The organism is Flavobacterium sp. ACN6, assembly GCF_002304005.1.
GTDB lineage: Bacteria > Bacteroidota > Bacteroidia > Flavobacteriales > Flavobacteriaceae > Flavobacterium.
In genome coordinates, this window is the sequence record NZ_MRCQ01000002.1 from 1 (window position 1) to 57671 (window position 57671).

At 34.6% G+C, this 57671-nt stretch carries 46 protein-coding genes, 3 tRNA genes, 1 rRNA gene and 1 pseudogene; 22 read left to right on the forward strand and 29 right to left on the reverse strand.

Features of this window, described 5'->3' with window-relative positions:
• The 5 genes from BSF42_RS02965 to BSF42_RS02985 form a co-directional block, all read right to left on the reverse strand.
• Positions 1–120, reverse strand: a 16S ribosomal RNA gene (locus tag BSF42_RS02965); the annotation flags it as partial.
• 1246 nt (positions 121–1366) lie between these two features.
• Positions 1367–3817, reverse strand: a complete 2451-nt coding sequence (locus BSF42_RS02970) for a glycoside hydrolase family 3 C-terminal domain-containing protein (RefSeq protein WP_095951648.1) — start codon at positions 3815–3817, stop codon at positions 1367–1369.
• 27 nt (positions 3818–3844) lie between these two features.
• On the reverse strand, positions 3845–4732 hold the full coding sequence (locus tag BSF42_RS02975) for an alpha/beta hydrolase (RefSeq protein ID WP_253250969.1): 888 nt from the start codon (positions 4730–4732) through the stop codon (positions 3845–3847).
• 166 nt (positions 4733–4898) lie between these two features.
• Positions 4899–7211, reverse strand: coding sequence for a glycoside hydrolase family 3 N-terminal domain-containing protein (locus BSF42_RS02980; RefSeq protein WP_095951649.1), 2313 nt, complete (start codon positions 7209–7211; stop codon positions 4899–4901).
• A gap of 12 nt (positions 7212–7223) precedes the next feature.
• Entirely contained in the window at positions 7224–9482 is a 2259-nt protein-coding gene (locus tag BSF42_RS02985) for a TonB-dependent receptor (protein WP_095951650.1), read from the reverse strand.
• Between the two features lie 392 nt (positions 9483–9874).
• On the opposite strand from BSF42_RS02985, the gene BSF42_RS02990 reads away from it, so the two are divergent.
• Entirely contained in the window at positions 9875–10621 is a 747-nt protein-coding gene (locus BSF42_RS02990; protein WP_095951651.1) for an NUDIX domain-containing protein, read from the forward strand.
• A 385-nt stretch (positions 10622–11006) separates the two neighbouring features.
• On the opposite strand, the gene BSF42_RS02995 is transcribed toward BSF42_RS02990, so the two are convergent.
• The 3 genes from BSF42_RS02995 to BSF42_RS03005 all read right to left on the reverse strand — a co-directional run bounded on the left by BSF42_RS02995 (position 11007) and on the right by BSF42_RS03005 (position 11287).
• Positions 11007–11080 (reverse strand) — tRNA-Arg (locus BSF42_RS02995).
• Positions 11081–11112: 32 nt separating this feature from the next.
• Positions 11113–11187: transfer RNA gene (locus BSF42_RS03000), tRNA-Pro, on the reverse strand.
• Positions 11188–11203: 16 nt separating this feature from the next.
• A tRNA-Ser gene (locus BSF42_RS03005) sits at positions 11204–11287 on the reverse strand.
• 239 nt (positions 11288–11526) lie between these two features.
• Between BSF42_RS03005 and BSF42_RS03010 the strand changes: the two genes are divergently transcribed.
• Positions 11527–12705, forward strand: coding sequence for an acetyl-CoA C-acyltransferase (locus BSF42_RS03010; RefSeq protein WP_095951652.1), 1179 nt, complete (start codon positions 11527–11529; stop codon positions 12703–12705).
• 70 nt (positions 12706–12775) lie between these two features.
• Entirely contained in the window at positions 12776–13537 is a 762-nt protein-coding gene (locus tag BSF42_RS03015; protein ID WP_095951653.1) for a C40 family peptidase, read from the forward strand.
• 215 nt (positions 13538–13752) lie between these two features.
• Here the strand turns inward: BSF42_RS03015 and BSF42_RS03020 are convergent, their stop codons facing one another.
• Entirely contained in the window at positions 13753–14598 is an 846-nt protein-coding gene (locus BSF42_RS03020) for an AraC family transcriptional regulator (protein ID WP_095951654.1), read from the reverse strand.
• Positions 14599–14715: 117 nt separating this feature from the next.
• On the opposite strand from BSF42_RS03020, the gene BSF42_RS03025 reads away from it, so the two are divergent.
• The 3 genes from BSF42_RS03025 to BSF42_RS03035 all read left to right on the forward strand — a co-directional run bounded on the left by BSF42_RS03025 (position 14716) and on the right by BSF42_RS03035 (position 16912).
• Positions 14716–15702, forward strand: coding sequence for an aldo/keto reductase (locus tag BSF42_RS03025; RefSeq protein WP_095951655.1), 987 nt, complete (start codon positions 14716–14718; stop codon positions 15700–15702).
• Positions 15703–16025: 323 nt separating this feature from the next.
• Positions 16026–16631, forward strand: coding sequence for an NAD(P)H-dependent oxidoreductase (locus BSF42_RS03030; protein WP_095951656.1), 606 nt, complete (start codon positions 16026–16028; stop codon positions 16629–16631).
• Between the two features lie 2 nt (positions 16632–16633).
• Positions 16634–16912 carry a putative quinol monooxygenase gene (locus BSF42_RS03035; protein ID WP_095951657.1) on the forward strand — a complete coding sequence of 93 codons (279 nt, stop codon included), beginning with the start codon at positions 16634–16636 and terminating at the stop codon, positions 16910–16912.
• 86 nt (positions 16913–16998) lie between these two features.
• Here the strand turns inward: BSF42_RS03035 and BSF42_RS03040 are convergent, their stop codons facing one another.
• Positions 16999–17706 carry a class I SAM-dependent methyltransferase gene (locus tag BSF42_RS03040; protein ID WP_095951658.1) on the reverse strand — a complete coding sequence of 236 codons (708 nt, stop codon included), beginning with the start codon at positions 17704–17706 and terminating at the stop codon, positions 16999–17001.
• 218 nt (positions 17707–17924) lie between these two features.
• Between BSF42_RS03040 and BSF42_RS03045 the strand changes: the two genes are divergently transcribed.
• Complete coding sequence (locus tag BSF42_RS03045; protein WP_095951659.1) at positions 17925–18806, forward strand: LysR family transcriptional regulator; 882 nt, start codon at positions 17925–17927, stop codon at positions 18804–18806.
• A gap of 325 nt (positions 18807–19131) precedes the next feature.
• On the forward strand, positions 19132–20415 hold the full coding sequence (locus BSF42_RS03050; RefSeq protein ID WP_095951660.1) for a DUF2130 domain-containing protein: 1284 nt from the start codon (positions 19132–19134) through the stop codon (positions 20413–20415).
• A gap of 98 nt (positions 20416–20513) precedes the next feature.
• Here BSF42_RS03050 and BSF42_RS03055 read toward each other — a convergent pair whose 3' ends face one another.
• Positions 20514–20951: an META domain-containing protein gene (locus BSF42_RS03055; protein ID WP_095951661.1), complete on the reverse strand. Its 438-nt coding sequence runs from the start codon at positions 20949–20951 to the stop codon at positions 20514–20516.
• A 111-nt stretch (positions 20952–21062) separates the two neighbouring features.
• A complete protein-coding gene (locus BSF42_RS03060; protein WP_095951662.1) occupies positions 21063–21839 on the reverse strand; it encodes an META domain-containing protein in 777 nt (258 codons plus the stop codon).
• A gap of 271 nt (positions 21840–22110) precedes the next feature.
• On the opposite strand from BSF42_RS03060, the gene nirB reads away from it, so the two are divergent.
• The 11 genes from nirB to BSF42_RS03115 all read left to right on the forward strand — a co-directional run bounded on the left by nirB (position 22111) and on the right by BSF42_RS03115 (position 34507).
• On the forward strand, positions 22111–24624 hold the full coding sequence (gene nirB, locus BSF42_RS03065) for a nitrite reductase large subunit NirB (RefSeq protein WP_095951663.1): 2514 nt from the start codon (positions 22111–22113) through the stop codon (positions 24622–24624).
• A 277-nt stretch (positions 24625–24901) separates the two neighbouring features.
• A complete protein-coding gene (gene nirD / locus BSF42_RS03070; RefSeq protein WP_095951664.1) occupies positions 24902–25279 on the forward strand; it encodes a nitrite reductase small subunit NirD in 378 nt (125 codons plus the stop codon).
• Positions 25280–25423: 144 nt separating this feature from the next.
• The gene (locus BSF42_RS03075; protein ID WP_095952052.1) at positions 25424–26008 is read left to right on the forward strand and encodes a DUF4202 domain-containing protein; all 585 of its coding nucleotides are present in this window, start codon (positions 25424–25426) and stop codon (positions 26006–26008) included.
• A gap of 5 nt (positions 26009–26013) precedes the next feature.
• Positions 26014–27825, forward strand: a complete 1812-nt coding sequence (locus BSF42_RS03080; protein ID WP_095951665.1) for an ATP-binding protein — start codon at positions 26014–26016, stop codon at positions 27823–27825.
• Between the two features lie 1099 nt (positions 27826–28924).
• Entirely contained in the window at positions 28925–29584 is a 660-nt protein-coding gene (locus tag BSF42_RS03085) for a response regulator transcription factor (protein ID WP_095951666.1), read from the forward strand.
• A 96-nt stretch (positions 29585–29680) separates the two neighbouring features.
• Entirely contained in the window at positions 29681–31165 is a 1485-nt protein-coding gene (locus tag BSF42_RS03090) for a nitrate/nitrite transporter (RefSeq protein ID WP_095951667.1), read from the forward strand.
• A gap of 94 nt (positions 31166–31259) precedes the next feature.
• Complete coding sequence (locus tag BSF42_RS03095; RefSeq protein ID WP_095951668.1) at positions 31260–32516, forward strand: alginate export family protein; 1257 nt, start codon at positions 31260–31262, stop codon at positions 32514–32516.
• Positions 32517–32653: 137 nt separating this feature from the next.
• Positions 32654–33019 (forward strand): hypothetical protein, encoded by a 366-nt coding sequence (locus tag BSF42_RS03100; RefSeq protein ID WP_095951669.1) that lies wholly within the window; start codon positions 32654–32656, stop codon positions 33017–33019.
• A gap of 197 nt (positions 33020–33216) precedes the next feature.
• Positions 33217–33837, forward strand: coding sequence for a bifunctional 2-polyprenyl-6-hydroxyphenol methylase/3-demethylubiquinol 3-O-methyltransferase UbiG (locus BSF42_RS03105; protein WP_095951670.1), 621 nt, complete (start codon positions 33217–33219; stop codon positions 33835–33837).
• 119 nt (positions 33838–33956) lie between these two features.
• Positions 33957–34190 (forward strand): hypothetical protein, encoded by a 234-nt coding sequence (locus tag BSF42_RS03110; protein WP_095951671.1) that lies wholly within the window; start codon positions 33957–33959, stop codon positions 34188–34190.
• A complete protein-coding gene (locus BSF42_RS03115) occupies positions 34190–34507 on the forward strand; it encodes a type II toxin-antitoxin system RelE/ParE family toxin (protein ID WP_095951672.1) in 318 nt (105 codons plus the stop codon). The genes BSF42_RS03110 and BSF42_RS03115 overlap by 1 nt, the downstream gene beginning before the upstream one ends.
• A 29-nt stretch (positions 34508–34536) precedes the next feature.
• On the opposite strand, the gene BSF42_RS03120 is transcribed toward BSF42_RS03115, so the two are convergent.
• Positions 34537–35241: a Crp/Fnr family transcriptional regulator gene (locus BSF42_RS03120; protein ID WP_095951673.1), complete on the reverse strand. Its 705-nt coding sequence runs from the start codon at positions 35239–35241 to the stop codon at positions 34537–34539.
• Between the two features lie 170 nt (positions 35242–35411).
• On the opposite strand from BSF42_RS03120, the gene BSF42_RS03125 reads away from it, so the two are divergent.
• The 3 genes from BSF42_RS03125 (at position 35412) to BSF42_RS03135 (ending at position 41198) form a co-directional block, all read left to right on the forward strand.
• A complete protein-coding gene (locus BSF42_RS03125; protein ID WP_095951674.1) occupies positions 35412–38927 on the forward strand; it encodes a nitrate reductase in 3516 nt (1171 codons plus the stop codon).
• A gap of 94 nt (positions 38928–39021) precedes the next feature.
• Entirely contained in the window at positions 39022–40452 is a 1431-nt protein-coding gene (locus BSF42_RS03130; protein ID WP_095952053.1) for a rubredoxin, read from the forward strand.
• Positions 40453–40595: 143 nt separating this feature from the next.
• On the forward strand, positions 40596–41198 hold the full coding sequence (locus tag BSF42_RS03135) for a hypothetical protein (RefSeq protein ID WP_095951675.1): 603 nt from the start codon (positions 40596–40598) through the stop codon (positions 41196–41198).
• Positions 41199–41557: 359 nt separating this feature from the next.
• Here the strand turns inward: BSF42_RS03135 and moaA are convergent, their stop codons facing one another.
• The 16 genes and pseudogenes from moaA to BSF42_RS03215 all read right to left on the reverse strand — a co-directional run bounded on the left by moaA (position 41558) and on the right by BSF42_RS03215 (position 56996).
• Complete coding sequence (gene moaA / locus BSF42_RS03140) at positions 41558–42565, reverse strand: GTP 3',8-cyclase MoaA (RefSeq protein WP_095951676.1); 1008 nt, start codon at positions 42563–42565, stop codon at positions 41558–41560.
• A complete protein-coding gene (gene moaCB, locus BSF42_RS03145) occupies positions 42552–43466 on the reverse strand; it encodes a bifunctional molybdenum cofactor biosynthesis protein MoaC/MoaB (RefSeq protein WP_095951677.1) in 915 nt (304 codons plus the stop codon). The genes moaA and moaCB overlap by 14 nt, the downstream gene beginning before the upstream one ends.
• 9 nt (positions 43467–43475) lie before the next feature.
• Positions 43476–43907 (reverse strand): molybdenum cofactor biosynthesis protein MoaE, encoded by a 432-nt coding sequence (locus tag BSF42_RS03150; RefSeq protein ID WP_095951678.1) that lies wholly within the window; start codon positions 43905–43907, stop codon positions 43476–43478.
• 140 nt (positions 43908–44047) lie between these two features.
• On the reverse strand, positions 44048–45124 hold the full coding sequence (gene moeB, locus BSF42_RS03155) for a HesA/MoeB/ThiF family protein (protein WP_095951679.1): 1077 nt from the start codon (positions 45122–45124) through the stop codon (positions 44048–44050).
• A 10-nt stretch (positions 45125–45134) separates the two neighbouring features.
• Positions 45135–45371, reverse strand: coding sequence for a MoaD/ThiS family protein (locus BSF42_RS03160; RefSeq protein ID WP_095951680.1), 237 nt, complete (start codon positions 45369–45371; stop codon positions 45135–45137).
• Positions 45372–45373: 2 nt separating this feature from the next.
• A complete protein-coding gene (cobA, locus tag BSF42_RS03165) occupies positions 45374–46162 on the reverse strand; it encodes a uroporphyrinogen-III C-methyltransferase (protein WP_095952054.1) in 789 nt (262 codons plus the stop codon).
• A gap of 6 nt (positions 46163–46168) precedes the next feature.
• The gene (locus tag BSF42_RS03170) at positions 46169–46741 is read right to left on the reverse strand and encodes a molybdenum cofactor guanylyltransferase (RefSeq protein ID WP_095951681.1); all 573 of its coding nucleotides are present in this window, start codon (positions 46739–46741) and stop codon (positions 46169–46171) included.
• A gap of 191 nt (positions 46742–46932) precedes the next feature.
• Positions 46933–47679 (reverse strand): sulfite exporter TauE/SafE family protein, encoded by a 747-nt coding sequence (locus BSF42_RS03175; protein WP_095951682.1) that lies wholly within the window; start codon positions 47677–47679, stop codon positions 46933–46935.
• A gap of 130 nt (positions 47680–47809) precedes the next feature.
• The gene (glp, locus tag BSF42_RS03180) at positions 47810–48982 is read right to left on the reverse strand and encodes a gephyrin-like molybdotransferase Glp (protein ID WP_095951683.1); all 1173 of its coding nucleotides are present in this window, start codon (positions 48980–48982) and stop codon (positions 47810–47812) included.
• Positions 48983–49149: 167 nt separating this feature from the next.
• Positions 49150–49398: a DUF6755 family protein gene (locus BSF42_RS03185; RefSeq protein WP_095951684.1), complete on the reverse strand. Its 249-nt coding sequence runs from the start codon at positions 49396–49398 to the stop codon at positions 49150–49152.
• A gap of 15 nt (positions 49399–49413) precedes the next feature.
• Complete coding sequence (locus BSF42_RS03190) at positions 49414–49935, reverse strand: Rieske (2Fe-2S) protein (RefSeq protein WP_095951685.1); 522 nt, start codon at positions 49933–49935, stop codon at positions 49414–49416.
• A 9-nt stretch (positions 49936–49944) separates the two neighbouring features.
• Positions 49945–50514 (reverse strand): 4Fe-4S dicluster domain-containing protein, encoded by a 570-nt coding sequence (locus BSF42_RS03195; protein WP_095951686.1) that lies wholly within the window; start codon positions 50512–50514, stop codon positions 49945–49947.
• Positions 50515–50533: 19 nt separating this feature from the next.
• Positions 50534–52750 carry a molybdopterin oxidoreductase family protein gene (locus BSF42_RS03200; RefSeq protein WP_095951687.1) on the reverse strand — a complete coding sequence of 739 codons (2217 nt, stop codon included), beginning with the start codon at positions 52748–52750 and terminating at the stop codon, positions 50534–50536.
• A gap of 80 nt (positions 52751–52830) precedes the next feature.
• Positions 52831–53880, reverse strand: coding sequence for an MFS transporter (locus BSF42_RS03205; RefSeq protein ID WP_095951688.1), 1050 nt, complete (start codon positions 53878–53880; stop codon positions 52831–52833).
• Between the two features lie 27 nt (positions 53881–53907).
• A complete protein-coding gene (locus BSF42_RS03210) occupies positions 53908–55500 on the reverse strand; it encodes a magnesium transporter MgtE N-terminal domain-containing protein (protein WP_095951689.1) in 1593 nt (530 codons plus the stop codon).
• A 21-nt stretch (positions 55501–55521) separates the two neighbouring features.
• A pseudogene (locus BSF42_RS03215) lies at positions 55522–56996 on the reverse strand (nitrate/nitrite transporter).
• Between the last annotated feature and the right edge of the window lie 675 nt (positions 56997–57671).

The window sequence follows — 57671 nt, forward strand, 5'->3', positions numbered from 1 at the left end:
TGCATACGCGTTACGCACCCGTGCGCCGGTCTCTATCTCCGAAGAAATATACCCCTCGACTTGCATGTGTTAAGCCTGCCGCTAGCGTTCATCCTGAGCCAGGATCAAACTCTTCATCGTATATTGTATGCCTTAAATAAATCAAGACTAATTATTATGCGATGTTTTCTCTATCGGTTCTTATCGAATCTCTCGATTCTATTACTCTTATTCTTTTGTCTCATCCTGCGACGAGACGGCTGTCAATTCAATATGTCTACGAACGTGTTCTTCTTTTTAATTTCGCTTGTGTTGCAAAGCGGGTGCAAAAGTAGAAAACTTATTTCAAACCGGCAAATGTTTTTTGAAGTTTTTTTTTAGAAAATTTCTTTTCCTTTTTTCCTTCTAAACCTTACCAATCTTTCAATGAACTTTCCCTGTTTGCGGGGTGCAAATGTAACATCCGTTTTCAAATCTCACAAGCTTTTTTGAATCTTTTTTTGAAAAAACTTTTCAGTTTAAAATTCAATGCCTGTCAGTGTTTCAGTGAACGTTGTCGTTGTTGCGGGTGCAAAAGTACCACCTTTATTTACATTTACAAGCCTTTTTTTTATATTTTTTCCATGTTTTAAACGCTTTTTTCTTAACACTCTGATAACTGCTTATTTACAAAACTAATTTTTTCATTATGCTGTAAGTTTTTTCTTCATTAGAGTGCCATTCTTATATTTTTAATACTTTTTGCAATCCATATTTTGTCAATTTTATATTCCTGACGGTACTTTTTTGCTATTTATCTCCTCTTTTATCCCTTTCCTTCTTTTGAAAACTACTGCCCTAGCCCCGAATTAAAAATAAATTCCAATTTTTTAAAACCCAAATTCCAATTTTCTTGGATTGTAGGATATTGGACGCGGGCTTCGACTTCGCTCAGCCTGACAATCGGTATTTGAATTCTAAAAACTTCCTTTGTCATTAAATAGGCTTCGACTTCGCTCAGCCTGACAAATGGTATTTGAATTCTAAAACTTCCTTTGTCATTAAATTGGCTTCGACTTCGTTCAGCCTGACATCACTGTAATTATGATTTGGTTTTGATTGACAAATCAGATTTTTAATAACACCTGCGTTACGCATAAGACGCACTGCTGTGCGTCTCTACAGAAAATTGGATTTTAATTAATTTTATACATATATATAGGTATATAAAAAAGCAAACCCGACAGGTTTCAAAACCTGTCGGGTTGTGTGAATAAAATCTACTCCTATATATAGTATCTCTATGGTTTTTATTAAAGCGAATGTATACTATATATAATAGGTCTTGAAGAATAAAAAAAACCGCCTCAGGGTTGAGACAGTTTTACCAACAAATAACTAACTAAAACTAAGGTTTAAGTTCAGTAAACTTTGAGTCTAATTCAAAAGCTTTCTTTACTTTTTCTACAGTAATTTCTTTTTCCACAGAAAATGATGCTGTTTGTTTAATATTTAAAGAAGATGCTCCTAAAAGTACTTTGTATTCTCCCGCTTCAGCAATCCATGCGCTTTTATTTTCTAAGAAGGAAGCCAAATCTTTTGGAGATAAAGTCAAAGTCAATGTTTGGCTTTCACCTGGTTTTAATTCTTTCGTTTTTCCAAAAGCTTTTAATTCTTCTTTAGGTTTATCAATTGATTTTGATGGAGCAGAAAGATAAAGTTGTACTACTTCTTTTCCAGATACTTTACCTGTATTTTTTACTGTAACAGAAACTGTCAATTTATCTTTGAAAGATGGAGAACTTAATTTTATACCAGAATAATCAAACGTTGTGTATGAAGTTCCAAATCCGAATTCGTAAGATGGTTTAATGTTGAAAGTATTGAAATAACGGTATCCAACATACACCCCTTCTTCATAAGTAACTTCTTTCGGATTATCTACAGGAAATCCAGGGAAGTTTTTTGCCGAAGGTGTATCAGAATATTTAGCAGGGAAAGTCATCGTCAGTTTTCCAGATGGATTTATTTTTCCTGAAACCACATCGGCAACAGAATGTCCGCCTTCCTGACCTGGCTGCCACGCTAATAAAATAGCGTCTACTTTATCTTTCCAAGAAGCTGTTTCAATTACACCGCCAATATTTAAAATAACTACAACTTTTTTTCCTTTGGCATGAAAAGCTTTTGAAATCTTATCCAGCATTTGAATTTCTTCATCGGCCATATTGAAATCGTTATTCACAACTCTGTCTCCGCCTTCTCCTGAGTTTCTTCCCAAAGTCACAAAGGCAATTTCTGAACTTGCTGCTTTCTTAGCGATAAAAGCATCATCCATTTTAAGTTCTGGAAGTCTTTCTGGCAAGGCTAAAATTCCTCTGGCCTTTCTATTTTCAATTTCAGCTGCTACTTCTTTTTCTGCATGCGGTTTGTATAAGTCAACCAATTCTTTGTCTAATTTGTAACCTGCTGCGGTCAATCCTTCTAAAAGAGAAACGGTGTGTTTATTGTTTACGCTTCCACTTCCTGTTCCGCCTGTAATCCAAGCGTAAGACGTAACTCCAAATACCGAAACCTCTTTTTGTTTGTTTGCAAAAGGCAATGCATTGTTTGTGTTTTTAAGCAAAACCATCCCCTCTGCAGCCGCATTTCTTGTTACAGCAGCATTTTTAGTCAAATTTGGTTTGTCGCTGTATTTGTATTTTGCGAAGGTTGGCGTACGGAAAATATATTCTAAAATTCTTTTCGCATTTGTATTGGCAACTTCCTGAGATAATTTTCCTGAATTTAAAGCTTCTAATAATGCTTTTTTCTGAACTGGAATTCCCGGCATCAATAAATCGTTTCCAGCTATCATTTGCTGCACTACATCAGAGTTTGAACCTTTTGAAATCGATTCAAAACCTGGAAAACCACCAAACCAATCGGTCATTACAATTCCTTTAAAACCCCATTCGTCTCTCAAAACCTGAGTTAAAAGATCTTTTCGGTCAGAAGTATACGTTCCGTTTAATTTGTTGTAGGATGACATTACTGTCCAAGGCTGTGATTCTTTAACTGTGATTTCAAAACCTTTTAAATACAATTCTCTAATCGCTCTTTCAGAAACGTGGGCATTAATTGTTAAACGGTTACTTTCTTCATTATTTACAGCAAAATGTTTAATTGAAGTTCCAACTCCCTGCGACTGAATTCCGTTAACTATTGCCGCAGCGGTTTTTCCAGAAATCAATGGATCTTCTGAATAATATTCGAAGTTTCTTCCGTTCAAAGGATTTCTGTGGATGTTTAAAGCTGGTGCTAATAAAACATCTACGCCATATTCTTTTACTTCATTCCCCATTGCTTTTCCCACTTCTTCCAAAAGTGCTTTATTCCAGGTTGAAGCTAAAGCAGTCCCAACAGGAAATGCTGTTGCATAATACGTTTTGCTATCATTGTCTCTTGTTGGCTGAATTCTTAAACCTGCAGGACCATCGGCTACAACCGTTGCAGGAATTCCGAATCTTTCAAAAGCTGCAGTTCCACCCGCTGCTCCAGGAACTAAACCTTGTTTAGAATCTCCAACTGGGCCTGTTAAAACTTCGATTCCTGGCATTCCGGTTCCAATCAATAATTCTACTTTTTCTGCATTGGTCATTTCTTTGATGATCGCATCAATTCTTTCATTAACTGAAAGACGACTGTCTTCCCAAGGATCTAATTTTCCGTTTCTGTTAAAATCCTTAAAAGTAAATCCTTTAATAGTAACAAGCGGTGGATTTGTTTCATCATTTGGAACAGAATTCCAAGACAAATTTGAAAGTACCAACGCGGTTAAAAGCGTTAGTTTTCCTGTTTTTATAATTTTATGTTTCATATGTAGATAATTTAAATTGTCAGTTTATTAATTTAGAAATCCTTGTAATGTCAGCCATTCTTCAAATCGTGTTTCCCAAGAATCAACTGGCAGATTTTGTTTTCCTGTGCCAAAGCCGTGACCTCCTTTTGAGTACATATGTAATTCAACACTTTGTCCAGCCTCAAGCCATTTGTTATACATTTGAATACTTCTTGGAGCCAGTTTTAATTGATCGTCACTGGCTGCGCAAACAAACATTGGAATCTTTTTTTCTGGAACAGCAACACTCAAAAGTTCTGGTCTTGGGCCTCCGTAAATATTGGCTACAAAATCAGGAAGCTGCTCTTTTTTATTGTCTAAAACTGTTTCCATTGCTACTGTACTTCCTGCAGAAAATCCAATTATGCCGACTTTTTTAACATCGATTCCGTATTTTGAAGCATTGTTTCTAACATAATTTAAAGCCGTTTTTCCATCATGTGCAGCAAGTTGGATAGTCGCCAAAGAGTTTTTTTCAAAAACAGCTCGGTCTTTTAATTTGTCCATCATTTCTCTAGCGGGATCATTGGTTTCGGTTTTGTTCAAACGGTATTTTAAAACAAAAGCCGTGATTCCTTTTTTGCTCAAAATTTCGGCTAATTCTTTTCCTTCTCTATTTATGGATAAACTTTGAAATCCTCCGCCTGGAGCGATTACAATTGCTGTTCCTGTATTTTTAACTCCTTTTGGAACCTGATAAACTAATAAAGATGGATCTGTCACATTGTAAACAACCTCTGTTTTAAAAAGATCAGAATACATTTGGGCTTCTGTCTGTGTCCAGTTTTCAGATCCCGGTGCTTTTCCAGCGTAAAGTTTTATTGTTTCTTGCGCCTTTGCTGTTGTGCCTAAAAGCAGGCAGAAAGCAAATAGCATTGTAATTTTGTTTTTCATGTTGTTTGTGGTATTTGTTTTTTGTTTTTTTGTCATCCTGAGGAACGAAGGATCACACTAGGAACTCCGCATAGTAATTCGCCAATCTTTGTCGAGCTATTTGTGTGATCCTTCGTTCCTCAGGATGACAACATTACGTTGTATCGGTTTAAAATCATGTAAAAAATTACTGCTTCTTATAAACCTCAGTTCTGGCGTCTTTAATAACACCTTTCCAATTTAATCCGTAAGCGAAATCATAAACATTACCTTCGCTGTCTTTGTGGGAAATCATATCATAAGGAACGTCTTCGAATTGTTTTTCGACCGTTTCCATATTTGCAGGCATTTGCACGGGAAGCAATCCTGAAGGTTCTGTTTTACCTGAAATAATATCTAAAACAGCCTGAGATGAAACTCCGAAATTCAATACAATTCCGTCAACTTGGTTTTCGAATTCATTAAAAATCATTGGCTTTGAAGCGGTAACCGAAACAATAACAGGTTTTCCGTTCATCATATCTTTGGTGTCGAGAATAGTTCTCAAATCCATCGTATTGGCAACGGTAACGGTTTTATTTTTGTACGTTCTGTCTTTAATTGTCGGATCAATAACCTGATCTCCAGCCGCGATACTTTTTTCTCTGGCTTCTGTTGCTGTATATGTTCCGTATTGAAGTGAAATCGGCACATAACCGTTGCTTCCGTTTTGTCTGTCTTTTAAATCATAACCACCTTCTAAACTTTGTGGACTTGTTACAAAAACAATAGCAAAATCAGCTTTTGACGGATCTTCAGTTACGTTATAATATTTTTTAACCAATTCTAAATTTACTGGATATTCTAGTTTTGGCTGACTCGCAACGCCCCACCAATCTTTGGTTGAAGCTGTATAAATCTTCGGAATAAAAACTGTTTTCTTTTCTTTTAATGGTAAAACCGAAGCTTTGTTTTTTAGCAATACAACCGATTTTAACTGCGCCTCATATCCTGCTTTCATAAACTCAGGATTTCCAACAACCGCTATAGTTTCGTCAACATTCAAATATGGATTTTCAAAAAGGCCAACTCTAAAAATGTTCTTCAATAAACGAACAGCAGATCTTTCAAAACGCGCTCTCATAAACGGTTCACCAAATTCTTTGACTCCCATTTCATAAGCTGCCAAAACTGGCTTTTTATCATTGTTTCCTCCAAACTGGTCCACTCCTGCAATAATGGCTTTGTAATGTCTTTCATTAATCGAAAGATTTTCGACTCCCCAAGGTTTTCCGGCAAAAAGATTTGGAGTTTTTCCTTCATCACCAGTCACTAACCAATCTGTACAAACTACTCCATCATAACCGTATTTATCTCTTAATAAATCTGTAATGATATATTTACTGTAACCGTTAGCTACGTTTTCATTGTATTTTTTATCCTGATCAAAAGTGATGGTATAATATGGCATAACAGCCGAAGCTTTACTTGTTTTTCCTTTCAACTTGAAAGCACCATTAATAAACGGATCAATATGCTGCTGTAAATTATTTCCAGGATAAACGGCAAATTTTCCATACGCCCAGTGTCCGTCACGTCCGCCTTCTTCAGCACCGCCACTCGGCCAGTGTTTTACCATAGCATTTACACTTTTGTAACCCCAGCCGTCTTTTATTTCGTCTTTTCCGTATGAAGTTTGAAAACCATCGATATAAGCTCTTCCCATATCTCTGGTTAAGGCTGGGCTTTCGCCGAAGGTCATCGAAATTCTGTACCATCTTGGCTCAGAACCTAAATCAATTTGCGGTGATAACGCTGTTGCAATTCCTAGTGCGCGATATTCTTTGGCTGCGATTTGACCAAACTGTTCTACAATTTTTGGATCAAAAGTAGAGGCCATTCCTAAACCGTCAGGCCACATTGAGATTGTTCCTCCTGCTCCAGCGTTAAACTCAGACGTTACATTTGCGGTATGACGCGGATCTGTACTGGTATTACTTGGAATTCCTAATCCAATTCCTTCTACAAAAGCCTGCATTTGGTTGTTCCATAAAGCAGCTGTTTCTGGACTTTGAACACTTGTAATTAATACATGACGCAGATTATCCTCTTTTAAAAATGCTTTTTGCTGATCTGTTAAATCATAAGCTTTTGCATTACTTTCTGGAAATGTTTTTCCGTTATAAGTTCCAGCATTATATCCAGCAAATCCAGCAGGTAATGCCTGATGGCGACTATATAGCATTAATCCGGCAATTTGTTCAACAGACATTTTTGAAGCTAAATCTTTGGCTCTTTCATCTGCCGAAAGGCGCCAGTCTTCATATTTATCAAGCTTTCCGTTTTTGTTTAAATCTTTAAATTTCTTTCCGCTTTCGGTTAAGATTTTGATGCCAGATTCGGGAGAATATCCCAAATCTGCACCTTTATTATTTTTAACAATCGTAAATTTTTCCTCTTGCGCATTGGCTGTAACACTTATTAAAAAAGCGAAACTGGCTGTTATGATTATTTTTTTCATGCCAAATAAAATTTAGAATCTGAAATTAAGAGAAGCTTCTAAAGTAAATGGACGGATGTAAGATCCAACCAAAAGCTGATCGTAATAAGCCGAAGCATCTGTAATTAACTCAGCGCCGTTGATTGTTCCTTTTGCTCCTGTTTGATTTAAGAAGTTTACTGCTGTTAAACCAATATCAAAATGGTTATTGATTTTATAATTTACACCTCCAAAAGTTTCCCATCTTGGTGCAAAAAACAAAGCATTAGTCTGATTCGCATATTGTTTACTGAAATAGCGGAAACTAGCCCAAAGTTTGAAATCTTTATAAGTATAACTTGGATCGATTTCCATCAATACTTTAGAAATTTCCAAAACGTTTTTATCGTTATAAGAATAGCTGTTTCCAAAGGCATTGAAATCGTAATTCTTGTAAACTGGGTCTTGAAAAGTAATTAAATAATGAAGATTAAATCCTTTGAATGGTGAAGTTACGATGTCTGTTGTCCAGCCCAAAGTCTGAATATCGTAGAAAACCGTCGCTACTTCTGATTGACTTGCATCTGCTGGATTTACTAAATTCAATCTCGCTTGGTAATTATTTCTTGTCAAGTAAGTTGCCTGAGAAACGACACTAAATTTTTCGTGATTGAAATACAATCCAAAAGCGGCTAAAGGACTTTTTGTTTTAGCCATATTTGGTGCAACAGCACCAGAATAACTTTCTAACTGTCCATTTTTTTCTGTATAAGTAAAATCGGCAAGGATTCCTGCTTTCTTTGTTACTTTATAAACCGCATTAATAGAACCTCCTAAATGAAACCAGTTGTTATCAAAATACGTTTTCTGACTTGGATCAAATACTAAATCTGGTGTTCTTGCTGTCAAATAATAGTCTCCTTTTAATTTATGGTATCTTAAATTAACACCATAAGCCAAACTCAAACGATCGTTAACTGTCCAGTTATCAGAAAAATATCCTGATAATTTATTTTCGAAACCGTTGTGGTATTCACCGCCGACATTGTAATTATAAAATCCGTCAGCATCTGTGTTTGAAGTACCGCCTGGAGTATTACGAACCAATTTATCAGGATTCGCACTTACTGTTTGGTTAAAGAATGATCTGCTTGAAGTAAAATCATCAACTTGATAATAGTATTCCAACAATCCAAATCTCCATTTGTGTTTTTCAATATTTTTGGTAATTTCAAATCTAGACAAAGCTGTTTTTGTAGGCGTACCGTCTGTGTATAAACCCAACATTGAGTTTACGTTCCCCACATAAGCATTGCCGTTTGATTTGTATGTGAAATTATCTGCTGCATCTGCCTGAAAAATACCAAGCGGTATTGCAATCAGCTGCGAAGCTTCGGCATAACGAAAACGAGTTGAGAATGTAAATTTCCAATCATTAGCCAAATCATAATTTCCTAAAATATCGAAAGTATGTGAAGTTGACGCCGCATCACTTCCGCCCATATCGGCAAATTTAGTTTCGCCACTTAGAATATCTTTAAATTTCATGATTCCGTCATTCACGATATACGAATCACGTCCGATTTTAAAGTCATTATATTCTTCTACTTTTCCGCCTTCTTTATATCTAAAAACGGCATAATTAGTTAAAGAAGCTGAGTTCGCATATTTGTACAAAAAGCTGATTTGTCCTTTTCCGTTATTAAATTTCTTGGTTAGGCCTGCTCTGTAGATTTGTGTTCTGTCCGAGTATTTAGCGAATTTCAAATCAAATGAATTCGGGTCAAAATTGGCATAAGCGCCCATTGTATAAGACCAGCCTTTTGCCAGAGGTCCAGAAACATTTAAGTCGCCTTTCATCCATCCAAAACTTGAACCTGAAAAATTACCTACAACTTCTAATTTATCTGTTCCAAGTTTAGTATAAGAGTTCACGGCAAAACCTAAATCTCCGGTTGTAATTGCAGCTTCTCCCATTTTCAATAGTCCAGTGCGGCCTAAGCTTGTGCTTTGTCTCCAAGTACGATTAGGGAGTTCAGGCCAGAAATAATATACTACGGGTAAATCGTTTTCCTGAATTGTTATTCCTCCAACTGATGAAGGTAAACCAATATTTACATCACGCGGGCCAGTATTGTTGGCTGCGTTTAGCATTACATTTCTATTTTTTTCTTCTTTGGTATCCGTCTCGACGATTTTGGTTAAAGTTTTTGTCGAATCTATAGGTTTCGGCTGTTTTTTATTGTCTTGAGAAAAGGCGTTTATTGCTGGCAAAACAGACATACAAAGTGCTGCCATTAGCATTTTTTTCATAAGTGGTAAGCTAGTTTAGTTTGTGAAATTTTTCATTGCTTCATAATGAAGCAATATTAATTACAATTTCTCAAATCAGCAAATTAATGATGTTATAATTTTCATTATCGCATTAAAACCTACCAATAAATTCCATAAAAACAACAAACAAACAGATATCTATGAATTGTCAAATAGACACTTAAAACAAACTACCTCGTTTGCGTAAAGCGCTGAATTCATTGAAAAAAAAGACAGAATAAAAAAATGAGGGAAAGGTGAATTTAAATGAAAAATAAAAAAATATCACCTTGAACGATTTTTTTGTGACGCTTTATAAATTGTCAGAAAAAATTGAATCAATTTGACTTATAACTATTAAAAGGTTTAAATTTGAAGCTAATTACACCCTTATGGAATTTAAAAAGTTTCTCGAAAATGAGTCAAAAGAGGCTTGGAAAAAATATATTCCGACACTTTCTATTGATAGTGTTGTCTTTAGTTTTCATCAAAACTCTCTTCATGTTTTGCTTTTAAAGATGAAAGACATGGAATCTTGGGGGCTTCCTGGCGGTTATGTAAAAAAAACAGAAAATGTAGATGAAGCAGCAGTTCGTATCTTAAAAGACAGGACTGGAACTGAAAATATTTACCTGCACCAATTTCATACTTTTGGAGATCGTAATAGGTCTGAAGATGCATTTTCTGAGTATGATGACGATATTTGGTATAAGCAGCGTTTTATATCGATAGGTTATTATGCATTGGCAGAACATTCTCATGTAAAACTACTAATTGATGAATTTTCCAGCACTGTAGAATGGCATCCAATAGAAACGCTACCTGATTTTATGATGGATCACAGACTTATTTTTGACAAAGCATTACTAACACTTCGTGAACAATTGAACAATCATCCTATTGGTTATAATCTGCTTCCTGAGAAATTTACAATGCCGGAACTTCAAAAATTATATGAAGGTATTTTAGGTAAAAAACTAAATCGAGGTAATTTTTATAGAAAAATCCTGCGTTATGATATCCTGACAAAATTAGATGAATCAAGAAAAGGCGGCGCGCACAAAGCACCTGATTTGTATAGTTTTGATTTGGAGAAATATAATAGTGCTCTAAAAGAAGGATTACAAGGAAATTGGTAATCGAATAAATGTATGTGTTTTATAAAGAGTAGATTGTATAATCATTTTTTAAGGCATAAAAATCTATTTATTGTTTGACTTTTTAGTTTCTAAAAGTTTAGGTCTTTCCGCAGCATTAGATAATTACCGCGGAGAACGCAAAGATTTTTTTAATATTTAAGTTTAGCAAAATCAAAAAGTTCGTAAAACTTTGTGGACTTAAATTGTGTAAACAATTTAAATCATAATTAACTCTGCGAAAAAATTTTGTGTTCTCCGTGGTAAAAAAATAGTTAATACTATACTATTTAATGTTTCTCCAAAGCATTTAGAGTTTGATGCCTTTTACCATCAAAAAGCAACAGAATACAAAACAAAAAAGCCACTCAAATTGAGTGGCTTGTTGTGATCCCAGAAGGATTCGAACCTTCGACCTACGCATTAGAAGTGCGTTGCTCTATCCAGCTGAGCTATGGAACCATTTGTTTTAAAACTTTATGGTAAAGTTTCTGTCGGGGTGGCAGGATTCGAACCTGCGGCCTCCTGCTCCCAAAGCAGGCGCGATAACCGGGCTACGCTACACCCCGAAGGCAAATTATTAAGCGGAGAGACAGGGACTCGAACCCTGGCGACGGTTACCCGTCGACAGATTAGCAATCTGCTCCATTACCGCTCTGGCACCTCTCCAAGCTCAAGAAACGTGTTCTGTTTTGCGGTGGCAAAGGTAACACAACATTCCATTTCTCACAACTATTTTTGTACTTTTTTTTAAGTTTTTTTAATCTTTTTTTTAAAACACTTCACAATCAAACATATAGAATTAACAAAAATTTCACCTAGAATTTAAAATCACCCTATTCTGTACAAAATTTGAATATATTCAAATAAAGAGTAAATTTGCTTTATTAACTAATATTACACAGAAAATGAACAAAAGAGTTGTTATCGTTTCTGCCGTTAGAACACCTATCGGAAGTTTCATGGGAGGGTTATCTACCGTACCCGCACCAAAATTAGGTGCTGCCGCTATAAAAGGCGCACTTCAAAAAATTAACCTAGACCCAAAATTAGTTGATGAAGTTTTTATGGGTAACGTAATTCAGGCAGGAGTTGGACAAGCTCCAGCACGTCAAGCAGCACTTTTTGCCGGCTTGTCTGAAGAAGTTGCTGCTACAACTGTAAATAAAGTATGTGCTTCTGGAATGAAAGCGGTTATGTTCGCTGCGCAGGCTATCGCTTGCGGAGATGCTGAAGTAGTAGTTGCCGGCGGAATGGAAAGCATGAGTTTAATTCCACACTATGTACAAATGCGTGCAGGAAATAAATTTGGCCCGGCTACGATGCTTGACGGAATGCAGAAAGATGGCTTGACAGATGCTTACGATAACAACGCAATGGGAGTTTGCGCGGATTTATGTGCAACCGAATACAACATCAGCCGTGAAGAACAAGATAATTTTGCTATTCAATCTTACGAGAGAAGTGCAAAAGCTTGGGACACTGGAAAATTTGATAATGAAATAGTTCCTGTCGAAGTACCACAAAGACGCGGTGAACCAATTATATTTTCTAAAGATGAAGAATATACTAATGTAAAATTAGACAAGATTCCATCTTTAAGCGCTGTTTTCACAAAAGACGGAACTGTAACTGCTGCAAATGCTTCAACTATTAATGACGGAGCTGCTGCATTGGTTTTAATGTCTGAAGAAAAAGCAACTGCATTAGGTTTAAAACCTCTGGCTTACATTAAAGGATATGCAGATGCCGCACAAGAACCAAAATGGTTTACAACAAGTCCTGCAAAAGCATTACCAAAAGCATTAGACAAAGCAGGAATTTCAATTTCAGATGTTGATTACTTCGAATTTAATGAAGCATTCTCTGTCGTAGGTTTAGCCAATGCTAAAATCTTGAATTTAGATAACGATAAAGTAAACGTAAACGGAGGCGCTGTTTCTTTAGGACATCCACTAGGTTGTTCGGGAGCGCGTATTATTGTAACTTTACTAAATGTTTTAGAACAAAACAATGCTAAAACTGGTGCTGCTGCAATTTGCAATGGCGGCGGCGGCGCATCTGCAATTGTTATCGAAAGAGCTTAAATAATAATATCTAAAATTAGGAGTTATCAGAAACTATAACTCCTAATTTTCAACTTATAAATTTCCTTAAATGTTTGGAATTTGCAATTTAGCTATAGTACCCGTTCGATCTGAACCAAGTGACAGAAGTGAAATCGTTACACAACTTTTGTTTGGCGAACATATCGAAATTTTAGAACGCCAAAATCAATGGGCTAAAATAAGAATTCAGTTTGATGACTACGAAGGCTGGGTCGATTCTAAACAATATCAGGTAATTTCTGAGGCAAATTTCAATCAATTAAGCAAAGAATCAATCATCTTAAATGCTGATTTAATTGATTATATCACCGCTCCTGATAATTTACTGCTTCCAATTCCACTAGGCGCATCATTATCTTTTTTAAACAATAGCGAAATCAATACTGCTAATTTTGATTTTGAAGGAACGAAAACAAGTGGCATCAAACCTAAAAGTGCACTTATAAATACTGCTTTTATGTATTTGAACGCTCCCTATTTATGGGGCGGAAAAACACCTTTCGGAATCGATTGTTCTGGTTTTACACAAATGGTTTACAAACTAAACGGCTACAAAATTCATCGTGACGCATCACAACAGGCGCTTGAAGGCGATCCTTTAAGTTTTATTGAAGAAAGCGAAGCAGGAGATTTAGCTTTTTTTGATAATGATGAAGGAAACATTACTCATGTCGGCATTATAATGGATAATAACTACATTATTCACGCCAGCGGAAAAGTTCGTATTGATCGTTTAGACCACTCAGGAATTTACAATCCTGAATTAAACAAACACACACACAAACTTCGTGTGATCAAAAAAATAATCTAACTAAAGACTTTTTATTTTATTATCGAAAATAGAATTAAAGTACGCGGATAAAACAGATTCGCTTTGCGAAACGCGGATTTACACAGATTTTTTTGCTCTCGCAGATTTTACAGATTTCTTAAAAAAACCTATTTTAAATCTGCGTAAAAAAACCTTTTTATCCTCTCCTTCTGTGGCAAAAAAATTCGTATAATTCGTGAAATTCGTGGCAAAAACTAAGCACTCAATCTAATCGTCTTTCTAAACTCAGACGGACTATACCCCTTTTGCTTTTTGAAAAACTTATTAAAATGGCTTTCATCTGTAAAACCAAATTCATAAGCAATTTCATTAATACGTTTATCACTAAACTGCAGGCGGTGTTCAATCAGTTTTGTTTTATAATTACCGATATATTGCTGCATTGTTTCGCTCGCATGCTTCTTAAAATAACGTCCTAAATACGTATTCGAAATTCCGAAATAGTCGCTGATCGACTCAGCTTTAATCTTTTCAGGATAATAAATATTGTTTTGAATGTATTGCAGAATATCCATTGCTTTTGCTTCTGCGCCAATATTCACTTGCTCAGGAAGATATTTAGCAATATTTCTAGCCACGATAATAATCAGCGTGTTAACCAATTGCTGAATCAATTCCTGATTGTAAACATCTTTATCTTGGTGTTCACGGCAAATTGCTTCAATCATCACTTTTACCAGACATTTGTCCGCATCATTTTTAAGAATACATCCTGGCTGGTGATTTGCATTTTGAAGAATATATTCCAAACGCTGAATATTTTCGTTTTGCAGACTTGAATTCTTCAAATAAATATCATTAAATCTTAAAAAGAAAAACTTCGTTTCAGTTTCAATTGTAAAATTATGACAATCCTCAGGCGTCAATAAAAACATATGTCCGGCATCATACTCGAAAATATTTTTATTAATACACTGTCTGCCTGTTCCTTTCAAAATATAAACAAGCTCAAAAAAATTATGGCGATCTCCCACATCCGGATATTCATCTAAAGTCTCAAAAGAAACCGTAAAAGGCTCGTATAAGTTTTCTTTTTTCATAATTCAATTTATTTTGAAGTTGCAAATATACCTAAAAAAGACAAATATATACCAAATACAAGTCGTAAAAACAGTATAATTTTGCCTAATCAAATTTTAATACAAAAAATCATAATCATGGAATATAGAAAATTAGGCAGTTCAGAACTAGAATTATCAACTATCACTTACGGTGCATTTGCCATTGGCGGAACTATGTGGGGCGGAAACGAAAAGAAAGATTCAATCGATTCGATTCACGCTTCTATCGATCATGGCGTTACCACAATTGATACGGCTCCTTTTTACGGATTCGGATTAAGCGAAGAAATGATAGGTGAAGCAATTAAAAGTCATGATCGTTCTAAAGTTCAATTACTTACCAAATTTGGTTTGGTTTGGGACGGAAGTAATCAAGGAAAAGGTGATTTCTTTTTTGATGCTGATGATAACGGGAAAAAAGTTCCAGTTTATAAATATTCATCCAAAGAAAATGTAATCAAAGAAATTGAAGAAAGTCTAAAACGCCTTCAAACCGATTATATTGATTTACTGCAAATTCACTGGCCAGATTCAACAACGCCAATTTCAGAAACAATGGAAGCGGTTGAAACCTTAATTCAACAAGGAAAAATAAGAGCTTTTGGAGTAAGTAATTACAGTATTCCACAAATTCAGGAAGCACAAAAAACAGTTCAAATCGTTTCCAATCAGGTAGCTTACAGCATGCTGAACCGTAAAATTGAAACCGATTTAATTCCATTTACAGTTGCAGAAAACATCGGAATCATTGCTTACAGTCCGATGGAAAGAGGTTTATTAACTGGAAAATATTTTACCGACAGCAAATTAAAAGAAAACGATCACAGAAATGGTTATTTCGGTCAATTCGATCTTCAAAAAGTAAAAACTTTGGTAGAAGAATTAAGTTCTTTAGCAAACGCAAAACACATTTCGATTTCGCAGTTAGTTTTACGCTGGACAACTTTACAAAAAGGAATTTCTATAGTTTTAGCCGGAGCTAGAAATGCAGAACAAGCCATTTCGAATGCAAAAACAATGGATTTCGATTTATCAATTTCAGAATTGGAATTTATTAATCAGGCAATTTCGAAATTAAAATAATATTTAACATATAGAAACATAGTTTTCACTTGGTCTAAAAGGTGTTTCACTTGTATTAACAAACATAGTCAACTTAGTTTGTCATTTTGACAACTATATGTGAGAAACTAGTTTCTTTCAATTACCTTTTTTTTAGAAAAGAAAAACCTATGTTTCTCTGCGTTTAAAAAACAATCTCAAAAATTAAATAATTAGAATTTGGGCGTGCCCCTCTGGGTCGGGCTATTCGTTTCAATCTTTTATGCCCCGAAGCCTCGGGACATAAAAGGATTTCCACTGCTATCCCTCACGCATCCATTTTCAAAAGAAACAACAATTTTAAAATGAAAAAGATATTTATAATTAACGGCGGACAAAAATTCGCTCATTCAGGTGGAAAATTCAATCAAACCGTTCAGGATTGGACAGTTGAATTTCTTTCTAAAAACAATAATTACGAAATAAAAACAACGCATGTCGAAAATGAAATCGATCTTCAGGAAGAAGTAGAAAAGTTTGTTTGGGCAGATTTAATTATCTACCACACACCTGTTTGGTGGTTTCAAATTCCGAATCTTTTCAAAAAATATATCGATGATGTTTTTACTCAGGGACACAATAACGGAATCTACAAAAGTGATGGAAGGAGCCGTGTAAATCCAGACATCAATTACGGAACGGGCGGACTTTTACACGGGCGTAAATATATGCTGACTACGAGTTGGAATGCTCCAAAAACAGCTTTTACACTTCCTGGCGAATTCTTCGATGAAACTTCTGTTGACGACGGTGCAATGTTTGGTTTTCATAAAATGAACAAATTTACAGGAATGGAACGCATAAACGGATTCCATTTTCATGACGTTGAAAAAGGTGCGACACCAGAAAATATTATTATCTTTAAAGAAGATTACACGAAACATTTGGAAGAAACTTTTAAAAACTTATAATTATGATTTCGATTACCGCAATTTTAAAAAGTAAACCAGAGAACTTGATTGAAGTTCAAAATATGCTGACTCACTTAGTAACCGAAACTAGAAAAGAAGCAGCCTGTATTCGTTACGATTTACATACTTCAGATACTGTTTTTATTCTTTGGGAAGAATGGAAAGATCAAGTTGGTTTGGATTTACATAATACTCAATCGTATTTAGTAGATTTCATTTCTAAAGCCGAGAGCTTGGTTGCAAGCCCAATTCTGGTTTATAAAACCGCACAGATTTTATAATCTTTCGCCACGAATTTCACGAATTTGCACCAATTAATTTCAAGCTAATAAAATTTGCAAATTCGTGAAATTAGTGACCTAAAAAATTATTTAATTCCTCCAAAAGCGCCAAAGCACATATTTTTATGTAAGATTTCAACGCTTTTAAAACCTACTTTTTTCATCAAATCCAATTGATAATTCATTGATCTTGGCGTGTCTTCTTTTTCAATATAATCGAATACTTTCTGACGATATGCTGTCCCTCCTATTCCTTCCAAATAGTCACCATATATCTGCCAGGTAAATTCATTTAGCAATTCTGTATCCTGCGTAATCAAATCTGAAATCATTAAACATCCTCCGGGTTTCAATAATTTAAACAATTTAGAAAAAGTCGTTTCCCAATCCTGATCATCGCGTAAATGATGCAAAACCGCGCCAGCCAAAATAATATCAAAACTATTTTCTTCTAAACCAACTTCCCGAATATCACCTTGTTTAATCTCAACTTTTCCGTCTGTTACTGCAGAAACTCTTTCAAAAGCTTTGTCCAGCATTGGCAAACTCAAATCGACCAAAGTGCAATTTAAATTTGGTAGTTTAGACAACATCTTCAAAGTATAATTTCCGGCGCCGCAACCAATATCTAAAACATTTTGAGCATTCGGAACAATTCTCTTAGAAGCCTCTGTAATTAATTCCAAAGAAATTGTTGCGTCGATTGTGGCCACTTGCCCCGTTTCTAAATTCGAAAATCGTTCGACATCATTGTCAAAACGTTCTTTAATTTCTGCAATAGTTGATTTTTTCATAGCTTTTTTTGTTTTTATCTCCCACAGATTTAGCAGGCTTAGAGGATCTTTTTGCTATTATTGATCTGGATATTGTGATTAAGAATGATTTATATTAATTATTAATCTGCCCTATCTGCCTAATCTGCGAGAGAATTGTTTTTCTTTTTCAAAACTACATCTTTCATAAATACTTTAAAAATACTATTTTTATCAATTAATAATACTTTAAAAGTATCATGGAATTTCGTCACTTAAAATATTTTTTGGCTGTCGCCGAAGAACTCAACTTTACCAAGGCATCAGAAAAACTCTTTATTTCACAGCCTCCGTTAAGTAGACAAATTGCCGAATTAGAAGAAGAACTTCAGGCAAAGCTTTTTATCAGAAACAATAAAAAAGTAGAATTGACCGAAGCCGGAAAATATTTTGAAAAAGAAGTAAAAGCGCTTTTTCAGCATTTGGAGCGTATTTCGGTGAAAACAAAAAAGATTGCTGAGAATGTTTCTGGCGAATTCCGAATTGCATACATCAGTTCGATTTATTCGTCTGTTATTTCAGAATTGATCAAACATCTTAAAGAGCAATTTCCGTATGTAAATTTCAAGCTTTTTGAAGTTTCTACAACCAAACAAATCGATGCTTTGGAACAAGGAAAAATAGAATTGGGAATTATTCGCTCGCCAATAAAATCTCCCAAAATAAAATCGCAATTGTGGTTTAAGGACGGGTTTTCAGTAGTTTATAATAAAAGTGTAATGCAAATTAATTCTGAGAAAGAAATTCCAAATCTAAAAGATGAAACCTTTGTATTTTTCAACAAAGATTATGCGCCTCATTATCATGAAGTTTTGCTTCAACTTTGTGCTTTTTATGGCTTTACGCCGAAGATTATCCATGAAGCCAACAATATCAATTCTATTGTACAATTGGTAAAAAACGGATTAGGAATTTCGATTGTTCCATCAAATATTGCAAGAAACAATCACGATCCAGAAATAGCTTTTATCGAATTGAAAAAGGTCAATTTATTTACAGATGTTTCGTTGATTACTTCAAAAGAAGATGATTCTGAAATTACTAAAGCTGCTGTAGATTTTCTTCTGAATTTTAAAAAATAATTTCGCATTTGATTTGTCATCCTTGAGGGACGAAGGATCACATGAGAAGCTCGACAAAGATTGGCGCTATACGTTACGGAATCGAGTGTGATCCTTCCTTCGTCAGGATGACATAAAATGAGAAAAAATCATTTTTAAAATATGGAAATCCGTAAATACCAACAATAAAAAGCTTTTAAATTGCAGCAAATAAAACAATTCGTAAAAATTAGTGTAATTCGCTGCTAACAAAAAATCGTTACAATTTATCACAACCAAATTCCTTAAAAACACCGAACTTTTAAATACCTTAGCAAATTATAATTCTCGTTAAAAATCAATAAAAATGGCGGAGCAATCTTCAATTCAGTGCCCAAATTGCGGAACAACAATCGATGTAAATGATATCTTAAAACATCAGTTAGAAGATAGTATTCGTAAAGAATTTCAACAAAAAGCCAATGCTCAAGCAAGAGAATTGGAACTTAAAAACGAGCAATTCGAAAAAGCCAAAACCGAATTTGAAGCCAAGAAAAAACAGGAAAACGAGCTTTTTGCTGAACGTTTAGAGCGCGAAAAAAAGACTGCAGAAAAAGAAATTACCGAAAAAGTAAAAACAAAACTCGACGAAGAAAATAAAGACCGCATGCTTTTGATGGAAAAAGAGCTTTCTGAAAAATCAGAAAAACTTCGCGAATTAAATAAAATGACAGGTGAAATTGCCAAACTTCAGCGAGAAAAACTGGAAATGAAAGAAGCAATTGAAGCCGAAGCACAAAAACAATTAAATGCAACTTTGGTTTTAGAACGTGATAAAATCCGCAAACAGGAAGAAGAAAAAAACGAATTAAAAATCAAAGAATACCAAAAGCAATCTGACGATCAAAAAAAGCTGATTGAAGAAATGAAACGCAAGCAGGAACAAGGTTCTATGCAACTGCAAGGCGAAGTAATGGAATTGGCGATTGAAGAATGGCTGGCAAACAATTTCCCGCTTGACAGTATTGATGAAGTAAAAAAAGGTGCCAATGGTGCCGATTGTCTTCAGATCGTAAATACGCGCGAACTGCAAAATTGCGGTTCCATTTATTACGAAAGTAAAAGAACAAAAGCTTTCCAGCCATCGTGGATTGAAAAATTTAAAAATGATATTAGAACCAAAAGAGCCAATATTGGTGTTTTGGTTACCGAAGTGATGCCTTCTGGAATGGAAAGAATGGGCATGCGTGACGGAATATGGATTTGTACGTATGAAGAATTTAAAGGTCTTAGTGCTGTATTGCGCCAATCTTTAATTCAGGTTAGTCAGGCGGTTCAGGCGCAGGAAAACAAAGGCGATAAAATGTCGATGTTATATGATTTCCTAACAAGCAATGAATTCCGTTTGCAGATTGAAGGTATTGTAGAAGGATTTACACAAATGCAAAATGATCTGGATTCTGAAAAAAGAGCCATGCAGCGAATCTGGAAACAGAGAGAAAAACAAATCGAAAAGGTAGTTCATAATACTTTAGGAATGTACGGTTCGATTCGCGGAATAGCAGGAAATGCAGTGCAGACCGTGAGAGCTTTAGAATTGGATTTTATTGAAGAAGACGAAAGTGAAGATCCTAAAGAATTGTTGGAATAACTATTTAAAACTCCAATTCTTTAAATTCCAAATACCAGTTGTGTTAATCACAAAATTAAAAAAAAAGGCTTCGAATTAATCGAAGCCTTTTGTGTGAATTAACCTTTTTTAAAAGACATTGTCAATCCAAACTGATTAGAAAGATAAAGCTTATTATTCTCAATAGAATAACCAGAAGTCGTTCTTAATAATTGTAGAAATTCAGCTTCCTTTTTTGAATCACACTTTTTAGTTTCTGAAGTAAGATTTAAAAACTGAATTTGTCCTGCACCTTTCGAAAGTAAATTTCCTTTAATAGCATTACATCCTGTTGAACCCGAAAATGCTGACGAGGTCATGTCGATTTTTGGAAATTTAGAAAAATCTTTTTCAGTAAGTACTTTTCCGTTTAAATTTTCTAGAATCCAGGTTTGCTGTAATTTCTTTTCGATTGATTTTTCAACTGCAGCAGTTCCAGTTTCCGTGCTTGCCTCTTTTGTAGATTTACAGCTGTATGCTAATGATACTGCTATAAACAACATTAAAATTCTTTTCATGTAAAATAAATTATATAAGTTTTATTTTACAAAAATATTTAGTCTTTAAACCAATATTAGGTACTAAAAGTTATTTTTAGACTACTATAAGACATTTTAAAAATTCAAAATTTAGTCCACTTTTTTAAAGACAACAAGTTTGGCTGATGGATTTGATAACGTCAGTCTATTATTTTCAATAGAATAAGTAGTGGTGTTTTGAAGCGCTTTTGTAAATTCTGATTCCTTGTTACCTGAAGGACAAGCCATAAGAGTAGAAACCACTTTGGTAAATCGCAATATATCTTTTTCATAATAAATTTGTCCGTTAATAGGATTACAGCCTCCATAACCCGAAAATCTATTTTCAGACGAATTAATTTCTATTCGCGGAAATTCCTTTTGAAAATCGGTCGCAAAGACTTTATAACCGTTCAATTCTTCTAAAACCCATATATCATGAAGTCGGTAGTCTGTGATGTATTTGCCGCAGCCGCTTAATTTTTGAAACTCTAATTCTGAATTATTTTTAATTTCGACCTTTACGCTGTAAGGCGAAATAGCTCCAGACATTGAATCTTGGCAGTCTAACTGCTGAATAGTAATTGTTGCAGAAGCTGATTCATTACTTACTTTATACATCTTCACATTCGCATCCATAGCTTTACTTGCATCAACTGCAGGAAAAGTGATACTTTCTTTACCCGTTATTAGTGAAGTAAAAACAATTTGTTCATTCCCTATTTTAATTCCCCAAAAAGGCTCATTACCCGTTGCTTTAAAATAAAAATTCAAATCGTCTTGTGAAGTTCCAGAAGCAGAAGAGCTAGAAGTAGATTCTTTATTTCCAGCAGATTTACAACTTATTAACAAAAGAGATAATAACAATATGGAGAGTATTTTTTTCATAGTATTTCTATTTTAGTAATCCGAACCTTAATCAAAACATATATAAAATTCTTATGAATTTACGACAATTTTTTGAAATCCTTATTTAGAATCTTTTCAAATTTAGAAAATTTTAAATTTCTAAAATTATCGCAAAACCCGCGTTACGTATAAGATTACGACAAAATACTTAGTATTTCTAAATATAAAATTCTAATAAAGATCAAATTTTTACGTATTTTAATAAGTATAAATACTTATATTTGCGTAGTAATACTTAATTAAAGAAATCATGATTAGAGTAATAGTAGTTGGAAACGGCATGGTTGGTTATAAATTTTGCGAAAAATTCATTGCAAAATCAGGACAGGAAAAGTATCAGATTACTGTTTTTGGTGAAGAACCAAGAAGAGCTTACGATCGCGTTCATTTGAGTGAATACTTTGGAGGAAAAACATCAGACGATTTATCATTATCAACAAGTGAATGGTATGCTGAAAACAACATTATTCTCAATACATCAGAATTAATTACAGATATTAATCGCCAAGAAAAAACAATACATACGCATTTAGAAAAAACACATACGTACGATTACTTAGTTTTAGCAACAGGTTCTTCTGCGTTTGTACCACCAATTGACGGAGTCGAAAAAGAAGGTGTTTTTGTATACAGAACCATCGAAGATCTGGATGCAATTATGGATTACGCTAAAAAAATAAAAATAAAAGGTGCAACTGAAGCTGCAGTTCTGGGAGGCGGGCTTTTAGGTCTTGAAGCAGCAAAAGCCGTTAGAGATTTAGGTTTGAATCCGCATGTAGTAGAATTTGCGCCGCGTTTGATGCCGAGACAATTGGATCAGGGCGCAAGTGATATGCTGCAATCTAAAATTGAAGAATTAAATATAGGCATTCATCTTAATAAAGCTACTCAATATATTGACGGAAAGGAAAGTATAACGGGAATGATGTTTGCAAACGACGAATTGTTAAAGGTAGACATGTTGGTTATATCTGCCGGAATTAAACCACGCGATGAACTGGCTCGAGTTTCGGGGCTTGAAGTAGGTTTAAGAGGCGGAATTGTCGTAAACAATCAAATGCAGACATCAGATCCTTCTATTTTTGCGATTGGCGAAGCGGCACTTTACAACCAAAACATTTACGGACTTGTTGCTCCAGGTTACGAAATGGCAGATGTTGCCGCTGAGCAAATTTTACAGGGTTCTAAAACCATGAGAGAAACCATTGATATGTCGACTCAATTAAAATTAATTGGTGTTGAAGTGGCAAGTTTTGGAGATCCCTTTATTGAAAATGAAAATGTAACGGCCATTATTTATGAGAATAAACTAAGCGGTATTTACAAAAGAATCAATGTTACTAAAGATTCTAAAACGCTTTTAGGCGGTATTTTAGTTGGAGATTCAAGCGATTACAATTCGCTTTTCCAGATTTACAGTAACGCAATGGCATTGCCAAAAAATCCAGAAGATTTGATTTTAGGTTCTCGCGACGGCTCTGAAGGTTCCAGTTTAGGAAGCGTTATGGATCTTCCAGATACTGCCGTAATTTGCTCTTGCGAAAATGTAACCAAAGGCGCTATCTGCTGCTCTCTTTTAGATGAAACTTGTTCGAGCTTTTCAGATGTTGTCAAACATACAAAAGCAACTTCTGGCTGCGGAGGCTGTAAACCAATGGTTTCAGATTTAGTAAAAGCTACTCAGAAATCTTTAGGAAAAGAAGTTAAAGAAGTTATCTGCGAGCATTTTAGCTACAATCGTCAGGAATTATTCGATTTGGTAAAAATCAATAAATATGAGAATTTTTATGATGTAATTGATCATCACGGAAAAGGCGACGGCTGTGAAATTTGTAAACCTGTTGTAGCTTCTATTTTCTCTAGTATTTACAACGATACGGCAAACAAACATGTTACAACGCAAGATACAAACGACAGATTTTTGGCTAATATTCAACGAAACGGAACCTATTCTGTAGTGCCAAGAGTTGCCGGAGGAGAAATTACAGCAGAGAAATTAATCGTAATTGGAGAAGTTGCCAAACAATTTGATTTATATACTAAAATAACTGGAGCACAACGTGTTGATTTATTCGGCGCACATTTAAGTGATTTACCTAAAATCTGGAAAATCTTAATTGATAATGGTTTTGAAAGTGGTCATGCCTATGGAAAATCTCTTCGTGCCGTAAAAAGCTGCGTTGGGAATGCTTGGTGCCGTTACGGAATGGACGACAGCGCTGGATTTGCCATCGAATTAGAAAACAGATATAAAGGAATTCGTTCGCCGCATAAATTAAAAGGTGGTGTTTCGGCCTGCATTCGCGAATGTGCCGAAGCTCGCGGAAAAGATTTCGGATTAATCGCTGTTGAAGGCGGTTGGAATTTATACATCGCAGGAAATGGCGGTGCTAACCCAAAACACGCTGTTTTATTAGCCGAAAAAATTGATAAAGAAACCGTAATCAAATACATGGACCGTTTCTTAATGTATTACATCCGCACAGCCGGCCCGCTGATTCGAACTTCAACCTGGCTGGAAAAACTAGACGGAGGTTTAGAATATTTAAAAGAAGTTATCATCGAAGACAGCTTAGGAATCTGCGAAACATTAGAAACCGAAATGCAGACTTTGGTAAATACTTTTGAATGCGAATGGAAACAAGTTTTAGAAAAACCAAGATTATTAAAACGTTTTAATCATTTCATTAACTCAGAAGAGAAAGACGACAATGCTGTTTTTGTTCCGTTAAGAGATCAAAAAATGCCAAAAGCTTGGTCGTAACCAAAAATTTTAAACACATAGAGACATAGAATTATAGAACTCAAAAAAAGGCGTTTCACTTGCATAAACAAACATAGCATAGCTGCAACAAAAATTCCAGTTCCAAAGATTTTTAATTTTTAATTCTCAATTTTTAATTAAAAAAACAGCTCCAAAAAAAGAAAAAAAAATATCACAAACGTTTGCTGTCCTTCTTACCCTCTTTTTTACTGCGCCATCATAACTCTCATGATTGTAAAAAGAGGGCTAAGAAACAGGAAATCAAAACTTAATCAAAATGGAAGAAATCTTAAATCAATACGAAACAGTTCATGCAAGTGATGCAACAATCTGGTTTAAAGCTGGCAAAATCGAAGATTTTCCTACCAATCGCGGCGGCTGTATCAAATACAAAAACAAACAGATTGCGATTTTCAACTTTACCCGTCGCAACGAATGGTATGCATGTCAAAATGCTTGTCCGCACAAAATGGAAATGGTGCTTTCAAGAGGAATGACAGGATCAACAGATGATATTCCGAAAATCGCCTGCCCGATGCACAAGAAAACTTTTTCATTAGTTGATGGTTCTAACCTAAATGGAGACGATTTTAAAATTGCAACCTATCCGATAAAAGTAGTTGAAAACGAAGTGTTTGTTGGATTTGTGGATTAGAATTTTAAGATGAAAGAAGCAAGAAACAAAATGATAAAGTTTTTCAAATCTTTCTTCTTGCTTCTTTCATCTCCCCTGCGACTTTCGACTTTCGACTTTTCTACTAATTTCCGTATCTTTGAAATTCTATTATCAAACCAACAAATGACTACACCTTTTCAAAAAGCAAGCGAATGGATTGATGCTGAAAACGCTCAGGATCCAAATATCGAACTCGATCAAAACACAGAATATCCAAAAGAATTACTCTATTCGAACAGGATGTACGATAGATTAATGCAATTTGAACCGAATGCTTCAGAAGAAATTCAGATCGCCTCAAAAGCACAGCATATCTGTCGATGGAAAGTAGCGCGCGAATCGTACCCAATGGATCGTGTTGGTTATCTAAAATGGAGAGAAGAACTGAAAAAATTCCATGCTAAAACTACCTCAGAAATTTTAGAAAAAGCAGGTTACGATCAAACTTTTATTGACCGTGTTTCATTTTTGATTGAGAAAAAATTACTTAAAAAAGATCATGAAACGCAATTACTGGAAGACATTATTTGTTTAGTATTTTTAGAATATTATTTAGAACCTTTCGTTCAAAAACATGATGAAGAAAAACTAAAAAACATCATCAAAAAAACTTGGGATAAAATGTCTGAAAAAGGACATCAGGAAGCCCTTAAAATCAATTATTCTGAAGAAAATTTGAACCTTATAAAAGCTTCTTTAGGATTGTAACAATTATGAAAAAAAGCAATCAGGAAGCTGCAGACAAAATCACTTTCAAAAATTTACGACGCTTGTATTTTTTTGCGTTGCTTACTATTGCCTTAACTATAATTATCAGTCAGTTTTTAGTTCAATACAATCTAAATCAGCAGTTAAGCGATTCTAAAATCATAAATTTCTCGGGAAAACAGCGAATGCTGAGTCAGAAAATTGTCAAAGAAGTTCTGATTCTTCATTACGTTTCTGATACCGCATCTCCTAAACAAATCTCCCATTTAAAAGAAGTTTTATCACTTTGGAAGAAAAACCAGAATGCACTCGAAAATGGCAGTGACAGTCTAGCTTTTCCAAAAGAAAAATCGGAAACACTTCATCAATTATATCTTGAGATAAATCCGATCTTCAATAAAATTGCAAAGACAACAGATTCTTTTTTACTGCATTTAAAGCAGCAAAAACAAACTGCAGAAAATCAAAAACTGGTTCAAATTATTCTTGAAAACGAAGGTCCCTTTCTTTCAAAAATGAATCAGATTGTAACCCAATATGATCTTGAAGCGCACGAAAAAGTAACCGAACAGCGCAGAATCGAATATTGGATTTTTGGCTTCACACTGCTCGTTTTACTTTTAGAATTCTTCTTTATTTTCAAACCGACAAATAAGAAAATCGAACGATTAATAGCTAAACTTTTATCTTCAGAAAAGAAAGCTTTAAAACTAGCGTACGATACCGAAATACTGAGCGAAATCAAGGAAAACTCGGTAAAAGAATTAAAATCGCTGAATTATGCAATGGAAAATACGTTACTCTATTGCCGAATTGCGCCAGATGGTTCTATTATTCACATTGGCGAAAAATTTGCAAAACTTCTCAATTATACCAAGTTTTCATCCAATAAAAAATTCTCAGAAGTTTTAACCGTTGACGAAAAAGAGCAAACCAATTTTGACCGCCTGATCTTCGAAAAACAACGAAGCGGCTGGCAGGGCGAAATCAGTATTTTAAACAAAGAAAATGAAACTATCTGGCTAGATTTATCAATGGTTCCGGTTATGATCAAAAAAGACGAACTGGAACTTTTAATCGTTTGTTTTAATATCACAGAACGCAAAAAAGCACAACGCGAAGTCGAACGTTTAAACTTGGAAAACACAACCGAAAAAATCAATCAGCAAAAGATTATTTCGAGTAAAATTGTAGAAAACCAAGAAAACGAGCAAAACCGAATCGCAAAGGAAATTCACGACGGAATCGGCCAAATGCTTACAGGTTTAAAGTTTAGTTTAGAAAGCATCAATCTAGACGACAGAGAAAAATCAGAACAAAAAATTGAGTATTTAAAGAAGCTTTCGCTAGACATTATAAAAGGTGTCCGCACCGCAACTTTCAACTTGATGCCTCCAGAATTAAGCGATCACGGAATCGTTTCTTCTCTCGCAAAACTGACTCAGGAACTTTCCAAATTAACCGGAAAAGAAATCCTTTTCTATAACAAAACCGATTTTGACAAGCGTTTAGATTCGTTAATCGAAATCAACATTTACCGCCTTACGCAGGAAGCCATTAACAACGCCATAAAATACGCCGAATCATCTCATATTATTGTACAGCTTTCTCACAGCGAAACGTTGTTAAGTGTTATTATCGACGATAACGGAAAAGGTTTCGATATCAATTCTGTCGACAGAAAGCGCAACAGCGAATCTGGAATGGGCTTACTGTTTATGAAAGAGCGAATCCAATACATAAACGGCCGAGTTTTCATCAACTCCATCCCAGGCGAAGGAACGAGAATTACTTTTAATATCCCGATACTGAAGTAAAAATTCCAAATTTAAAATTCCAAATTCCAGCCGCTTTACTCTTAGAAAGCTTTGTCAAAGTTTTAACCTTAATACAAAAAAAAAGTCCAACTAAATATTGTCAGGCTGAGCGAAGTCGAAGCCCACGCAAGTAACTCCACAATAAATATAAACCTTTGACAAAGATAGGTTCGTACTCATACTAAATCTAAAATCTCCCCTCTAAAATCTAAAATAATCAGGGCGAGACACCATCGCGATAAAAGAGCAAAATTACTTTGCGCGTATACGCCCTTTTATCGCGACGCTGTCGGGCTGTCCGCGCTACTTCGGTAGCCTGCTCCCATCCCTCTCGCGGGCAATCGTTTTCAAAAGATAGTCTAATTTATTAGATTTTCTAACAAATCAATTGCCTCCAGCTTTAGCTGGAGGTATATAAACAAGTATCAAAAGAGGCTTTAGCCAAACTTACTATTTTGGCTAAGCCCTTGTTTTTTTTAGCCACAAAAACCTCCAGCTAAAGCTGGAGGCAATTAAAACTAAACTTTGTCAAAGTTTGAAACTTTGACAAAGTTCTAATCAAAAGAACGCTTAAAATCTTAACGTTGCAAATATTACATCTCAAAACCCGACAGGTTTTTAAAACCTGTCGGGTTTAATAGCCGCAAAACCTTTGTCAAAGTTTCAAACTTTGACAAAGGTCTAATCACAAGAGCGCTTAAAATCTTAACGCCGCAAAAATTAAATCTCAAAACCCGACAGGTTTTTAAAACCTGTCGGGTTTAATAGCCGCAAAACCTTTGTCAAAGTTCTAATCATAAGAACGTTCAAAATCTTAATGCTGCAAAAATTACATCTCGAAACCCGACAGGTTTTTAAAACCTGTCGGGTTTAATAGCCGCAAAACCTTTGTCAAAGTTTCAAACTTTGACAAAGGTCTTCATGCAAGACCTTTCGCAATCTTCACGTTGCAAAAATTACGTCTCTAAAAATTTAGAATTTGGAATTTCCAACATTAGAAATTTTAATATTGGAATTTAAATTTAAAAAAAGTACGTATATTAGCATCTTGTTTATAGATGAATATACGTAAAAATCCAGAATCCAAATTAAGTAAATTATGAGTAATAACATTCGTGTAGTGCTGGCAGATGATCATGTTTTTGTTCGAGACGGAATCAAATCTTTACTGGAAAACGAAGCAAACATTGAGGTTGTAGGCGAAGCAATTGACGGCGCAGATGCACTTGAAGTGGTTGCAGAAAGCAAACCTGATTTACTTATAGTAGATATTCGTATGCCAAACTTAACAGGCATCGAGGTAGTAGAAAAACTTAGAAGCGAAAATAATGACGTAAAAATCATTATGCTTTCGATGCACGAATCGGAAGAATATGTATTGAAATCTATAAAAGCCGGCGCCGACGGCTACTTACTAAAAGGTTCAAGTAAAGAAGAATTTTTAAAAGCACTACATAGCGTTTCAGCGGGAGGAAAATATTTCAGCGGTGATATTTCTTCTATTTTGATAAGCCAATTGACAAATTCAGCAACATCATTAGAACCTAAACAAAACTTAGGTGAAGAAATGATGATTACCAAAAGAGAAAAAGAAATCTTAACCCTTTTATTATCTGGCAAAGGAAATAAAGAGATTGCCGAAGCACTTGATATCAGTAAACGTACAGCCGAAGTACATCGTTTTAACCTGATGAAAAAGTTGAAAGTAAAAAACCTGATGGAACTTTCGAATAAAGCGACTGAATATTCTTTAATTTAAAATTAAGTATAAATACGTAATTATTTTTCAAAAACTGCGTTTTAGCATCTTTTAACTAAGTTTTAGTACTTATTTTTACATCAAAATATAAGTACTATGAAAAATTCAAACGCACTATCGCAATCACACAAAATTTTATTTTTGAACACATTGGCTTTTACAGTGTGTTTTGCCTGTTGGACCTTAAACGGGGTATTAGTAACCTTTCTAGTCGATAACGGAATTTTCCACTGGAGCGTTGTTCAAGTTGGCTGGCTGCTTGGAATTCCAATTTTAACAGGATCTATAATGCGTTTACCAATTGGTATCCTGACAGATAAATTTGGCGGGAAATATGTTTTTTCTCTTTTATTACTGCTGAGTTCAATTCCGTTATTTCTCCTTCCCTACGCCGACAGTTTTTTTATGTTTGCATTACTTAGTTTTTTCTTCGGAATGGTCGGAACAAGTTTTGCAGTCGGAATTGGCTATACTTCAATCTGGTATCCAAAAGAATGGCAAGGTCGTGCTTTAGGAATCTTCGGAATGGGAAATGCTGGTGCCGCAATTACAACATTTTTAGCCCCTTCGTTATTAAATCACTTTTCAATCAGTGATCCACAGAATGGCTGGAAGATTCTTCCTGTAATTTATGCCGTTTCCTTAGTTGTAATCGGAGTTGCTTTTTTGATTTTCGCTCAAAACAAAAAAATCGAGAACAATACCAAAAGTGTTTCTCAAATGCTTACCCCTTTAAAATCAGCTAGAGTTTGGCGATTTGGAGCCTACTACTTTTTAGTTTTCGGCTGTTTTGTAGCGTATTCGCAATGGCTTTTACCAAATTTCATGAACGTATACCAAACCAGTTTAGTTATGGGTGGTTTATTTGCCACTATGTTTAGTCTGCCTTCTGGCGTAATCCGAGCTTTTGGAGGTTATCTCTCTGATAAATTTGGAGCCCGAAAAGTAATGTACTGGGTTTTGGGTTCTTCTGTAATTTTAAGTGCTTTATTAATGGTTCCGAAAATGGAAATCACGACTGACGGACCTGGAATATTAGCAGCTAAAAAAGGAGTCGTTAATGACATCAATAACAAAACTGTAAAAGTGGGCGACAAAGAATATCCAATTATGCAAAAAGCTTCTCTTGTAAATGAAAACGCTATTTTTCCAACGACTTCAAGCTGGCAGGATGTTGTTGTTGCAAATAATCAAAATGTAGCGAAAAAGGAATTAATAGCCAAAGGAATCACAGTAATTAAATTTGATGCGAATATGTGGGTTTTTCTAGTTTTAGTAATTCTTATCGGAATTTCATGGGGAATTGGAAAAGCGGCAGTTTACAAACACATTCCAGAATATTTCCCTAATGAAGTTGGTGTTGTTGGCGGCATGGTCGGAATGATCGGTGGTTTAGGCGGTTTCTTTGGACCAATTATTTTTGGATATTTGTTAACTGCAACTGGAATATGGTCTAGTTCATGGATTTTCATTCTAATCTTCTCAATCGTATGTTTAGTCTGGATGCATTATACTATAACACAAATGACTAAGAAAAAAGAACTTACAGCAACACACTTCAAATTAGAAACAGTATCTTAATAGTGGATTAAAAAATAATTAGAAATATCATCAAAATCATATAATACAACAGCTTTTTCTTATAAATTTGCCTTCATAATTAAACCCATGAATCATGAATAAATTAAAATTAGTTATTTTATTATTGGTCGGAATAAGCTTAGAAGTTCAGGCACAGGAATTAGATGTGAATCTTCAAATAAGACCTCGTTTTGAATACAGAAACGGTTACAAACAACTTTTACAAGAAGGTCAAGAAGGTACTTCACAAATTTCACAGCGTTCCCGCTTAAATTTCAATTATAAACAAGAAGATTTAATTGTAAAATTGACTTTTCAAAATACAAGAACTTGGGGAGATGTTCCTTCAACCGCCGTTGCAGATAAAAATGGAGTTGCTGTTTTTGAAGCTTGGGCACAATATAATTTTACCGAAAAATGGAGCGCCAGAATGGGACGTCAAGTTCTTTCTTATGATAATCAGCGTATTTTAGGAGAAATGGACTGGGCGCAGCAAGGACAAAGCCATGATGCACTTACCGTAACTTATCAAAATGAAAAACAAAAATTAGATTTTGGAGGTGCTTATAACTCAACTGCCGAAAACGTTCTTCAGACTCCTTACACAGTTGCCAATAAAGCTTTACAATATGCTTGGTATCATAATCAATTTAGCACCGATTTAGCTTTGAGTTTTTTAGTTCTGAATACAGGTTATGAATATGCCAATGCAGACGCTAAATTACTAGTTGATTATAAACAAACTTTTGGTCCGTACTTAACATACAAAACAAGCAAAATAGACAGTAATTTTTGGCTTTATGGACAAACTGGAAAAAGTACAGATTTACAGGTTAGCGCCTGGAATGCTGCAGCAAACTTCGGATACCAAATAACAGAATCTTTTAAAGCTGGTTTAGGATATGAATTTCTTTCTGGAAAAAATACAAATGACGGAAGCTCTGTAATTAAATCATTTAACCCAATATTTGGAACCAACCACGGTTTTAACGGTTATATGGATTATTTTTATGTTGGAAATCACTTAAACAATGTTGGTTTACAAGATGCGTTTATCAAATTGAATTACAATGTAAATAAATGGCAGTTTGCTTTAATGCCACATATATTTTTAGCTGCTGCTGATGTGGTTACGCCTGCAAATGAAAAACTAGATTCCTATTTAGGAACTGAAATTGATGCTACTTTTGGATATAACTTCAAAAAAGATATTACAGTTACAGGAGGTTATTCTCAAATGTTTGGTTCTAAAACAATGGAATTTATTAAAAACGGAGACGCCGGCCATACTAACAATTGGGCTTGGTTAATGATTTCTGTGAATCCGAGAATTTTTAGTTGGAAAAAATAGTTTTTCTTTAAAATTAACATAGATATTTTACCCTTTTCCTATTTCGGAGAAGGGTATTTTTTTTTACGTACCAAAAACTCATTATGTGGTTTAAATAGTTATATTTGAATCGATTATGAACCCCAAATTCTATCCTAATGAAACCATTTTTAAAATTATCTATGTTAACCTTTTTTGTCACTCACACTGGTATCGCTCAAAAATACAATGATGCCTTAATTTCCAAAAAATCAGAAATAAATTTTGCGAAAACACAAAAAAGAGGAATTAAAAAAAACAACATTATTTATTATGTTGAAAATGATTTACAAACAATATCTGCCTATAAAAGAAGCAAATTGAAATGGCAGACGAATGTAATTTCTGTTTGCGGTGAACCAAAAAAAGGAGAACCTGAAATAAGATATGTAGGATATAATACAAACAAACTGCTTATCGTTATGGGAAAACATAATTTTGCAGAAATTGATGTAAATAGCGGCGTAACAACACTTGTTGGCTAAGATTAAAATAGATTTAGTTAATGATTTCTGTAAATCCTAGAGTTTTTTAACTGAACAAAATTAATGATCCAAAATTTATAAGCTACCCTTTTTCAAAATATGGAAAAGGGTAATTTTTTATCAATATATTTGGTAAATGAAGAAACTTAGTTTTTATAAAAAACATCTTTCAAAAATTTAATTCAATATATAAAAACATGACCAACTGGACTCAGCGATGGGACGATCGCTATAAAAGCGACGAATTTGCATACGGTGAAGAACCTAACAATTACCTAAATGAACAAATCCAAAAACTAAATCCTGGAACGATTCTTTTTCCTGCTGAAGGCGAAGGACGAAATGCTGTATTTGCTGCAAAATTAGGCTGGAAAGCTTCGGCTTTTGATATTAGTGAAGAAGGAAAAATTAAAGCTTTAAAACTTGCTGAAGTTAACCATGTTTCAATTGATTATCAGGTTGGCGAATTAGAAACTTTAAATTTTAAAGAAGAACAATTTGATGCAATTGCTTTAATTTACGCTCATTTTCCAGCAGGATTTAAATCAACTATTCATAAACAACTGGATAAATTACTGCGTAAAAATGGTATTATTATTTTTGAAGCTTTCAGCAAAAAGCATTTGGATTATTTGGCTGTAAATGAAAAAGTAGGCGGACCAAAAGATATCGAATCTTTATTTTCAATCGAAGAAATTAAAGCGGATTTTCCAGATTACGAAATCATCGAATTAGAAGAAAAAGAAATCCAACTGCACGAAGGTTTATTCCATAACGGAACTGGATCTGTGATTCGGTTTGTTGGCATGAAAAAATAAACTGCATTGGTCGCGTTAGAAGCACTGCAGTTCGTCTCTACAACACACTTTCTAAAAAACACATTAAAAAAATATTCCCTTGGAAGATAATTCGTAAATTTGAAAAAATATTCAATGTCATGGATTTACAAACTAGAAAAATAGAATTTGTACAGGAATTTTTAAAAATTCAAAGCGAAGAACTGATTTCTCAGCTAGAAAATTTATTGAAAAATAAAAGCACTGTCGATGATAATGATTTTATCAATCCAATGTCAATTAAAAAATTTAATGCTAGAATTGATCAATCAGAAGACGATTTTAAAAATGGAAGATATAAAACTACTTCTCAACTTCTAGAAAAATACAAGTAATGAAATTGAAAATTGTCTGGTCGCAATTTGCAGAAAATGAAATTGATAAAATTTACAACTATTATCTTGAAAAAGCAGGAATTAGAGTCGCTAGAAAAATTATCAAAGAAATAATCTCTGAACCTAACAAGCTCATAAACAATACTTTTTCTACTCAAATTGAAGATCTCTTAATTGATAGAGATAACAAATATTATTATCTGGTATGCAATAATTACAAGATTATATATAGCATAGACGAAGAAAAAAAACTAATACAAATTGCAGATGTTTTTGATACAAGGCAGAATCCAGTAAAACTTAAACGCACCAAGTAAAGATTAACAAGCAATAATATTTAAGAATCTTAAAAATATTTATGCTCCATAATTTCAGAACGCAATGCAGAAACTTCCAAAATCCCAATACGTTTTCCTTCTGTTTTAATTAAATCTTCCTTTTTAAGACTTGATAAAATACGTATCGCCTGCTCTTCTGTCGTTCCAGCAAAATCAGCAATTTCTTTTCGCGAAAGCTCAATATCAATTAAACCATTCACCTGCCCAAACTTGCGGTGAATATACAGCAGTAAATCAATCACACGCTCGCGGACATTCATGTGTGCAATCTTTCGAATATTGTTTTCACTCTTGTTTAATTCATCGGCATAAAACAACATTAAAGCATAGGTAAATTCAGGAACATGCTGTAAAATATCTAATATGGTTTCATTGCTAAAATTACACAATACAGTATCTTCCAATGCATAAGCGCCAATTAGATAACGCTTACTCGTTCCGAAACCCCGAAAGCCAATAATGTCTCCATTTTTTGTTAAACGAACGATCTGTTCACGGCCGTTAATTCCTGTTTTCACGGTTTTTACTTTTCCCTTACAAATAAAATAAAGTCCTTGCAAAGGCGCACCTTCCGTAATAAATCGATCTGATTTTTTACAAATTATGCTTTGCTTTTTAGAAACATATGATTTCATCTGCTCTAAATGCAAGTGCTTCTTGATAAAGCAATTTTCATTGACACAAGAATAACAAATGGTCTGCTCTTCTTTCATGAGTTCTAATTTTAGCAGATTAAAAACTAATTGGTTGTTTCTCACTTAATTTCATCAAAAATAGAAAAATAAATTCTAAAAGTAAGTATTAATACGTAAAAATACTTATTTTTGTATACGTGATTTATCTAGATTCACAAATTCAATAGTAAGTATCAAAAAGAAATGTAATGCAAAACACCAAAATCAAAACTACCTGTTCGTATTGCGGCGTTGGCTGTGGCATCATTGTTACCAACGATTCTAAAAACGGAGTAATGGTCGAAGGCGACAAAGATCATCCTGTAAACAAAGGAATGTTGTGTTCTAAAGGAATGAATCTGCATTACGTAGTCAATGATACTTCCGACCGAATTTTATATCCTGAAATGCGCGGCAGTAAAAATTATCCGCTGGAACGTGTAAGCTGGGATACCGCGATTGACCGTGCAGCAGCTGTTTTTTCTTCTATCATAAAAAAACATGGACCAGACAGCGTTGGTTTTTATATCTCTGGCCAATGTTTAACAGAGGAATATTACTTGGTCAATAAACTCGTAAAAGGTTTTTTGAAAACCAATAACATCGATACCAATTCCAGACTCTGCATGAGTTCTGCAGTTGTAGGTTATAAAAAAACTTTTGGAGAAGATTCTGTTCCAATTGCTTATGATGATATTGAATTGGCGGACACTTTTTTAATTACAGGCGCTAATCCGGCTTGGTGTCACCCAATTCTGTTTAGACGACTTGAAAAACACAAAGAGAAAAATCCGAAAATAAAAATCATTTGTATTGATCCGCGACGCACAGATACTGCCGCTTTCGCCGATTTACATTTACAAATTATTCCAGGTTCTGATATTATCTTATATCATGCAATAGCCAAACGCATTATCGAAAGAGGTTACGTAGATCATGATTTTGTAAAAAACAATGCTGAAAACTTTAAACAATACAAAGACTTAGTTTTAAGTACTTCATTAGAAAAAGCTTCAAAACTTTGTGGTATTCCAGTAAATGATATTAAGCTTGCCGCCGATATTATCGGAAAAGCAAAAGGTTTTATTTCGCTTTGGGCAATGGGTTTAAACCAAAGTGCGGTTGGCGTTGATAAAAACACTGCTTTACTGAATTTGTCTTTATTAACAGGTCAAGTTGGAAAACCAGGTTCTGGACCATTTTCTTTAACAGGTCAGCCGAATGCAATGGGCGGACGCGAAGTTGGGGGAATGGCAACGCTTTTGGCAGCTCATAAAGACATTGCGAATCCTGCGCATCGTAAAGAAGTTGCCGATTTTTGGGGCGTTGACGAAATCTCAGATAAACCAGGTTTAACAGCTACAGAAATGTTTGAAGCTTTAGAATCGGGAAAAATGAAAGCCGTCTGGATTATTTGTACCAATCCGCTAGTGAGTTTACCAGATTCCAGAAGAATTGAAAAAGCACTTCAAAATGCAAAATTTGTTGTTGTTCAAGATATTTCGCATAATGCAGATACGGCAAAATTTGCCGATTTACTTTTACCCGCTGCAGGATGGCTGGAAAAAGAAGGAACGATGACCAATTCAGAACGTCGTATTTCATATCTGCCAAAAGGAATCAATGCGCCTGGCGAAGCGCTTCCAGATGTTGAAATCTTAATTCGCTTCGCTAAAAAAATGAATTTCAACGGATTCAATTTTAATAGTGCCGAAGAAATTTACAAGGAACATTGTGCGCTTACCAAAGGCACCAACATCGATATTTCCTTTTTAAATTACAATCGTTTAAAATATGAAGGTACTTTTCAATGGCCGGTTCCAGATTACGGACATCCCGGAACACCGAGATTGTTTACCGACAAAAAATTCTATACGCCTTCAGGAAAAGCCATTTTTAATTTACCTGTTTCTATTGAAAATACTTCGGTACAGCCCAATGCCGAATTTCCATTTATTTTGACCACAGGAAGAATTCGCGATCAATGGCACACGATGACCAAAACGGGAAAAGTATCTAGATTGTTAACCCATATTCCAAGTCCAGTTTTAGAAATAAATCCGATTGATGCATTTAAAAATGAAATTAAAAATGGCGACATTGTTACCGTTACCAGCAAAAACGGGGAAGTTCGCGTAAAAGCAAAAGTTACAGATTCTATTAAAGAAAAAGTAGTTTTCCTGCCGATGCACTGGGGAAAACAACTCGAAAATGATTTAAACCGAACTAACAATCTAACGAATACAGTTGTAGATCCCGTTTCAAAAGAACCTGATTTTAAATACACAACCGTCTCGATAACCAAATATGTAAAACCGTTTCAGAAAATTGCAATCGTTGGTGCCGGCGCAGCTTCGTTTCGTTTTATTCAAAATTATCGTGAATTCAATTCAACCGATGAAATTATTGTTTTTTCGAATGAAGTAAATCCGTTTTACAATCGTGTTTTGCTTCCAGAATATATGACAGGCGAGTTTACATGGGAACAATTATTAAAAGTAAAAGACGGCGAAACTTTTAATAAACTTAAAATCACGATGAAAACGGGAATTTCTATTGACAAAATAGATTCCAAATTAAAAACTATAACAGACAGTCAAGGTGAAATTCACACTTTCGATTCTTTGATTCTCGCCACTGGAAGTCGTCCGTTTGTTCCAGAAAATGCACAGCTTCATCTTCCCGGCCGATTTACCGTCAGAAGAAAAGAAGATGCAGATCGTTTAAAAAAACATTTGGACAGCACCAATCTCCCACCCGAAGAACAACATGTTGTTATTATTGGCGGCGGCTTATTAGGTTTAGAATTGGCTGCGGCTTTAAAACATAAAAAAGTAAAAACTACTATTATTCAAAGGGCATCTCGATTGATGGAACGTCAGCTTGACCGAATTTCCAGTAAATTATTGGCAGAAGAAGTACAGCTTCGCGATATTCAGATTTATTTTGATAATGAAGTGAGTACTGTTTTTGAAACAGATAATCCGAATGAAATTGAAATTGCCTTAAAGAGTGGTAAAATCATAACCGCAAATGCAATCGTTTACACGATTGGAACAATTCCAAATATCGAAATTGCAAGAGAAAGTGGACTTGCGTGCGGCCGTGGTGTAAAAGTGAACCAGTATCTGCAAACCTCAAATCCAAATATTTTTGCCATTGGCGAAATAGCAGAATTCAATAATAAACTTTTCGGAATCACTTCTGCAGCAGAAGAACAAGCCGATATTCTGGCCAACTTCTTAGCGGGTGACATCAGCAGTTATTATAAAGGTTCGATTTTAATGAATATTTTAAAATTAGAAGATATAAACCTATGCAGTATTGGCGATATTACAATTCCAGAAAATGACGATTCGTATGAAGAAATTGTCTTTTCTGATTTGAAAAAACGTTATTATAAAAAGTGCATTGTCAAAGATGACCTTTTGGTTGGTGCAATTTTAATGGGCGATAAAAATGAGTTTGCCGAATTCAAAACGATGATTGAAAGTAAAATCGAATTATCTGACAAACGAAATTTATTATTGCGTGGAAGTTCCAATGCGAAACCCGTTTTAGGCAAATTAGTTTGTTCCTGCAGTCAGGTTGGCGCAGGAAACATCGAAGAAACAATTAAAAGCGGCGTAAATGATTTTACTGATTTATGTAAAAACACAGGTGCAGGTTTAGGATGTGGCAGCTGTAAAACAGAGGTTAAAGAGATATTGGCAAAATGTAGATAGTTTACAGTCACAGTCTCAGTTTTCAGTGAATCCGTAAACTGCGACTGTGACTGTAAACTGTGACTGTAAACTGAGAATAAAAACTAAAAAAAATATGGAACTAACAAGATTAATAGTAAAAGGAGGCGTTATTTCGCCGGGAGAATTACGTGAAGTAGTTAATATCGCCTTGCAAGAAGGTTTAGATTCCATTTCTTTTGGTTCGAGACAAGACATTATTTTTCCTAAAGGTTTTAAATCTTTGGATAAAACAACTTTAGGAAAACATCATTTTGTCTATCCCGATCAACAAAGCGGCAACAATATTGTTTCTTCGTATGTCTCTACAGATATATTTAGAAATACCAATTGGCTTACCGGAAATCGTTTTTTATATGTTTTAGAAGAATTTAAAGAACAGCCTAAACTAAAAGTCAATATAACCGATCCAAAACAACAGCTTGTTCCTTTATTTACGGGGCATATAAACTTTATTGCTTCAGAACATGAAGATTATTGGTATTTGTATATCCGTCTTCCAAAATGGGAAAAAATGGAAGTTTATCCTGTTCTAATTTACAGTTGGGATCTAGCCAAGGTCTATTACGAAATAGAAAAAATAGCAGCAGAAACCTCTATTGATATCGAAATGCTTTTTACATTGGTAAGTGAAGCACTAGACACCAACAGCCGAACAATCGACAAACCTTTAAATATTCCCTTTTATCCTTTTCCGTATTACGAAGGAATGAACCGAATGGGAATTGATCAATATTGGCTGGGATTGTATTGGCGAAATAATCTATACGATTTAGATTTCCTGAAAGAAATGTGTGATTTATGTTTTGAATGCAAAATTGGAAAAATTTGTATTACACCTTGGAAATCGTTCATTATAAAAGGAATTCCGAAAGATCGAAAACTAGAATGGGAAAAGTTCTTAGGCAAAAGAGGAATCAACGTTCGTCATTCTTTATTAGAATTAAACTGGCATTTACCAGTTGCAATGGAATGGGCATTAAATCTTAAAACTTTTTTGGTTCGTACGCTGGATCAATTTGACATCAGTACATACGGATTGAATTTTGGAATTTCTGAATACAATCGCGACGGACATTATTTTACTTCGATTGTAATCGAAAAGAACGAACTTCCTGCTGCTTTAGAATCAATTAAAATCAGAGATACTTATAATGTTTTATCTGCTAAAAATTTCGACCCAAATACACGAGAATATATTGTGCACTCTCAAGATATCGACAAGCTTGAACTTCCCACAATTCTCATTGAATTAAGCCGAAAATATTTTGAAGAACTGGGGAATGCAACAATAGAAACTACTGAAAACACGCAGAAAAAAGAAAAAACACAATTGGATATTTATCAATGTCAAGAATGTTTAACGCTGTATAAATCAGAATACGGCGATGAAGCTCAAGGCATTCCTAAAGGCCTTTTATTTGAGAATCTTCCAGATACTTATTGCTGCTCTTTATGCGAAGCACCAAAAAGCAATTTCATGATTCTAGAGCTGGTGAGACAATAATATTTTCTAATAAAAGCTTAACATTTACGTATTTAAAAATTATGTATATTTAGCTTAGCTAAGAATTAGACAAGAAGGCATTATACCCCAAATGCTATTATATTTCTCAGCACCAAGCTATTTTACTCAATAAAAATACAGTTATGATAAAACGAAATCCAAGTACTCCTGCTGTAAATACCACTGATATTCCAGCAGAAACAGTCGTAGAAAGCACGACAGAGATACAACCAGAAGCCAAAACAATAGTTAAAAGAACAACAAGAACTGCTTCAAAAACACCTGCTGCAAAAGCTCCAGCAGCGACGGTTAAGCCTGTTGCAAAAACACCTGTAAAAGCGGCAACCAAAGGAACACCCAGAGCTACTGTAAAAAAGGCAACCACAACACCTGTAATAACAGAACCTATTGTTTCTGAAATTGTAGAAATTCAAACAAATGATATTCCAGTTCCTTTTGAAGAAAACAAACCAATTGTGACCATCGAAAAAATTGGAAAAAACAAAAAGAACGATATAAAATCAAAGCTGAAAGCTAAACTTAAAGCTAAAAAAGAGAAGGAAAAGAAAAGAGAAAAAGCGATCAAAGCTGTTATCAAAAAATTAGAAAAAGCCAACAAAGCAAAACTAAAAGAGGCTGAAAAGAAAAAAGAAAAAGCTAAAAAAGAAAAGGCAAAAAAAGCTAAAAAAACAGAAGAAAAGAAAGTTAAGTCTAAGAAAAAAGCAAAAGCTAAAAAGAAGAAATAATATTTGGAAAAGGTTCGATTGTAAAAAGTTGAACCTTTTTTAGTTTCCAAAAGTTTTTGAAAGGGATGAAGCTAACTAACTGTACGTATAATCGTAGTGAGATTGCTTCGTTCCTCTTAAGGACAATCTGTACGTATTAACTTTGTCAAAGTTTAAAACTTTGACAAAGTTCTGTAACCACAAAGTTTGTCATTCTTAACAAAACGATACGCTTAAAGGCTTCGACTTCGCTCAGCCAGACAATCGATATGTCACCCTGAGCGAAGTCGAAGGGCTTTATAGTGATGCATCAACAATCAACAATCAACAATCAACAATCAACAATCAAAAATCAACAATCAAAAATCAACAATCAATTCTCATCCCCCAATCGCGATCATACTGCGATTATCAAAGTGTTTTGCGGGATCATCCATTTCATCAATGGTAACCATTCCTGCTCTTACTTTCTTTTTATTTTGAATAGATTCTGAAATCAAATCCGTTATAGATTCTCCATTTCTAAAAGGCGTTAAAAGATCGGTTTCTGAATTGGAAAAAAGACAATTTTTAATTTTTCCGTCTGCCGTCAAGCGGATTCTATTGCAGCTGTCACAAAACGGATTGGTGATGGAACTTATAATTCCGAAATCGCCTTGGAAACCTTTTATTTTATAAGTTCTCGCTGTGAAGTTTTTCTCGTCTTCCAGTTTTTGAATTTCCGCTGCAGCAAAAGTATTTCCAACCAAAGATAAAATCTCATTTTGCGAAACCATTTTACTTCTGTCCCACTCGTTTCCGGCAAAAGGCATAAATTCAATAAATCGAACTGAAATTGGCAGAAACTGTGTTAGTTTGACAAAATCAACGATTTCGTTATCATTAAAACCTTTCATCAAAACTACATTTACTTTTACATTAAAATCATGATTTAAAAGCAAATGCAAATTGTCAATTACTTTTTGAAATTGATTTCGAAGCGTTATTGTGTGAAATTTAGATGCAACAAGAGTGTCTAAACTCAAATTGATTTTTTTAATTTTAAACTGCTTTAAAACCTCTATATGACGGTCGATCAAAATTCCGTTTGTCGTGATCGAAAGAGAAATATCAAGAGAAGCTAATTTTGCGATTATTTCTGGGAAATCCTTTCGCAAAAGTGGTTCTCCGCCCGTTAATCTAATTTTGTCAACACCATTTTGTGCAAAAGTCTGAGCGATACCAAAAATCTCTTCGGCCGTCATTAAGCTGGCTTTTGGAGAAAGCACAATTCCGTCAGCCGGCATGCAGTAAGTACAACGTAGATTGCATTTTTCCAGCAGCGAAATGCGTAAATAATTGTGTTTACGCCCAAAACCATCCGTTAAAATAGTGTTAGAGGCTGTCATGATTTTTTCCTTTTAAAATATGAAAGACGTGCATTACATGCGGAAAAACAGCGTCCATCGATTCTCTCACTCCATTTGTTGATCCTGGCAAAGCCAAAACCAGACTTTTACCCAATGTTCCTGCAACACTTCTCGAAAGCATCGCGTATGGCATTCTTTGTTGTCCGTAATCGCGAATTGCTTCTTCGATTCCTGGAATTCTGCTTTCTAAAATTGGAGAAAGCGCTTCAGGCGTTACATCTCTCGGCGATAAGCCAGTTCCTCCTGTAAAAATTACAAGCTGATTTTCTGCAGCGAAAGCTTTTGTTTTTTCCTGAATAATATCCAATTCATCTGGAATGATTTCATAATGAGAAGTTTCAACTCCATAAGAATCCAGTTTCTCAACGATAACTTTTCCAGATCGATCTTCCTTATCGCCCGCAAAAATCGAATCGGAACAAACGAAAACAGCAGCTTTTATCGCATTCGGAAATTTATTTTTAAAAGACGATTTACCGCCTTCTTTATTGATTAATTTAATTGTCGAAATTTCGATTTCTTTATCAATTGGTTTTAGCATATCGTACATTGTTAATGCTACGATCGATGCGCCGTGCATGGCTTCAACCTCAACTCCAGTTTTATAAACTGTTTTTACATTGAAGATAATCTGAATCTCTAAACCTTCAATTTTATACTCAACCGAAGTAAATTCAATTGGAATTGGGTGGCAGTCCGGAATCGATAAATGCGTATTTTTAACTGCAAACAATCCAGCGGTTTTTGCCATTTCAAGCACATTCCCTTTCGGAACTAAATTATTCACCACAGCTTCAATTGTTTCTTGTCGACTGACTTTTACAATTGCGGTTGCGGTTGCTTTTCTTAATGTGCTTATTTTATGCGTAATATCTACCATTATATTTTTTTAGGTATTTTGTTTCCAAGTGAATGTATCGTTTTCAAACATTTCCTTACCAAAAATCGGCACATCGGTTTTTATCCAGTTTACGATTGCTTCTGTGGCTTCATAAACTTGTTTGCGCCGCGTTGCCGAAACAAAAACAAATAAACAGATTTCGCCCGCTTTTACAACGCCCAGACTGTGATAAATATGCATACAGGTTAAATCGAATTTAGCGAATGCCTTTTCACGAATTGTATGCAAGGCTTCATTTGCCATATCCGTGTAAGCAGAATAATCAATTGCTGCCACAGTATTATCGTGAATTACATCGGCACGAACTTGTCCTAAAAAAATATTGTGCGCTCCAATCGTATATTTGGATTGGTGTTTGGCGATTGACTCGGCTATAAATTCAGGAGCAATTGGCCCTTCTACAAATACATTTTTACTCATTTTTTATGTTTTTTTGCCACTGATTACACATATTAAAAGCTTTTTTTGTCAGGCTGAGCAGAGTCGAAGCCTGATTGCAATTGGCATGCCATTCGACTTCGCTCAGGGTGACAATCTAACTTATAATCTTTTTAATCTGGCTATAAATTTATCTCAGTTACTAATAATTGCTTCATTATCAAAGCACCTCCAGCAATACTTTTTATATTTTTAAACTGTTGTTTTTGAAGTAATTCTACTGCAATCTTACTTCTGATTCCAGACTGGCAAAAAATATAAATCGTTTGGTTTTTATCCAATTTTTTAATTTCATTTTCTAAATTCATTAATGGAATCTGAATTTGATTTTTTAAACTAATTTTAGGCGACTCACCAATATTTCTAACATCTAAAAAAAGAACCTCATCATTATTAATTTCATCCAAAATCGATTCAAATTTCACTTCTTGAACCTCTTCTTCGTTGGTATTATATTTTTGATCAAAAGTTTCTTTATTCATTAAAAGAACGTCATTTTTATCGAAATCATATTTTTGCTGTTCGTTAGTCAGAATATTATAAACCAATATTTTACCGCTTAAAACTTCCCCTATTCCCAAAATCATTTTTAGTACTTCATTCGCTTGAAGCATTCCAATAATTCCAACCGAAATTCCTATTACACCAGCATCTTCACAATTCAACGCATTATTATTTTCGTCTGGATACAAACATCTGTAAGTTGGTCCGTTTTTATAATTAAAAACCGAAACTTGCCCTTGAAATCTAAAAATCGATCCATAAACCATTGGTTTATTCGCCACAAGACAAGCATCGTTTATTAAATATTTAATCGAAATATTATCTGTTGCATCTACAATAATATCATATTTTTCAAATAACGAAATGGCATTTTCTCCAGATAATTTTTCCGCGAAAGCGTTTACTATTATCGAAGGATTCAATTCAAGAATCATCAGTTTGGCTTCTTCTGCCTTCGATTTTCCAACTGCTGCAGTTTTATAAATCACCTGTCTGTGCAGATTCGAAACTTCAATACGATCATCATCCACAATTCCTATTTCGCCAACTCCTGCTGCAGCCAAATAAGGCAAAATAGCAGCCCCCAAACCGCCGGCACCAATAACCAAAACTTTAGCTTTTGATAATTTGTACTGACCTTCCTCTCCTATTTCTGGAAGAATCGTTTGTCGGTTATATCGGTTTGATGCATTCATAAATTAATTTTTATCCTCCTGCGAAAGGCGGTAACAAAGCCACAATATCATTAGTTTGTAATTTATAATCTGTTGCTTTTGAAACTATTTTTTGATTTACAGCCACACTAAAAGAAAGCGATTCAAATTGGTATTTTTCGTCTAAATCATGCAACAGATCCTGCAGCGAAACTTCGGCGAAAGCCACTTTTTCAAACTCACATTTTGTCTTTTCAGCAACAGCTCCAAAATATTTAACCTCAATCATTTTTATAAATTTAAATTCTGAAAAATGAATTCATCTTCAAAATGTTCCTGAAAATAGGAAATCCAGCTTGAAGTATTTCTAACCACTTCGCCAATTACAATAATAGCAGGCGATGAAATGTTTTTCTCCGATACCAATTTAGTGATTGTATTGATAGTACCAATTACTTTTTGCTCTGAATTTTTTGTTCCGTTTTGAATAATCGCAATTGGAAGATCATCATTTCTGTTTTCCTGATAAATAGAGATGATCTCGTCTAGTTTATGCATTCCCATTAAAATAACTACGGTCGCAGCCGATTTTGAAGCCAAATGAACATCTTTTGACAATTTATGATCTGAAGTTGTTCCAGTGATAACCCAAAAACTTTCTGCCACTTTTCGTTGTGTCAAACTAATTCCAACTGAAGCAGGAACTCCCAGCGCAGAGGAAATTCCAGGAACAATAGCGGTTTCAATTCCAAATTCTTCTGCAAACTCGATTTCTTCGCTTCCTCTTCCAAAAACAAATGGATCTCCGCCTTTTAAACGTACCACATGTCCGTGACTTTTTGCCATCGAAACAATTAAATCATTAATCTGATCTTGCGTATAAGCGTGACATCCTAAACGTTTTCCAACAAAAACAATTTCGGCGTTTGATGCATATTCTAATAATTCTTCGTTTACCAAAGCATCGTACAAAACTACATCGGCACTTTTTAAAGCTTTAATCGCTTTCATCGTAATCAGCTCAACATCTCCCGGACCTGCGCCAACAATAGTCAATTTTGGTGTTCTTAAGTTTTGCATAATCATTTAACTTAAATTGATATTCAGATCATTTAATTCGTCTGCCGAATTAATATTGGTTAAAGGAAAGTTTTCACTTTCTTCTATATTGATAATTTGATGTGGTAATTTAGCCAGCAAATCCATCATTTTTAATTGATTAGAATCGATTGCTTCTTTAATTACGGGAACAATATTTTTAGAATAAATTCCAATTAAAGGATGTGTTTTACTTTCGGAAGCAAAAATTGTAATACCTGCTTCTTTAGTATGTTTTGAAATTAATTCCTGTAATAATTCGGTTGAAATTAACGGAATATCACAGCTTAAAATCAGATTGAATTCGGTTTCAGAATGTGATAATGCAGTGTAAATTCCACCCAGCGGACCTTTATCTACAATTAAATCTGGAATTTTTTCATACTGCAGATAATCGTATTCTTTAGATGCTGTAATAATCTTTATTTGATCTGTAATTGGCAGAATGGCCTGAATTATATGCTCTATGAATGGTTTATCCTGAAACAAAACCAATCCTTTTTCTGACTGCATTCTGGAGCTTTTTCCACCGCAAAGAATAAATACTGTTAGTGTTTCCATAGTTTTTTTTGTTTCAGGTTTCAGTTTGAAATGAGAAAAATTTTACCGCAAAGTGCGCTAAGTTTTTTTATTCATTTAGTATGCTGTGCTTTTAAATTAAGTTCGCAAAGCTTTGCGCACTTAACTTTACTATTTCTATAAACCGCTTTTACAACACCTTGCGTACTTTGCGGTTAATTCTATTATTACTTTCACGGAAAAATCAATTTAACGCTTGCCATTAAAATCACTGTTCCTAAAACCATTTTTAATGTTCTGTTAGAAAAAGATCCGCTTCCGTAATAGCCTCCGAGCATTCCTCCAATAACAGCAATCGGAACTAAATAAAGACTATCCATCGGGATTGTTTTTCCTCCTAAAAGAAATCCGAGCATACCTGCAAATGAATTCACAAAAATGAATAAACTCGAAATTGCTGCAGATTCTTTGACCGATGCCCATCCTAAAAACAATAAAATTGGACTTAGGATAATTCCCCCGCCAATTCCTAACATTCCAGATAACAATCCGATTGCGAAACCAATTGCCAATGCAAACGGAAGATTAATTTTTACTTCTTCTTTTTCCTTGAAATTAAATATTCCAAACAATCTCAGAGCGGCAAAAACCAATACAATTCCTAAAATTATTTTATAAATCGTATTATCTAAAGTTACAAATCCGCCAATAAATGCCGCTGGAATTGAAGCAATTGCAAACGGATAAAAGAGTTTAGGTTTGAAATAATTTTTTCGATAATAAAACAAAAAAGAAATACTAGATACAAACAAATTCAATAATAAAGCCGATGGTTTCATAATTGAAATTGGAAATGCAAAAATGCTCATTAAAGCTAAATATCCCGAAGCACCGCCATGTCCAACGCTTGAATATAAAAATGCAATGATAATTAATGCAAAACTGAATAGTAGTATGTTTTCGGAACTTAGGAGATTCATTATGTTTTTGTTTCAGGTTTTGTTTGTTTCAGATTTCAGGCTCTGACTTTATGTTTTTATTTACATAACTGCTTTTTATCTTGATGCCCAAAAATCTATTTTCTTTATTCTATTCTCTAAAATCTAAAGTCTAATCTATTGGTAATAATGTTACAAGCTGCTCTTTTTTATATTCTTCAACATCTTCTGGAACAATCAGTAAACTATTGGCAACTGCAAAAGTATTAAGCATTGCAGAACTTTGTCCATCAAGAACTGTGACATTTGTTTCGTCGTATTTTGCTTTTAAAAACAATGTTTTTCCAGTATTATTTTTAATATCCGAATTTAATTTTCTAACGACTTTGGTTTTATGAATTTCTGAAAATCCCATTCTGTTTTTAATTGCCGGAGATACATAAATGTAAAAATTCGTCAGCGATGAAGCTGGATTCCCAGGTAAAGCAAAAACTAATGTTTCCTCTTTTGAACCAAAAAACATTGGCTTTCCAGGTTTCTGATTGATTTTATAAAACAATTCATGAACTCCGTTTTGCAATAAAGCTTCTTTTACAAAATCATAATCTCCAACTGAAATGCCGCCCGAAATTAAAACGACATCATATTTTTTCAGAATATTTTTAAGCGCACTTTTTGTTGCTTTCAAATTATCTTTTACTCGGTAAACTTTCGTTTTCTTAATTCCGATTGTTTGCAAAGCTGCTTCGAGCATTATTGAATTGCTTTCAAATATTTTTCCTTTCTTTAGTTTTTTCCCTGGCTGTACTAATTCGTTTCCAGTAACTAAAATGGCAACTTTTGGCTTTTTATAAACCTTAACCTCAGTAATTCCCAAACAGGCTAAAAATCCGATTGCAGCGGGTGTAATTAAAGTATTGGCTTCAAATACCACATCATCTTTAGCAATTTGTTCTCCTTTTGGACGAACGTTTGAAAGCTTTTCAGGCATTGTTGCAATCAAAATCGAATCTTTATTTGCCATTACATGTTCCTGCATCACAACTGTATCGGCATCATCTGGAACAAAAGCGCCTGTAAATATTCGAATTGCTTCGTTTGGTTCCAGTTTTATATTTGAATGATCTCCAGCCTGCGAAGTTCCAACAATATCGTATTGATGTTTGACACCGTGCATAAAAGCATAGCCGTCCATTGCCGATTGACGAAACGGCGGCATATGAATTGGCGAAATCACTTTTTCTGCCAAAACGTAACCCAGCGCTTTGCTGACCGCTATAAACTTTGTCGGCATTTTAGCACTATTCGCTTCAATAATTGATATGGCTTCTTCTACTTGAATCATTATGGCTATTTTGTTGTAAGCAAAAAAATACTTATTACAAATATAAGTATTTTTACTTAGTTAAAATTATAAGTTATCTAAATATTTTAAAAAATATAAATTTAGGATAATTCTTTTAAATACTTTCAGAAAAACTCAAATAGCTTTTGATTTTGAAATGATTGCCTTTACTTTTTTCTAAAGTTACCTTTTGGAAGGTAATAAAGCCATGCAAATCCAATAAAAAATAGAATTGCTGAGGCTATAAAAGCAGGAATTAAAATTTCTTTATTGTCTTCTAATGCATTATTTAAAGAAGCATATAGAAGCCATATTTGAATACTGACATTTAAGATTAAAATAAAAATAAGTGTCGAAAGTATATTATTCAGTTTGTTAGGATTTGCCGGATTCTGGCTTCGTCTAAAAGTACTCATGTCTACAAATTTAAATTACACATTTAAGCTGTCTTTTTTCTCGATTAAAGCTTTTACGAAAACGGCATTTTCTTTAAATACAACCTCTAATTGCGGTAAAGCTCTTGGAGGCGGTCCTGCAATTACATCGCCGGTCATGGCATCGAAAGAACCTTCGTGGCAAGGACAATGTATTATTCCTGTTCCCGGTTTATAAAATACGGAGCAGGAAAGATGGGTGCATTTTTGCTCATAAGCTCTAAATTCGCCGCTTTCCAAGTGAATTAATATATACGGAATTGTACTTCCTTCTAACACAAATCCTCTTGTTCCGCCAACAGGAACATCTTCTTTATTGCAGATAAAATGCTCTCCTTGCACTTCTTCTTTTGGTAATAAAAAAGCTTTTGCGGTTACAAATCCGCTTCCTACCATTAAGCCGCCGGAAACAAGAGTCAGGAATTTAGCAAAATCGCGTCGGCTGACCTGAGTTGATTCCTGTTTTTTTATGGGGAAATCTTTTTTCCAGTTTTGATTTAAATTATCTTCTTTTGACATGATTCTGATTTAATAAATTCTTAATTCTGTACTGCCTTTTGGCATCATAATATTGACTTTTGTTTTGACTTTTTCCTGTCCAAAAATAAAGTTGTTGACAGGCGTACTATTCGGTCTCATTTCTTCAATTTGTTCTCTTGTTCCGTAAAACAGTGCTCCACTTGGGCAAACTGTTGCGCACATTGGCTTTTTGCCCACGCTTGTTCTGTCGTAGCACATTGTACATTTCATCATCAAATCGTATTCTTCAACTTTTTTAGGCACTCCAAAAGGGCAGGCCATAACGCAGTTTGAACATCCAATACATCTTTCTGTACTTGCAGTATGAACTACTCCAAATTCGTCCTGCGAAATAGCATCGGCGGGACAAACATTGGCGCAAACTGGATCTTCGCAATGCATACAAACTTGTACTGTTGTTTGAATTGTCGATGAGCGATCTACGTAATTTACACTGATTAATGTTTGCTGCCCATTTGTTTCACATTCGGCGCAAGCCATTTCGCAGGCTTTACAGCCAATACAGCGCTGCATGTCTACAAAAAATTCTTCACTTGTATTAAAATTTGTCAAATTCATAAGTTCTCTTTTTTATAGATTAAACACTTGCATACGCTTCAGATTCTTTGGCTGGCGGTGCTATTTTTCCTTGTGGATCTAATAGACAAGCGCACACTTTAAACTCTGGAATTTTAGAAATAGGATCAAGAGTTCCAGGCGTTAATTGATTGGCAGACTTACTTCCCGGCCAGTGATACGGGATAAAAACAGTATCTTTTCTAATTGTTTCTACAATATTTGCCGGAAAAATTCCTTCTCCTCTTCGAGTTGCAACTCGTACTAATTCTCTCTGCTTGATTCCGTATTTTGCAGCCAATTCGGGATGAATTTCCAACATTGGTTCAGGAAATTGATCTACCAGTTTTCCAATTCGGCGTGTTTGGGTTCCGCTTAAATATTGCGAAACGACACGGCCTGTAGTCAATGTTATTGGATATTCTTCATCTGTAACTTCGCCAGGCAATTTATAAGGCGCAGGATTAAAATGTGCTTTTCCGTCTGGCGTTTTAAACTTTTTATCTTCCCATAATCTTGGTGTTCCGGGATGATCTTCTGTAGGACAAGGCCAGAAAACGCTCATATTATCTTCGACTTTTTTATAAGTAATTCCAAAATAATCAGCCGTTCCGCCTTTGGAAGCTACTCTTAGTTCGTTGAAAATTTCTTCGCTATTATCATAAGTAAATTTATCTTCTTCGCCCAGCCTTTTGGCTATTTCTAGTAATATAGAAGTATCGGTTCTGGCTTCTCCCGGAGGCGTAACCGCTTGCCTGATTCTAATTACTCTTCCTTCGGCAGAAGTTGTAGTTCCTTCTTCTTCTTCCTGTAAAGAGCCTGCTAAAACAATATCCGCATGGCGGGCTGTTTCATTTAGGAAGAAATCAATACAAACGTAAAACTCCAGCTTTTCTAGTGCAGTTCTTACATAATTATTGTTTGGAAGTGAAACCAGCGGATTGAAACAAATCGAAATCAATCCTTTAATTTCGTCTCTGTGAATCGCTTCTATAATTTCATAAGCAGTAAGTCCTTTTCCAGGCATATCTTTTTCGTCGATTCCCCAAACTTCAGAAATATATTTTCTGTGTTCTGGGTTTTCAATGTCGCGGTTTCCCGGCAATTGATCACATTTATGACCGTGTTCTCTTCCGCCCTGACCGTTTCCTTGTCCAGTAATCGTACCATAACCGCAATAAGGTTTTCCAATTCTTCCTGTTGCCAAAACGAGATTAATACAGCCTAATACATTATCAACACCTTTTGAGTGATGTTCGATTCCTCTAGCATGCAGTAAAAAACTTGTCTTTGCTTTTCCCCATAATTCTGCAGCCGCTTTTATTTTTTCTTTATCAATTCCAGTAACTTCTTCTGCCCATTCTAAAGTGTACTCTTTTACAGCGTCAATTGTTTCCTGAAATCCGGAAGTATAATTATCAATAAAATCATGATCCAGCATATCGTGATCTACTAAATACTTTAGCATTGCACCGTATAATGCCGAATCTGTTCCTGGTTTTACATCGAGATGAATATCTGCAGTTCTTGCTAAAGGAATCATTCGTGGATCAATCACAATTAATTTTGCACCGCGGTCTCTTGCTTTCCAGATCCAATGTGTTAGGGTTGGAAAAGTTTCGCTGATATTGGCTCCGGTTACAATAATCACTTCTGCATATTCTAAATCAGAATAATTGTTTGAAGCGCGGTCTAATCCAAATGCTTTTTTATTTCCTGCTCCGGCACTTACCATACAAAGTCTTCCATTGTAATCGAGGTTCCTAGTTTTTAACGCGACTCGGGCAAATTTTCCAACTAAATAACTTTTTTCATTGGTTAATGAAACTCCAGATAACATAGAAAAGGCATGTTTCCCATACTTTTCCTGAATTCGTTTTATTTCAGAAATGGTTTTATCCATAGCATCATCCCAAGAAACCTTTTCAAACCCTTTTCCTTCTACTCTTTGTATGGGATGTAAAAGTCGGTCTGGATGATTATTTTGAAGATATCTTTGAACGCCTTTTGGACACAAACGCCCTTCGTTGAAAGGAAATTCCATCCAAGGTTCAAAACCTACTACTTTATTTTCTTTTACTAATAACTGAATTCCACACTGCATGCCGCAAAAACAACAATGCGTTTTTACGACGTCATCTGGTTCATCTCTTCCATCGTAACCATCTATAGGCGCATAGTTTAAATGCGGACCAAATGCTTCAATTATTTTTTCAGTTGATACGGGTAGTTTTGCCATATTTTTTAGTTTTCAGTTTTCGGTCGCAGTTTTCAGTTTAGCCTGTAAACTAAAAACTGCGACTGAATACTTTTTTATAATTATCCAAATAAATTGCCTCCTTCTAGTCTGGCTTTTAGGTGTGCCTGTGCTAAGCGTGATCTTTTTCCTTCTGGACTTAAATCGAGGTGAGAAGTTCCGTCTTCGTGGGTAAAATCGAAGCCTAATTCTTTGGTTACGATTTTTAAATCATTGATATGAAGCTGGGTTGCAAATTCTTCTCCCGTATGCGGACAAACTGCCATTCCTTTCTTGATTCCTTCTTTTTTGTAAATATGTGCGCCTATTTGTGCGGGACGCTGAATGATATGAAAGAATTTTCCAAATGGAATCCATATTAAAAACATAATTACCGTTACAGCATGAATTACGGCAAGGAAATCATACGCAAAACCTTTCATGAATTGATAGGAATATGTAAGACATAATCCCGTTACCGATATTGCGATTAATAAAATTAATGGCAGTAAATCACCTTCAAAAGTCTGGGTTGCAATTAGCCCTGGATTTGTGAGTCTTCGTCTTAAATAATAAACAGATCCAATTATGACAAGCCATGAAGACCAGTTTAAAGCATGAAAAATTAAAAATGCTAAAAATGAATTTATCTTAAAATCCATCATTTTAAATCCGAAGAAATGTGCTTCGTAAATGGAAATTGAATTTGGCGCCAATGTAAAATGAATCCATCCAAATGTAAGTGGAATTGTTATTGCAAAGGCAGAAATACACCCCAAAGCAATACAAAAATGGGCAAACCAGCGCCATTTGCTTCTTGGATAAATAAATTTCTGAACAACAATATTTTGAGCCGATTCTTTTCCTAAGAACCATAAATGGTACAGTATTTTTCCTGTAAAAAGAAATTGTAAACTTCTTTTAAAATACATCCATGTTGGAGGTCTTTGGAGCCAAACGGTATAGCGATATACGATTCCAAAAAAAGCGAATACGGTTCCGAATAAATAAGTAACGAGTGCTGCATCAAAATTTTGCAGCTTTCTGGAACCATAAAAAACTAAAACAATAGTCAATATAGAAACCAGAGTTGCAACAAGCAGGGCTTTGGTATTAAACGTTTTATTTTTCATCTTTAATAAAATTAAATGATTACTTATTTAACTTGGTTTTTCACAATTTTTACGATTGTAGAACCACCAATTGATCCCTGTAGCTAAGATAGTGAAAAAACAAACTCCTATAAAAAATTGATTTACAGTACCATTAGCAGAAATATTATTTCCTATTAGCTTAGAAAAGATAAAAGGTCCAAAAGCGGCAATTGCAGCTGTCCAGCCTATCACTCCAGCAGCCTGACGTGGATTTTCTTTAAAGATTATTGGGTATTGTCTAAAAGTACCTGCATTTCCAATTCCGGTAAAAAAGAACATGGCTAAAATTACCGTAACAAAAAGCGGAAATTGATCCATACTTGTTGGCGCCACCAATCCTTGTGTCACTAATAAAATTGCTCCCGCTAAAATTCCTAAACCTGTTATGGTTGTTAAAATTGCCCCTCCCACTTTATCAGCGACAAATCCAAAAGCAACACGGCTGGCAGAACCTAATAACGGACCGTAAAATGCATATACTAAAGGATCGGGCGGATTAGGAAAATCTCCATAAAGAAACTTAATCATTAAAGGAAAAGCGGCAGATAAACCTGCAAAAGTTCCAAAAGTCATTACGTAAGTAATCGTGCAGTACCAAGTGTGTTTATTAGAAAAAATATCCATTTGTTCTTTTACAGATGCCATCATTGGTATACTTCTTAAATAAAACCAACTTAAAATTGTCATGATTATTAAAAAAGGTACGTACCAAAAAGCTGCTGACTGCAAGTATATTTCTGTCTTTATTATCGCTGTATTTTCGGGATTAATACTATCTAAGATTTTTTCGGCCAACTTTGGGTTTGCATTTGCAATGGCTTTTGCTTTTGCCTTTACTGGTAATGCAGAAAATACAACTACATTATCATTCGAGTTTACCGCCGTTGTTACAGAATCAATTACATTTTGTTTTACAGAGGAAAGTATTCTAGTTTGAACTTCAGCATCAAGTGTAGCAAAAACTTCCTTTTGTTTTTCTATGCTTGAGTTTTTAATAAGTGCTAAAGTTTCTTTAGGATCTACACTTGTAAAACTAGTTGCAGCACCATAAATCCCAACGCTGATTATAAGCGGTGTCACAAATTGTGCAATGGAAACACCAAAATTTCCAATTCCAGCCTGTAATCCTAATGCAGTTCCTTTCAGCCTTTGAGGAAAAAACAAACTTGTACTTGGCATGTAGGATGAGAAATCTCCACCACCAAAACCAGTTGTAAAAGCCAAAACTGCAAATACCCAAAATGGTGTATTGACATCCATAATGGCAAAACCAATTCCGATTACGGGAATAAGTTTAATTGCTGTAGCAAATGATACAATATGACGTGTTCCATAAATTGGTAATAGAAAAGTATGAACAATTCTCAAAAATCCAGCTGCTAATCCAGGAATAGCGGTTAACCAAAAAAGCTGATCTTTTGAAAAATTAAATCCGAGTCCGGGCAATTTTACTGCAATAACACTCATCATAAACCAAGAAGCAAATGACAAGATTAAAGTTATCGTTGTAATCGTTAGTGTCCTCCATGCAATTTTACTGCCGCCGTTATTCCAAAACGCTTCATCTTCTGGATCCCATTTCTCTAACCAAGTTTTCATATGTCTACTTTATTTAATTTTTTAATGATTATTTTCTATATCTCTAGTAAAGTTTGGTAACTTACTTCTGGTCGCATTGATAATTGTTCTGTGCATCCATAGAAGACAAAGAACAGAAACCACGAAAATAAATATCCAGGAACTGGTCCATAAGCCAGTGTAATTGAGCAGATATCCAAATATTATTGGACCTAAAAATCCGCCAAGTCCACCAATTAAACCAACCATTCCGCCAACAACTCCTACTTCGTTTGGAAAATATTCTGGAATGTGTTTGTAAACCGCTGCTTTTCCTATTCCCCAAGAAATACCAATAAGGATTACCAAAACCAAATACACCCAAAGATTCGCGCTAAAATTTATTTGTGTAATTCCCTGCGCCAGTAATTCTTTCTTTTTGACTTCCTGATTTTGTTTTACAATAATTTCCTGCCAAGAAGTTTTTACTGGAAAAACAGATTGACTGTCTTTTTCTAAATCTTTTTTAGCATTGATTTGATGCGTTTTTCCGTTTACAATTATTTTATCTGCAGCAATTTCTGTTACAACACCATTGTTCATTGCCATAACGCCGGGACCTGCCGTAAAGATTTCCATTTTCGGAAACATTAATAAAAAGCTGATTACGATTGAAGAACCTAAAACCCAATACATAACTTTTCTAGCTCCGAATTTATCTGATAAATAACCTCCAAAAGCTCTAATTACACCAGACGGTAAACTAAACATTGTAGCAAACATACCGCCCATGACTAAAGTGGTACCGTAAACATTCATAAAATTGGGAAGAAGCCATTGCGAATAGGCTACGAAAAAACCGAAAACCAAGAAATAATAAGTTCCAAAACGCCAGACTCTGGTCTTTTTAAGCGGAGAAAGTAATTCGGTCATTGTTTTTGAAACACCTTGATTAGTTTTATTTTTAGCAAAAACAATAAAAAGTATTCCAATAATTACAAGAACCACTGCATAAATAACAGGAAGCATTTTCCATCCATTTATTGGATCATTTTCAGTGAAATTATTTAATAAAGTTGGAGCAATAAAAGTGGTAATTGCCGCGCCCGCATTTCCCATTCCGAAAATTCCCAATGCCCTGCCCTGCCATTCTTTTGGATACCAAACAGATGTATAGCCTATTCCAACAGCAAAACTGGTTCCTACCAATCCGAAGAAAAAACTTAAAACAGCAAAACTCCAGAATGAATTGGCAAAAGGAAGTAAAAAAGTGGAACTGAACACAGTAAAAGTAAAGTTGAAAAGACAATTTTACCCCCATATTTATCTGTCAAAATTCCGATTGGGAGTCTAAAAATAGAACCAGAAAGAATAGGAATTCCTAAAAGCCAGCCGGTTTCAATTACAGTAAAATTAAAAATTCCTTTATCGGCCAAAAAAGTAACTAATACACCATTTAATGTCCAACAGGCAAAACAAATCGTAAAAGCCAGTGTATTTAAAAATAAAATTCGGTGTGATTGAGAAAGGTTATCCATATCAAAATTTTAAATATTATCGAACTAAGATGCCCTTCAATAATGCACCAAAATTAAAACCTTAAATACTTACAAAATATGACATATATCATATTAAAGATAATTCTATCCTTAATCTAACAACAACCTAAAGTACAACATATTAATTAATTACACTTAAAACAGTCTGTATTTTTTTAAACAAGCTCTTTAATTTATAAACGTTCTTTGTAAGAATTTTAATTGTTGAATGAATAACTCCTGCCTAATTTAATTTCAAAAGCCTAAATTTTAAAAATTATGACAGTAAGAGTTTAATGACTCTTCATTTAAAATGAAACTTGAATACATTTTTATCTGTGCGTGACGTTTTTTCCTCTTTTTTTAGTTTTATAAGAATTAGAAAAGATAAAAAACAAAGTAAAAAATACTACAATTTCAATTGTTTTTTGCTTTTTTTTAAACCATTTTTGAATTTCATTTGCTTAAAGAACCCTCTTAAAATAAGGGATTAGGAAGAAAATAAACAATCTGTAAGTACATAGAAATGAAGCTTTTTCAAAAAAAAACCAACAAACTTTTGGTTTTTATTATATAAAATTTAACTTTGTCTATAGGATTAGTAGAGTTTTAAATAGTATTTCAAACCATAAAAACTATTATTGTGAAAACAACAGAAAGCATATCGCATTACAT

Bases quoted from the DNA above. Each gene is read 5' to 3' on its own strand.
- BSF42_RS03200 (WP_095951687.1), bottom strand. From the start codon at position 52,750: ATGGCAAAACTACCCGTATCAACTGAAAAAATAATTGAAGCATTTGGT.
- BSF42_RS03050 (WP_095951660.1), top strand. From the start codon at position 19,132: ATGGCGGAGCAATCTTCAATTCAGTGCCCAAATTGCGGAACAACAATC.
- BSF42_RS03085 (WP_095951666.1), top strand. From the start codon at position 28,925: ATGAGTAATAACATTCGTGTAGTGCTGGCAGATGATCATGTTTTTGTT.
- BSF42_RS02970 (WP_095951648.1), bottom strand. From the start codon at position 3,817: ATGAAACATAAAATTATAAAAACAGGAAAACTAACGCTTTTAACCGCG.
- nirB (WP_095951663.1), top strand. From the start codon at position 22,111: ATGATTAGAGTAATAGTAGTTGGAAACGGCATGGTTGGTTATAAATTT.
- BSF42_RS03060 (WP_095951662.1), bottom strand. From the start codon at position 21,839: ATGAAAAAAATACTCTCCATATTGTTATTATCTCTTTTGTTAATAAGT.
- BSF42_RS03030 (WP_095951656.1), top strand. From the start codon at position 16,026: ATGAAAAAGATATTTATAATTAACGGCGGACAAAAATTCGCTCATTCA.
- BSF42_RS02990 (WP_095951651.1), top strand. From the start codon at position 9,875: ATGGAATTTAAAAAGTTTCTCGAAAATGAGTCAAAAGAGGCTTGGAAA.
- moaA (WP_095951676.1), bottom strand. From the start codon at position 42,565: ATGACAGCCTCTAACACTATTTTAACGGATGGTTTTGGGCGTAAACAC.
- BSF42_RS03035 (WP_095951657.1), top strand. From the start codon at position 16,634: ATGATTTCGATTACCGCAATTTTAAAAAGTAAACCAGAGAACTTGATT.
- glp (WP_095951683.1), bottom strand. From the start codon at position 48,982: ATGATTCAAGTAGAAGAAGCCATATCAATTATTGAAGCGAATAGTGCT.
- BSF42_RS03075 (WP_095952052.1), top strand. From the start codon at position 25,424: ATGACTACACCTTTTCAAAAAGCAAGCGAATGGATTGATGCTGAAAAC.
- BSF42_RS03110 (WP_095951671.1), top strand. From the start codon at position 33,957: ATGGATTTACAAACTAGAAAAATAGAATTTGTACAGGAATTTTTAAAA.
- BSF42_RS03090 (WP_095951667.1), top strand. From the start codon at position 29,681: ATGAAAAATTCAAACGCACTATCGCAATCACACAAAATTTTATTTTTG.
- BSF42_RS03015 (WP_095951653.1), top strand. From the start codon at position 12,776: ATGTTTGGAATTTGCAATTTAGCTATAGTACCCGTTCGATCTGAACCA.
- BSF42_RS03115 (WP_095951672.1), top strand. From the start codon at position 34,190: ATGAAATTGAAAATTGTCTGGTCGCAATTTGCAGAAAATGAAATTGAT.
- BSF42_RS03170 (WP_095951681.1), bottom strand. From the start codon at position 46,741: ATGGAAACACTAACAGTATTTATTCTTTGCGGTGGAAAAAGCTCCAGA.
- BSF42_RS03055 (WP_095951661.1), bottom strand. From the start codon at position 20,951: ATGAAAAGAATTTTAATGTTGTTTATAGCAGTATCATTAGCATACAGC.
- BSF42_RS03195 (WP_095951686.1), bottom strand. From the start codon at position 50,514: ATGAATTTGACAAATTTTAATACAAGTGAAGAATTTTTTGTAGACATG.
- BSF42_RS02975 (WP_253250969.1), bottom strand. From the start codon at position 4,732: ATGAAAAACAAAATTACAATGCTATTTGCTTTCTGCCTGCTTTTAGGC.
- BSF42_RS02985 (WP_095951650.1), bottom strand. From the start codon at position 9,482: ATGAAAAAAATGCTAATGGCAGCACTTTGTATGTCTGTTTTGCCAGCA.
- moeB (WP_095951679.1), bottom strand. From the start codon at position 45,124: ATGAATGCATCAAACCGATATAACCGACAAACGATTCTTCCAGAAATA.
- BSF42_RS03020 (WP_095951654.1), bottom strand. From the start codon at position 14,598: ATGAAAAAAGAAAACTTATACGAGCCTTTTACGGTTTCTTTTGAGACT.
- BSF42_RS03040 (WP_095951658.1), bottom strand. From the start codon at position 17,706: ATGAAAAAATCAACTATTGCAGAAATTAAAGAACGTTTTGACAATGAT.
- BSF42_RS03175 (WP_095951682.1), bottom strand. From the start codon at position 47,679: ATGAATCTCCTAAGTTCCGAAAACATACTACTATTCAGTTTTGCATTA.
- BSF42_RS03095 (WP_095951668.1), top strand. From the start codon at position 31,260: ATGAATAAATTAAAATTAGTTATTTTATTATTGGTCGGAATAAGCTTA.
- BSF42_RS03045 (WP_095951659.1), top strand. From the start codon at position 17,925: ATGGAATTTCGTCACTTAAAATATTTTTTGGCTGTCGCCGAAGAACTC.
- cobA (WP_095952054.1), bottom strand. From the start codon at position 46,162: ATGCAAAACTTAAGAACACCAAAATTGACTATTGTTGGCGCAGGTCCG.
- moaCB (WP_095951677.1), bottom strand. From the start codon at position 43,466: ATGGTAGATATTACGCATAAAATAAGCACATTAAGAAAAGCAACCGCA.
- BSF42_RS03025 (WP_095951655.1), top strand. From the start codon at position 14,716: ATGGAATATAGAAAATTAGGCAGTTCAGAACTAGAATTATCAACTATC.
- BSF42_RS03210 (WP_095951689.1), bottom strand. From the start codon at position 55,500: ATGAAAACTTGGTTAGAGAAATGGGATCCAGAAGATGAAGCGTTTTGG.
- BSF42_RS03135 (WP_095951675.1), top strand. From the start codon at position 40,596: ATGATAAAACGAAATCCAAGTACTCCTGCTGTAAATACCACTGATATT.
- BSF42_RS03010 (WP_095951652.1), top strand. From the start codon at position 11,527: ATGAACAAAAGAGTTGTTATCGTTTCTGCCGTTAGAACACCTATCGGA.
- BSF42_RS03125 (WP_095951674.1), top strand. From the start codon at position 35,412: ATGCAAAACACCAAAATCAAAACTACCTGTTCGTATTGCGGCGTTGGC.
- nirD (WP_095951664.1), top strand. From the start codon at position 24,902: ATGGAAGAAATCTTAAATCAATACGAAACAGTTCATGCAAGTGATGCA.
- BSF42_RS03205 (WP_095951688.1), bottom strand. From the start codon at position 53,880: ATGAAAAATAAAACGTTTAATACCAAAGCCCTGCTTGTTGCAACTCTG.
- BSF42_RS03100 (WP_095951669.1), top strand. From the start codon at position 32,654: ATGAAACCATTTTTAAAATTATCTATGTTAACCTTTTTTGTCACTCAC.
- BSF42_RS03150 (WP_095951678.1), bottom strand. From the start codon at position 43,907: ATGAGTAAAAATGTATTTGTAGAAGGGCCAATTGCTCCTGAATTTATA.
- BSF42_RS03130 (WP_095952053.1), top strand. From the start codon at position 39,022: ATGGAACTAACAAGATTAATAGTAAAAGGAGGCGTTATTTCGCCGGGA.
- BSF42_RS03160 (WP_095951680.1), bottom strand. From the start codon at position 45,371: ATGATTGAGGTTAAATATTTTGGAGCTGTTGCTGAAAAGACAAAATGT.
- BSF42_RS03120 (WP_095951673.1), bottom strand. From the start codon at position 35,241: ATGAAAGAAGAGCAGACCATTTGTTATTCTTGTGTCAATGAAAATTGC.
- BSF42_RS03105 (WP_095951670.1), top strand. From the start codon at position 33,217: ATGACCAACTGGACTCAGCGATGGGACGATCGCTATAAAAGCGACGAA.
- BSF42_RS03185 (WP_095951684.1), bottom strand. From the start codon at position 49,398: ATGAGTACTTTTAGACGAAGCCAGAATCCGGCAAATCCTAACAAACTG.
- BSF42_RS02980 (WP_095951649.1), bottom strand. From the start codon at position 7,211: ATGAAAAAAATAATCATAACAGCCAGTTTCGCTTTTTTAATAAGTGTT.
- BSF42_RS03190 (WP_095951685.1), bottom strand. From the start codon at position 49,935: ATGTCAAAAGAAGATAATTTAAATCAAAACTGGAAAAAAGATTTCCCC.
- BSF42_RS03080 (WP_095951665.1), top strand. From the start codon at position 26,014: ATGAAAAAAAGCAATCAGGAAGCTGCAGACAAAATCACTTTCAAAAAT.